The organism is Polaribacter gangjinensis (assembly GCF_038024125.1).
Taxonomy (GTDB): domain Bacteria; phylum Bacteroidota; class Bacteroidia; order Flavobacteriales; family Flavobacteriaceae; genus Polaribacter; species Polaribacter gangjinensis.
This window is the reverse complement of sequence record NZ_CP150662.1, coordinates 594215-651885: the sequence shown is the minus strand read 5'-3', so window position 1 is coordinate 651885 and position 57671 is coordinate 594215. Positions and strand designations below refer to the sequence as shown.

General features: G+C 31.4%; 46 protein-coding genes, 3 tRNA genes and 1 riboswitch (2 of these 50 running past the window's edge). Of the genes, 33 read left to right on the top strand and 16 right to left on the bottom strand.

Going from position 1 to position 57671, the window contains the following annotated elements:
• A protein-coding gene (locus tag WHA43_RS02875) for a cold-shock protein (RefSeq protein WP_105045646.1) crosses the window boundary here: on the top strand, positions 1-116 show its end. 337 nt of this gene lie to the left of the window's left edge; the window shows 116 of its 453 coding nt (coding positions 338-453); its start codon lies off the left edge, out of view; it ends in the stop codon at positions 114-116.
• A 122-nt stretch (positions 117-238) separates the two neighbouring features.
• A tRNA-Ala gene (locus WHA43_RS02870) sits at positions 239-312 on the top strand.
• 95 nt (positions 313-407) lie between these two features.
• Here the strand turns inward: WHA43_RS02870 and WHA43_RS02865 are convergent.
• On the bottom strand, positions 408-1712 hold the full coding sequence (locus WHA43_RS02865) for a voltage-gated chloride channel family protein (protein ID WP_105045645.1): 1305 nt from the start codon (positions 1710-1712) through the stop codon (positions 408-410).
• Between the two features lie 27 nt (positions 1713-1739).
• A riboswitch (Fluoride riboswitch) is annotated at positions 1740-1809 on the bottom strand.
• 108 nt (positions 1810-1917) lie between these two features.
• On the opposite strand from WHA43_RS02865, the gene WHA43_RS02860 reads away from it, so the two are divergent.
• From WHA43_RS02860 to WHA43_RS02845, 4 genes are all read left to right on the top strand, one after another.
• On the top strand, positions 1918-2541 hold the full coding sequence (locus WHA43_RS02860) for a class I SAM-dependent methyltransferase (RefSeq protein WP_226742932.1): 624 nt from the start codon (positions 1918-1920) through the stop codon (positions 2539-2541).
• On the top strand, positions 2538-3404 hold the full coding sequence (locus tag WHA43_RS02855) for a cation diffusion facilitator family transporter (protein WP_105045644.1): 867 nt from the start codon (positions 2538-2540) through the stop codon (positions 3402-3404). The genes WHA43_RS02860 and WHA43_RS02855 overlap by 4 nt, the downstream gene beginning before the upstream one ends.
• 330 nt (positions 3405-3734) lie before the next feature.
• Positions 3735-5918, top strand: a complete 2184-nt coding sequence (katG, locus tag WHA43_RS02850) for a catalase/peroxidase HPI (protein ID WP_105045643.1) — start codon at positions 3735-3737, stop codon at positions 5916-5918.
• Between the two features lie 10 nt (positions 5919-5928).
• Entirely contained in the window at positions 5929-6699 is a 771-nt protein-coding gene (locus tag WHA43_RS02845; RefSeq protein WP_105045642.1) for a patatin-like phospholipase family protein, read from the top strand.
• Between the two features lie 13 nt (positions 6700-6712).
• Here WHA43_RS02845 and WHA43_RS02840 read toward each other — a convergent pair whose 3' ends face one another.
• Positions 6713-7453 carry a LytR/AlgR family response regulator transcription factor gene (locus WHA43_RS02840; protein ID WP_105045641.1) on the bottom strand — a complete coding sequence of 247 codons (741 nt, stop codon included), beginning with the start codon at positions 7451-7453 and terminating at the stop codon, positions 6713-6715.
• Positions 7450-9459 (bottom strand): tetratricopeptide repeat protein, encoded by a 2010-nt coding sequence (locus WHA43_RS02835; RefSeq protein ID WP_105045640.1) that lies wholly within the window; start codon positions 9457-9459, stop codon positions 7450-7452. The genes WHA43_RS02840 and WHA43_RS02835 overlap by 4 nt, the downstream gene beginning before the upstream one ends.
• 178 nt (positions 9460-9637) lie before the next feature.
• Between WHA43_RS02835 and WHA43_RS02830 the strand changes: the two genes are divergently transcribed.
• A complete protein-coding gene (locus tag WHA43_RS02830; RefSeq protein WP_105045639.1) occupies positions 9638-11329 on the top strand; it encodes a T9SS type A sorting domain-containing protein in 1692 nt (563 codons plus the stop codon).
• 284 nt (positions 11330-11613) lie between these two features.
• Here WHA43_RS02830 and WHA43_RS02825 read toward each other — a convergent pair whose 3' ends face one another.
• A complete protein-coding gene (locus WHA43_RS02825) occupies positions 11614-13161 on the bottom strand; it encodes a bifunctional response regulator/alkaline phosphatase family protein (protein ID WP_105045638.1) in 1548 nt (515 codons plus the stop codon).
• A gap of 140 nt (positions 13162-13301) precedes the next feature.
• On the opposite strand from WHA43_RS02825, the gene WHA43_RS02820 reads away from it, so the two are divergent.
• From WHA43_RS02820 to WHA43_RS02765, 12 genes are all read left to right on the top strand, one after another.
• Positions 13302-14513, top strand: coding sequence for an HD domain-containing protein (locus WHA43_RS02820; RefSeq protein WP_105047264.1), 1212 nt, complete (start codon positions 13302-13304; stop codon positions 14511-14513).
• A 45-nt stretch (positions 14514-14558) separates the two neighbouring features.
• Complete coding sequence (lpxD, locus tag WHA43_RS02815) at positions 14559-15596, top strand: UDP-3-O-(3-hydroxymyristoyl)glucosamine N-acyltransferase (protein ID WP_105045637.1); 1038 nt, start codon at positions 14559-14561, stop codon at positions 15594-15596.
• Positions 15593-16984, top strand: coding sequence for a bifunctional UDP-3-O-[3-hydroxymyristoyl] N-acetylglucosamine deacetylase/3-hydroxyacyl-ACP dehydratase (locus WHA43_RS02810; protein WP_105045636.1), 1392 nt, complete (start codon positions 15593-15595; stop codon positions 16982-16984). The genes lpxD and WHA43_RS02810 overlap by 4 nt, the downstream gene beginning before the upstream one ends.
• 2 nt (positions 16985-16986) lie before the next feature.
• Entirely contained in the window at positions 16987-17772 is a 786-nt protein-coding gene (gene lpxA / locus WHA43_RS02805; protein ID WP_105045635.1) for an acyl-ACP--UDP-N-acetylglucosamine O-acyltransferase, read from the top strand.
• Positions 17773-17786: 14 nt separating this feature from the next.
• Complete coding sequence (gene efp, locus WHA43_RS02800; protein WP_105045634.1) at positions 17787-18353, top strand: elongation factor P; 567 nt, start codon at positions 17787-17789, stop codon at positions 18351-18353.
• 97 nt (positions 18354-18450) lie between these two features.
• Positions 18451-19344: a UDP-3-O-(3-hydroxymyristoyl)glucosamine N-acyltransferase gene (locus WHA43_RS02795; RefSeq protein ID WP_394372834.1), complete on the top strand. Its 894-nt coding sequence runs from the start codon at positions 18451-18453 to the stop codon at positions 19342-19344.
• Between the two features lie 61 nt (positions 19345-19405).
• Complete coding sequence (gene sucD, locus WHA43_RS02790; RefSeq protein ID WP_105045632.1) at positions 19406-20281, top strand: succinate--CoA ligase subunit alpha; 876 nt, start codon at positions 19406-19408, stop codon at positions 20279-20281.
• Between the two features lie 97 nt (positions 20282-20378).
• Entirely contained in the window at positions 20379-21125 is a 747-nt protein-coding gene (gene fabG / locus WHA43_RS02785; protein ID WP_105045631.1) for a 3-oxoacyl-[acyl-carrier-protein] reductase, read from the top strand.
• Positions 21126-21230: 105 nt separating this feature from the next.
• A complete protein-coding gene (locus WHA43_RS02780) occupies positions 21231-23258 on the top strand; it encodes a VWA domain-containing protein (protein ID WP_226742931.1) in 2028 nt (675 codons plus the stop codon).
• 3 nt (positions 23259-23261) lie between these two features.
• Positions 23262-24179: a cation diffusion facilitator family transporter gene (locus tag WHA43_RS02775; RefSeq protein WP_105045630.1), complete on the top strand. Its 918-nt coding sequence runs from the start codon at positions 23262-23264 to the stop codon at positions 24177-24179.
• Positions 24180-24211: 32 nt separating this feature from the next.
• Positions 24212-25042, top strand: a complete 831-nt coding sequence (locus tag WHA43_RS02770) for a prohibitin family protein (protein WP_105045629.1) — start codon at positions 24212-24214, stop codon at positions 25040-25042.
• A 183-nt stretch (positions 25043-25225) separates the two neighbouring features.
• Positions 25226-25354 carry a hypothetical protein gene (locus WHA43_RS02765; RefSeq protein WP_262903996.1) on the top strand — a complete coding sequence of 43 codons (129 nt, stop codon included), beginning with the start codon at positions 25226-25228 and terminating at the stop codon, positions 25352-25354.
• A gap of 143 nt (positions 25355-25497) precedes the next feature.
• Here the strand turns inward: WHA43_RS02765 and WHA43_RS02760 are convergent, their stop codons facing one another.
• The 4 genes from WHA43_RS02760 to WHA43_RS02745 all read right to left on the bottom strand — a co-directional run bounded on the left by WHA43_RS02760 (position 25498) and on the right by WHA43_RS02745 (position 35187).
• On the bottom strand, positions 25498-33405 hold the full coding sequence (locus tag WHA43_RS02760; RefSeq protein WP_340828431.1) for a collagen-binding domain-containing protein: 7908 nt from the start codon (positions 33403-33405) through the stop codon (positions 25498-25500).
• A 695-nt stretch (positions 33406-34100) separates the two neighbouring features.
• A complete protein-coding gene (locus WHA43_RS02755; RefSeq protein WP_105045627.1) occupies positions 34101-34907 on the bottom strand; it encodes a carboxypeptidase-like regulatory domain-containing protein in 807 nt (268 codons plus the stop codon).
• Positions 34908-34980: 73 nt separating this feature from the next.
• Positions 34981-35064, bottom strand: a tRNA-Leu gene (locus WHA43_RS02750).
• Between the two features lie 50 nt (positions 35065-35114).
• A tRNA-Lys gene (locus WHA43_RS02745) sits at positions 35115-35187 on the bottom strand.
• A 99-nt stretch (positions 35188-35286) separates the two neighbouring features.
• On the opposite strand from WHA43_RS02745, the gene WHA43_RS02740 reads away from it, so the two are divergent.
• The gene (locus WHA43_RS02740; RefSeq protein WP_105045626.1) at positions 35287-35799 is read left to right on the top strand and encodes a shikimate kinase; all 513 of its coding nucleotides are present in this window, start codon (positions 35287-35289) and stop codon (positions 35797-35799) included.
• On the opposite strand, the gene WHA43_RS02735 is transcribed toward WHA43_RS02740, so the two are convergent.
• Together WHA43_RS02735 and WHA43_RS02730 are read right to left on the bottom strand one after the other, a co-directional pair.
• Positions 35794-36297 carry a phosphoribosyltransferase family protein gene (locus WHA43_RS02735; RefSeq protein ID WP_105045625.1) on the bottom strand — a complete coding sequence of 168 codons (504 nt, stop codon included), beginning with the start codon at positions 36295-36297 and terminating at the stop codon, positions 35794-35796. The genes WHA43_RS02740 and WHA43_RS02735 overlap by 6 nt on opposite strands.
• Complete coding sequence (locus WHA43_RS02730; RefSeq protein ID WP_105045624.1) at positions 36294-36674, bottom strand: RNA-binding S4 domain-containing protein; 381 nt, start codon at positions 36672-36674, stop codon at positions 36294-36296. The genes WHA43_RS02735 and WHA43_RS02730 overlap by 4 nt, the downstream gene beginning before the upstream one ends.
• Before the next feature lie 78 nt (positions 36675-36752).
• On the opposite strand from WHA43_RS02730, the gene WHA43_RS02725 reads away from it, so the two are divergent.
• The 6 genes from WHA43_RS02725 (at position 36753) to WHA43_RS02700 (ending at position 43847) form a co-directional block, all read left to right on the top strand.
• A complete protein-coding gene (locus WHA43_RS02725; RefSeq protein ID WP_105045623.1) occupies positions 36753-37667 on the top strand; it encodes an FKBP-type peptidyl-prolyl cis-trans isomerase in 915 nt (304 codons plus the stop codon).
• Positions 37668-37785: 118 nt separating this feature from the next.
• Positions 37786-38277, top strand: a complete 492-nt coding sequence (locus tag WHA43_RS02720) for a GyrI-like domain-containing protein (RefSeq protein WP_105045622.1) — start codon at positions 37786-37788, stop codon at positions 38275-38277.
• Positions 38278-38333: 56 nt separating this feature from the next.
• Positions 38334-38957 carry a CatB-related O-acetyltransferase gene (locus tag WHA43_RS02715; protein ID WP_105045621.1) on the top strand — a complete coding sequence of 208 codons (624 nt, stop codon included), beginning with the start codon at positions 38334-38336 and terminating at the stop codon, positions 38955-38957.
• A gap of 122 nt (positions 38958-39079) precedes the next feature.
• Positions 39080-40009, top strand: a complete 930-nt coding sequence (locus tag WHA43_RS02710; protein ID WP_105045620.1) for a TerC/Alx family metal homeostasis membrane protein — start codon at positions 39080-39082, stop codon at positions 40007-40009.
• Positions 40010-40250: 241 nt separating this feature from the next.
• Positions 40251-42674, top strand: coding sequence for a TonB-dependent receptor (locus tag WHA43_RS02705; protein WP_105045619.1), 2424 nt, complete (start codon positions 40251-40253; stop codon positions 42672-42674).
• Positions 42675-42731: 57 nt separating this feature from the next.
• Positions 42732-43847, top strand: a complete 1116-nt coding sequence (locus tag WHA43_RS02700; RefSeq protein WP_105045618.1) for a PepSY-associated TM helix domain-containing protein — start codon at positions 42732-42734, stop codon at positions 43845-43847.
• A 9-nt stretch (positions 43848-43856) separates the two neighbouring features.
• On the opposite strand, the gene WHA43_RS02695 is transcribed toward WHA43_RS02700, so the two are convergent.
• The 4 genes from WHA43_RS02695 to smpB all read right to left on the bottom strand — a co-directional run bounded on the left by WHA43_RS02695 (position 43857) and on the right by smpB (position 46561).
• The gene (locus WHA43_RS02695; protein WP_244904424.1) at positions 43857-44285 is read right to left on the bottom strand and encodes an outer membrane beta-barrel protein; all 429 of its coding nucleotides are present in this window, start codon (positions 44283-44285) and stop codon (positions 43857-43859) included.
• Positions 44286-44510: 225 nt separating this feature from the next.
• A complete protein-coding gene (locus WHA43_RS02690; protein ID WP_105045617.1) occupies positions 44511-45464 on the bottom strand; it encodes a transketolase family protein in 954 nt (317 codons plus the stop codon).
• 58 nt (positions 45465-45522) lie between these two features.
• Positions 45523-46101: a Maf-like protein gene (locus tag WHA43_RS02685; protein ID WP_105045616.1), complete on the bottom strand. Its 579-nt coding sequence runs from the start codon at positions 46099-46101 to the stop codon at positions 45523-45525.
• Positions 46094-46561 (bottom strand): SsrA-binding protein SmpB, encoded by a 468-nt coding sequence (gene smpB, locus WHA43_RS02680; protein WP_105045615.1) that lies wholly within the window; start codon positions 46559-46561, stop codon positions 46094-46096. The genes WHA43_RS02685 and smpB overlap by 8 nt, the downstream gene beginning before the upstream one ends.
• A 105-nt stretch (positions 46562-46666) precedes the next feature.
• Between smpB and WHA43_RS02675 the strand changes: the two genes are divergently transcribed.
• From WHA43_RS02675 to WHA43_RS02660, 4 genes are all read left to right on the top strand, one after another.
• A complete protein-coding gene (locus WHA43_RS02675; RefSeq protein WP_105045614.1) occupies positions 46667-47392 on the top strand; it encodes a DUF6503 family protein in 726 nt (241 codons plus the stop codon).
• A 543-nt stretch (positions 47393-47935) separates the two neighbouring features.
• On the top strand, positions 47936-48955 hold the full coding sequence (locus tag WHA43_RS02670; protein WP_105045613.1) for a hypothetical protein: 1020 nt from the start codon (positions 47936-47938) through the stop codon (positions 48953-48955).
• 137 nt (positions 48956-49092) lie between these two features.
• On the top strand, positions 49093-49812 hold the full coding sequence (locus WHA43_RS02665; RefSeq protein WP_105045612.1) for an HNH endonuclease signature motif containing protein: 720 nt from the start codon (positions 49093-49095) through the stop codon (positions 49810-49812).
• Between the two features lie 352 nt (positions 49813-50164).
• Complete coding sequence (locus tag WHA43_RS02660; protein ID WP_211290300.1) at positions 50165-51172, top strand: HNH endonuclease; 1008 nt, start codon at positions 50165-50167, stop codon at positions 51170-51172.
• 125 nt (positions 51173-51297) lie between these two features.
• Here WHA43_RS02660 and WHA43_RS02655 read toward each other — a convergent pair whose 3' ends face one another.
• Both WHA43_RS02655 and clpB read right to left on the bottom strand, forming a co-directional pair.
• Positions 51298-51786 (bottom strand): SixA phosphatase family protein, encoded by a 489-nt coding sequence (locus WHA43_RS02655; protein WP_105045611.1) that lies wholly within the window; start codon positions 51784-51786, stop codon positions 51298-51300.
• A 78-nt stretch (positions 51787-51864) separates the two neighbouring features.
• Positions 51865-54471, bottom strand: coding sequence for an ATP-dependent chaperone ClpB (gene clpB / locus WHA43_RS02650; RefSeq protein WP_105045610.1), 2607 nt, complete (start codon positions 54469-54471; stop codon positions 51865-51867).
• A 145-nt stretch (positions 54472-54616) separates the two neighbouring features.
• Between clpB and ytxJ the strand changes: the two genes are divergently transcribed.
• The 3 genes from ytxJ to WHA43_RS02635 all read left to right on the top strand — a co-directional run.
• Entirely contained in the window at positions 54617-55009 is a 393-nt protein-coding gene (ytxJ, locus tag WHA43_RS02645; RefSeq protein ID WP_340828420.1) for a bacillithiol system redox-active protein YtxJ, read from the top strand.
• Positions 55010-55068: 59 nt separating this feature from the next.
• Positions 55069-56616: a DEAD/DEAH box helicase gene (locus tag WHA43_RS02640; protein WP_105045608.1), complete on the top strand. Its 1548-nt coding sequence runs from the start codon at positions 55069-55071 to the stop codon at positions 56614-56616.
• Between the two features lie 362 nt (positions 56617-56978).
• A protein-coding gene (locus WHA43_RS02635) for an arginine decarboxylase (protein ID WP_105045607.1) crosses the window boundary here: on the top strand, positions 56979-57671 show its start. The gene runs 699 nt beyond the window's last position; the window shows 693 of its 1392 coding nt (coding positions 1-693); the start codon lies at positions 56979-56981; the stop codon falls past the right edge of the window.

The following is a 57671-nucleotide window of genomic DNA, read 5'->3' as shown; positions in this document are numbered from 1 at the left end:
AATATTTTACTCACGTTAGTGGTTTGATTGATCAAATTGTTGAAAATGATAAAGTTTCTTTTGAATTAGAAAAAGGAATGCGTGGTATGAATGCGGTTAAAGTAACTAAACTATAATTATCGACTTTTGATATTTTTTTAAATTTTAGTTCTTTGTTTTTTTAATTTTTAAAAACAAATTATTATTATTTTTGGGTCATATTTTACCGTTAATTTTTACAAAAACTAAGGTAAATTTTGGGGATGTAGCTCAGTTGGCTAGAGCGCTACGCTGGCAGCGTAGAGGTCGTCGGTTCGAGCCCGATCTTCTCCACAAAATTTTCATCTATTTTAAGCTTAAGTAGATAGAGCTTTAAGATACCTCCGAAATTTCGGGGCGATTTTCTCCTCAAAATTTAAGGAAATTGACTACAATTCATGCAGTCTTTTTCCTTTTTCTTTTGAAAAAAACACATGTTTTGGTTCGCCTATTTTTTGGCTGTTGTAAATGCTGTGATGACCAGAAAGTAAATACGAAACGACACAGGCAATCGCAATATATACACCACTTTCAATGCCAAATAATTCAATTCCCATTAGAGTACAAGCAATAGGCGTATTTGTTGCTCCCGAAAAAACAGCCACAAAACCCATTCCTGCTAACAATGCTGTTGGCAAAGGAATAAATAGGCTTAGTGCACTGCCTAAAGTTGCTCCAATAAAAAACAACGGAGTTACTTCACCCCCTTTAAAACCTGCAGAAAGAGTTATGATTGTAAATGCCATTTTGATAGCAAAATCATATATTGGCAATTGATTTTCAAAAGAATCAACAATCGTAGGAATTCCCAAACCAATGTATTTTGTAGTGCCAATCATCCAAATGGCTGCAGCAACTATAATTCCGCCAATCAAAGGACGAAATGGAGGATATGAAATTTTGGTTTTAAAAAGAATACCCGTTTGATGACTTAATTTACTGAAAATTGCAGCACAAATTCCGAATAAAATTCCGCCTAAGATGGCATACAAAACCATTGAAAAAGTAATTGTTGGCACACTATCAATTTCATAAATAGTATGTGGAGTATCCCAAAGTTTGGTGACAATATCTGCAAAAATCGATGTCAAAAATGCTGGAAAAATCGCTTTATAATTAATTTTTCCAATCAAGAAAAATTCCAATGCAAAAATTGCACCCGCTAAAGGCGTTCCAAAAACTGATCCAAATCCTCCAGCTACAGCTGCAATCAATAAGATTTTTCTATCTGATTTTGAAAGTTTAAGAGGTTTGCTAAATTGATCAGCAATGGCTCCAGCCATTTGCAATGCTGTTCCTTCACGTCCTGCAGAACCTCCAAAAAAATGTGTAGCAATAGTTCCTAAATAAACAAAAGGAGCCATGATAAAAGGAATGGTTTTTTTAGGTTTATGAATGGTATCAATCAATAAATTGTTTCCGGCAACCACTTCTTTTCCATAATAATGATACACCAAACCAATGCCAAAACCACAAATAGGTAAAAATGCAATAATCCAAAGATGACTTTCTCGAAAATCAGTTGCCCAATTTAAAGATTGTAAAAATCCGGCTGAAGCACTTCCAATCAATAATCCTAAAAAAACACTGAGTATCGTCCATCGAAAGATTGAAAAAAAAGATGGATATTTTTGAAACCAAAAACGAATTTTGTTTTTGATTCTAAGGATGAGTGAAGGTTGATTTTGTTGCATAATATTCCCGATTAAAAGTTATTTTTAATTTAATCAGGCGTCATCAGCTTTTTTTAAAAGCGGTTGGGTAAGGAAGTACACCATTTCCTTTCAATTTTCGGAGCGAATATATAAAAAAAGATTGATTGTGCTTCATCGATTTTACAAACCATAATATTATCAATTATAGATTGATTAACTTTGTAGAAGTGAAAAGATTTATTAAATGATGATGCATTGCACACTTTGCGAAAATCCATTAGAAAATAAAGTAGATGATTTTTATTTTCATTGCGATGTTTGTGATGCTTTTGTAAAAGACAGTCAGTTTTATATCAATTCTCAAGAAGAGAAAAAACGTTATGAAGCTCATAATAATGATGTAAATGATGAGGGTTATCAAAAATTTACTTCACCCATTACCCATTTTATTTTAGAAAATTACAATCCAAATCAAATGGGTTTAGATTTTGGTTGTGGCACAGGTCCAGTGATTTCTGAACAATTACAAAAAAAAGGATATCAAATAAAGCTGTATGATCCATTTTTTTATCCTGATAAAAGTTATCTTAATTTTCAGTACGATTATATTTTTAGTTGTGAGGTTTTTGAACATTTTTACCATCCTAAAATAGAAATTGAAAACCTTTTACAAATTTTAAAACCCCAAGGAAGATTATTAATTATGACTCATTTGCATGATGGTGTTTCTAACTTTTTACATTGGTATTATCGCAAAGACCCAACACATGTATTTTTATACTCTTCTAAAACGGTTGCTTATATTGCATCAAAATATCAACTTTCTGGACAATTTCAAAATAACCGTTTTATCATCCTTCAAAAATGAGCCAAGAACAATCAGCTATAAAAACAACTTATTTTAGTATTGTTAGCAATGCCTTTTTAGCAATTGTAAAAGGATTGTCAGGTTTTTTTGGCAATTCTTATGCGTTAATTGCAGATGCTATTGAATCTACTACAGATATTTTTGCCTCGTTATTGGTTTTATTTGGATTGAAGTATGCCAAACGTCCAGCTGATGAAAATCATCCTTATGGGCATGGAAAAATTGAACCTTTAATAACGTTTTTGGTAGTTGCTTTTTTGGTAATTTCAGCATTGATTATTGCTCACGAAAGCATTCAAAATATCCAAACGCAACATAAATCTCCCAAATCATGGACGTTGATTGTGTTGGGGATAATCATCCTTTGGAAAGAAATTTCATTCAGAATTGTCATCAAAAAGAGTAAAGAAACCAATAGCTCATCTTTAAAAGCTGATGCTTGGCATCATAGAAGCGATGCAATTACTTCTGTGATGGCTTTTATCGGAATTTCGATAGCGTTGATTTTTGGTGAAGGCTATGAAACTGCGGATGATTGGGCAGCTTTATTGGCATCCGGATTTATTTTATACAATAGTTATTTGATTTTTAGACCTGCTTTGGGTGAAATCATGGACGAACATTTGTACGATGATTTATTGAAAGAAATTAGATCAGAATCTTTAAAAGTAAAAGGAGTGTTGGATACTGAAAAATGTTTTATTCGCAAAGCTGGAATGAAATATCATGTGGATTTGCATATTACAGTTTCTGCCACGATTTCTGTGAAAGAAGGTCATGATATTGCGCATTTATTAAAAGATCATTTGAGAAACAAGATTGCAACAATAGGTCATGTGTTGATTCATGTAGAACCAAATTAATAAGAATTGTTTTTTACTTTCAATCAGAATAATTCTTTCTTTTGTATTTAAAATGATTTTGTAAAACTCTTTAAAATAGGTATATTTACTTGATTTTTAATCGATAAATATCACAATTAAGAAATTCAATATCTTTTTCTTATTAATTTGTCGTCTTTGTATAAGATTTGTTTATTACGATATAAAAAAACAAAAATAAAAAGAAAAATAAACTTCAATCAAAACTACTAATTTTGAAAAATATTTAATTTCAATAGATTGAAATATCTACTAGGGATTTCAATTTTAAATATAAATTTTCATTAAAAGTTTAACCAAAATAATAAAAGTATGAATCAATCAGGAGCAGCAAAATGCCCTTTTGGACATGGAGCAAACACCACAAAAGAAACAAATTCAGTTACAGATTGGTGGCCTAAGTCTATTAACTTAGACATTTTACACCAACATGACACAAAAACAAATCCGTTAGGAGAAGAATTTAGTTATAAAGAAGCTTTTAAAAAGTTAGATTTAGAAGCCTTGAAAGCTGATTTAAAAGAGTTCATGACAACCAGTCAAGATTGGTGGCCTGCAGATTGGGGACACTATGGAGGATTGATGATTCGTATGGCATGGCATGCAGCAGGTACCTATAGAGTTGCTGATGGAAGAGGAGGTAGTAATACTGGAAATCAACGTTTTGCTCCATTAAACAGCTGGCCAGATAATGGAAACTTAGACAAAGCTAGAAGATTGTTATTCCCAATTAAAAAGAAATACGGAAACAGCATTTCTTGGGCAGATTTGTTCATTTTAGCTGGTAATATGGCATATGAATCTATGGGATTCAAAACATTCGGTTTTGCAGGAGGTAGAGAAGATATTTGGCATCCAGAAAAAGAAATCAATTGGGGTAGTGAAAAAGAATTTTTGGCAGCAACAAGAACTCGCTATGCAGATGATAAAAATCGTGAATCATTAGAAAATCCTTTAGCTGCTGTGCAAATGGGATTGATTTATGTAAACCCAGAAGGTGTTGACGGAAATCCTGATCCTTTAAGAACAGCTCACGATGTTCGTTTGACTTTCAAAAGAATGGCAATGAATGATGAAGAAACTGTAGCGTTAACTGCTGGAGGTCATACCGTTGGAAAAGCCCATGGAAATGGAGATGCTTCTGTTTTAGGAGCAAGCCCTGAAGGAGCTGAAATTCATGAACAAGGTTTTGGTTGGACAAATCCAACAAGAAAAGGAAATGCAGAAGATACTGTAACAAGTGGTTTAGAAGGAGCTTGGACATCAACTCCTGACAGATGGAATCAATCTTATTTTTATTTGTTGTTAGAGCACGAATGGGAATTGAAAAAAAGCCCTGCTGGTGCTTGGCAATGGGAACCAATCAATATCAAAGAAGAAGACAAACCTTTTGATGCTCACATTCCTGGAGTAAGAAGAAATCCGATCATGACAGATGCTGATATGGCTATGAAAATGGATCCTGCTTACAGAGCAATTTCTGAGCGTTTTTATAAAGACCACGAATATTTCAAAGAAGTTTTTGCAAGAGCATGGTTCAAACTTACACACAGAGATTTAGGGCCAAAAAGTCGTTATTTAGGTGCTGATGCTCCAACTGAAGATTTGATTTGGCAAGATCCAATTCCAACTGTTGATTATACATTAACTGATGCTGAAATTGCTGATTTAAAATCAAAATTACTAAACTCAGGATTATCATCATCAGAATTGATTGCAACTGCTTGGGATAGTGCAAGAACATTTAGAAACTCAGATTTTAGAGGTGGTGCCAATGGTGCAAGAATTCGTTTAGCTCCTCAAAAAGATTGGGTTGGTAACGAACCAGAAAGATTGCAAAAAGTGTTGAACAAATTGACTGAAATTCAATCAGGATTGTCTAAAAAAGTAAGTTTGGCTGATTTAATTGTATTGGCAGGTACAGCAGCAGTTGAAAAAGCAGCACACGAAGCAGGTGTAAAAATTACAGTTCCTTTCCATGCTGGACGTGGAGATGCAACTCAAGAAATGACAGAAGCTGAATCATTTGATGTTTTAGAGCCTTTACACGATGCTTTTAGAAATTTCTTGAAAAAAGAATATGATGTAAAAGCAGAAGAATTAATGGTTGATAAAGCTCAATTATTAGGGTTAACAGCTGCTGAAATGACTGTTTTATTAGGGGGAATGCGTGTATTAGGAACCAATTTTGGTGGAACAAAACACGGAGTTTTCACAGATAGAGTAGGTGTTTTATCTAATGATTTCTTTGTGAATTTAACTGATATGAATTACTCTTGGAAACCTGTTGCAAACAATTTATACAATATCGTAGATAGAAAAACAGGTGCAACTAAATGGACTGCAACAAGAGTTGATTTGATTTTTGGTTCAAATTCTATCTTAAGAGCGTATGCAGAATTGTATGCTCAAGATGATCAAAAAGAAAAATTTGTTCACGATTTCGTAAACGTTTGGACAAAAATAATGAACGCTGATCGTTACGATTTGAACTAATTATAAATTAATGAAGAACATAGGTTTAGCTCTTGGTGGAGGCGCAGTTTTAGGTGCAGCACATATTGGTGTGTTGAAAGCTTTAAACGAACGAGATATCAAGATAAACTACATCACAGGCACCAGTATTGGTGCCTTTGTTGCTTCATTATTTGCCTTTAAAAAAACTTGGGAGGAAATTGAAATGATTGCTTCTGAGTTAAAATGGATGGATATTACAGGAATTACGATGTCTAAATTTGCTCTATTAAGCAATGAAAATTTAGGCGAACTCATTATAAAATATATTGGAGATAAAAACATTGAAGAAGCCACTATTCCATTAGGTATTATTGCAACAGATATTTCTACAGGCGAAAAAATAGTTTTTGACAAAGGTTCAGTAGCAAAAGCTGTTATGGCTAGTACTTGTATTCCAGGGATTTATAAACCAATTGAAGTTGATGGAAAAATGTTAGTTGATGGTGGAATTGTAGAAAATGTTCCTATAAAAACAGTGCAACAAATGGGTGCTGAATTTGTAATTGCTGTCGATTTAAACGCTATGCATACCTACCAAAAACCAAATAACATTTTAGACATCATCATTAATAGTTTTCACTTTTTGATTTTACAAAAAGACACGCTCGAAACTAAAAATGCAGATTTATTAATTCAACCAGATTTATCTCAATTCAATCGTTCAGATACCAAACAAATTCAAGAATTGATTAAAAAAGGTTATGTAGATGCAAAAGATTTTTTAGATTCAAATTCTCCTAATTTTTATTATAATGTTTAAAAAATTAACTAATTTAAATTTCTAAATGTTGTTTGATGAAATTCATAAATTCATCTTTCCTTCGACTAGAAATTACAATTGTTTTTTGAGAATTCATCTCAACAGTTAAGCCGTCTTTTTTAGAAATACTTTTCATTTTTAAAGTATTTATAATGAATGAATTATGCACTCTAAAAAAACCAGTTCCTTCTAGTTTATTTTCAAAATCTTTTAGGTGTTTTGTTACTGTAATTTTGATATTATCATTAAGATAAACATCAGTATAAGCTCCAGAAGCCTCTAAATAAACAATTTCATTTAACTTAATAAGTTTGATATTTTCAATTGCTTTTAACATTAGAGAATTTTCTTGTTTTTTCGAAAACTCATGTACACTATTATCTTTTGATTCTTGTTTTATTTTGTTGATCGCTTTTTCAATCGAAGTTTTAAATTCTTGTGTTTGAATTGGTTTTAAAATATAATCTAATGCTTCAACTTTTATAGCATTTAGGGCATATTTTTCATGTCCTGTAATAAAAATAATTTTTTCTTTATTTTTTTCAATGGTATTAAATACATCAAAACTTGTATCTTTTCCTAAATGAATATCAAATAAAAATAACTGATATGTAGTGCGTTGAATTGCATTAATAGCATCTTTTGAGTTAGAAACAACATCAATTGTTTCAAAAGTTTTCCCAAAATAATTTTCTAATAATGATTTTATCAAATTACAAATTCTTTTATCATCATCTAATATTAGTACTTTCATATGCTAATTATTGGTAAATAAAATTCAACTTTCACTTCGTTTTTTAAATGTATAAAATTAAAACTTGCCAAACTTTTGTAAATTTTACTGTGAAGATTAATGCGTTGTTTGGTAATATCTAAACCTCTTGAAGGCTCATTATTTAATTTTTTAGAGAAAGGTATTGGTTCGCCAATTATATTATTATTGATTGTTATTAGTAATTGATTATTTATAATTGTGAAATGGATATTTATAATTCCATCATTTGAATCACTTTTAAAACCACCATGTTCAATAGCATTTTCTAAAGCAGCTTGTGTTATAGCGCTTGGAATTTTAATTTTATGAAATTCTTCCAATTTTAATGTGGATGTAATATGAAATTGAAATCCGTTTTGAAGACGATATTGCTGAGTTTTGAGATAGTTTTCTATCATTTGTTTTTCTTCAAACAAGGTCCATTCATCTTTAAAAGTACTTTCTAAAAGCAATCTTGAAAAGCGTGAAATATTCGAAGTAAAATCAATTAAATGTTCATTAAAATTATAATTTACTAATTCTGCTTGTAATGCTGTAAAAGCATTATTGATATAATGAGGATTGAATTGCGAGCGTGTTAATTTAGACCTTAATGAAAAATTTTTGATTTTATTTATTTTCTTTTGATACCAAAAAATAATTCCACCAAAAATCAAAATTAAAATTAAACACAACACTAAAAATTGAATTTGTTGCTGTTGCTGTTGCATTTTAAAATTGATGATTTCTTCATTTTGTTTTAAGATTGTGATTTCGTTATTTTTTTTCTCAGTTTCAAATGCTACTAATTCTCTCTGTAAATTTTGTACATTTTTAGAGAGATTTACACTATCCAACATTCCAATAATTTCAGCATTTATAATTGCTGCTGCTTCAAATTTTTCCGTTTTTATGAAAAGTTTGTTTTTTATATCAAGTGTATTTCTTAGTAATTCAGGATTTTTAAAATTCCTAAAAAATGCAATAGCTTCATCAAGATATTTTTCTGATTTTTTGTAATCACCCAAATTGTAATATGCAGTTCCTAAAAGTCTGTTAGCATTGGCTTTGTGAATTTTAAACTCTTTTTCTTTAGCAATTTTTAAAATTGATAAACCAAATTGCTCAGCTTTTAAATAATTTTGTTGTTCGATGTATAAAAAACCCAAGTTATTTTGAATGAGCAAAATGGAATTTATATCATTTATTTGCTTTGCTTTTATCAAAGCTTTTTCTAAAATTTGAATACTTTCAGTTGTTTTATTAGTAGACTTATATATATGAGCTAAATTATTACAGGCTGCTAAATAGTTGTTTAGGTAGTTTTTATTATTTTCTAGTAATGAAACAGCTTTTTTAAAATATTTTTCACCTTCAACATAGTTTAAGAATTTTGTATGAATATAACCTGAAACATTCAATACATAAACGTATTCTTTAAATTGGGTTTTTGGATCAATTTCTTTTTCAAGTTGTTTTAAATATTCTAATGCTTCTTGATCTTTTTGCAAACATAGAAGTGAGTTTATAATACCAGTTTTTGACTCTAAAGAAATATTCCACCCACTGAAAATTTGTTTATATTTTGCTAGTTTATTAATGGTCTCATCATAAATTTTATAAGATTTTTCGCAATTTTGATTTATTTCAAATTCGATTCTAGCTTCAATACTATTTTTAAATAATTCTAATTGAATAAAAGTAGGATTTTGAGCAATATAGAGAGAAACTTCATCAATATTTTGCTGTGCTTTTTTAGGATTTATTCTTCGCTCTTGAGATGCTTTATAAAGTTTTATTACATTTTTTAAATAATAATCTTTGGTTTGAAATGAATTAAGTAAACTATCAAAATATTGAATATTACTCTCAACACTAATTTTTTCATTTTTAATTTTTTGATCTATAATTTTTAAATAAGAACTATATTTTTTTATGAACTCATTTTCAGATTGACTCCAAATAGAGATACTTATGAAGAAAAAAAAATGGAAAAGCTTTTTCATATAAATAATGATACGATTGATTTTATAAAAATACAATTAATACTTTTTGTACAATCATCAAATATTAAACAAAATACTACATCTATTAAACGAAATAAGCTATCTATAAATCTAAAATTTTAAAGTTCTTATTTGTATTTATTTTCGGACGAATTATAACGATTAAAACAAGAAAATTATGAAATACAAATTACTATTTCTTTTATTTATTTGCTCTTTTTTATCCATAAATGCTCAAACTTTTGATTGGGGTAAAATAATTGGTGGTACAGGAATTGAAACAATAAATTCGGTAACAAAAAATCCAACAGGAATATTTATAGTAGGCTCATTTCAAGGAATTGTAGATTTTAATTCAAGTTCAGGAACTAATAATTTTTCTTCAAAAGGAGGAAAAGATGTCTTTGTTTTAAAAACCGATTTTGATGGAAATTATCTTTGGGCTATTACTTTTGGTGGCACTGGTGATGATGAAGCAGTTTCAGTTATTGCAGATAATTCAGGGATTTTAATTGCAGGAAACTTTACGTCAACTGTAGATTTTAACCCTGGAAGTGGAACTAATAATTCAACTTCTAATGGTGGAACAGATATTTTTTATGTAAAACTCAATAATTTAGGTACATACACTTATCACAAAACTATTGGTGGTACTGCAGATGATGTTGCAAAAAAAATCGTTTTTGATGGTGTAAATATTCCTTATTTAGCAGGTTCTTTTAGAAATACGGTAGATTTTAATCCAGATAGTCCAACAAATAATTTATCTACTTCAGGTGGTGTTGATGGTTTTGTAATGAAAATAAATCCATCAAATGGTGGATTAATTTGGGTTAAACAGTTTCAATCTGTAGGTACAAATTCATACATAACTATCAATGACATTGGTGTAGATAGCCAAAGTAATATATTTATTGGAGGAAACTTTTTTAATAGTGTTGACATAGATCCAAGTCCATCATCATTAATTATGACAACTGTAAATTTATCTAATGGAACAGCACAAAATGTTTTTCTAATAAAGCTAGATTCCGGTGGAAATTATCTTAGCTACACAACTCTTAGACCTACAACAAGTTGTGATTTGGTTTCGTTAAAAATAGACAGTAATGATAATATAATTTCAACAGGAGCTTTTTCTGGGAATATTGATTTTAATCCTGGAAGTGCTGTTAATCAAATAAATGCGAATGGAACTACAAGAACATTTGTTTGGAAATTAACAAATAGTTTTGTTTTTGGATTTGTTGGTAGTTTTAGTGGTAATGCTGCAAATTGGCCTTATCATTTATATTTAGATTCAAATGATGCAATTTATGTTAGTGGACAGTTTTCAGGATCTGCTGATTTTGATATAAATTCTCCTCAAAATGTATTGGTTAGTCCAGGAAGTTATGATGCGTATTTTGTGAAAATTAATAGTAATACAACTTTCGGTTTTGCAAAAGCTGTAAGTGGTTTTGATTACAATATTGGGAAAGCTATTTTAGTAAACGGAACTTCTGTTTATACTTTTGGTGATTTTAAATCGACTGTAGATTTAAACCCTGATTCTGCTGTTCAAAATGTTACTTCAAATGGTAATTATGATATTTTTTATCAAAGATTTACAGACAATACCTTGAGTAGTAACGATTATTTGGAGTCAAGTTTTAAAATATTTCCAAATCCAACAAAAAATTATTTGAATGTTACAACAAACTCTAATTATTTCTCATATCAAATTTATTCGATTCAAGGTAAAGTTCTTCAATCAGGACAATCAAATACATTCAATAAAATTGATGTAACAAAATTGAATTCAGGAATATATTTTTTAAAAGCTTCTATTGATAATCAACAAGTTATTAAAAAATTTATCAAATATTAAAAATGAAAATCAATTTTTAATAAAAAAAATAATGGAAAGAAAAGGTAAAATAAATTCGAAAAGATGTTAAAATTGACTTATGTATTTGATATTTAAGGTGATAAAATGAAATATATAATTATCAATAAAAAGAATTATAACTAAATATAAACTTGAATTGTTAATTTTCGTTTTATACTTTATAATAATTTGTCACTTTCTAATTTCTTTTCGACTATAGTTTTGGGGGATTTTTTTGGGGTATAAATGTGTAAAACATTTTACCCCATTTTTTTAAAATTAATTTATTTCGGACTATACACCACACAAGGAATAATCATTTCTTCCAATGAAATTCCCCCATGTTGATAAGTGTTTTTATAATAATTTACAAAATGATTAAAGTTGTTTGGATATGCAAAAAACAAGTCTTCTTTTGCAAAAATAAAAGGACTGTTCATGGCAACTGTTGGTAAAAAAATATCTTTTGGATTGCGAACAGCATACACATCTTTTTCTTCATAAGTTAAACTTCTGCCAGTTTTATAGCGTAAATTCGAACTTATATTTTTATCTCCAATTACTTTGGTCGGATTTTTACAATTAATCGTTCCATGATCTGTGGTGATGATTAATTTTTGTCCTAATTGTTGTACTTTTTGAATAATTTCAAACAATGGTGAGTTTTTAAACCAACTGAGTGTTAAACTTCTATAAGCTTTATCATCTCCAGATAATTCTTTGATCACTTCCATTTCAGTTTTTGAATGTGATAAAATATCCACAAAATTATATACGATAGTTGTCAAATCATTTTGTTTAGTGCCGTTGAAATTATCAGCCAATTCTTTTCCACTTTTAAGAGAAGATATTTTAAAATATTGGTGCTGAATATCCAAACCTAAACGTTTGATTTGTTCGGTTAAAAACTCATTTTCAAATAAATTCATGCCTCCTTCATCTCCGTCATTTTTCCAATATTTTGGATAACGTTTTTCCATTTCTGATGGCATCAAACCCGAAAAAATGGCATTTCTAGCATATTGAGTTGCAGTTGGTAAAATCGAAAAGTACGAATATTCTTGTTCCTTTTTATGATGATTATTTATCAAAGGTTCTAAAATTCGATATTGATCATAGCGTAAATTGTCAATTACCACCCAAACAACTCCTTGTTTTTTGTTTATTTCAGGAACAATAAAATCTTTAAAAAGTGTATGTGAAAAAGTAGGTTTGTCATTGGATGTCAAGAAATCTTCGTAATTCTTCTTGATGAACTTAAAAAACTGTGTATTAGCCTCTTGTTTTTGACTTTCTAAAATGCCCAACATGCCAGGATCACTGATATTTTCTAATTCTAATTCCCAGTGAATCAATTTTTTATACAATTCGATCCAATCTTCATAACTATTTACCATGGCTAAATCCATAGAAATTTTTCGAAATTCTTGTTGATAATTGGAGGTTGTTTTTTCTGAAATTAAACGTGAATGATCAAGGTTTTTTTTCAATGTCAATAAAATCTGATTTGGGTTTACAGGTTTTATCAAATAATCAGCAATTTTAGAGCCAATGGCTTCTTCCATGATATATTCTTCTTCGCTTTTGGTAATCATTACCACAGGCAAATTTCCTTGCTTTTGTTTGATTTCGGCAAGTGTATCTAAACCAGATAAACCTGGCATATTTTCATCTAAAAAAACAATATCAAAATTAATGCTATCAACCAAATCAATAGTATCAGCACCATTAGTACAAGTAGTTACTTTATAATTTTTTCGTTCTAAAAAAAGAATATGAGGTTTTAACAATTCAATTTCATCATCAACCCATAAAATGTGTATATCACTCATCTGTATTCAAAATTTAAATTTGAACGTTAAAAGTACAGTTTTGTTGCTTGAAATCCGTTTTAAAATGATAAAATATTGCCAAAAATAAAATTGTTCGTAATTTGCCGGCAATTGATAAAATCATCAATTTTGCCATAAAAATGCCAAACAAATTAAAAATATTAAATGACCCAATTTACGGATTTATCCAAATTCCGAATTCATTAGTTTTTGATATAATGGAAGATGCGTATTTTCAACGTTTACGAAGAATTGCGCAAATGGGTTTGTCCAGTTTAGTATATCCTGGAGCCATTCACACGCGTTTTCACCATGCTTTGGGATGTATTTATTTGATGCAAAAAGCAGTGAGAGTGTTGCGTTTTAAGCAAATTGAAATTTCTGAAGAAGAAGAAAACGCTTTATATATCGCTATTTTATTGCACGATATTGGTCATGGACCTTTTTCGCATGCACTAGAGCACAGTATTGTAAATGGAGTTTCGCACGAAGAAATTTCCTTGCAATTCATGCAAAAACTAAATAAAAAGTTTGATGGAAAACTTAGTTTGGCAATAGAAATTTTTGAAGGAAAATATCCGCGTAAATTTTTATGTCAATTGATTAGTAGTCAATTGGATATAGATAGATTAGATTATTTAAAACGCGATAGTTTTTATACTGGAGTTACAGAAGGAAATATTTCATCAGACAGATTGATTGTCATGATGGATGTTGCTAATGACGAATTGGTTATTGAGCAAAAAGGGATTTATTCTGTAGAAAAGTTCTTGATTGCCAGACGTTTAATGTATTGGCAAGTATATTTACACAAAACAGGTTTAGTCGCAGAAAACATGCTGGTTAATGTGCTAAAACGAGCCAAAGAATTGGCTGAAAACGGCGTAGATTTATTTGCAAGTAATGCTTTTGCCTATTTTTTATACAATAGAATTAATAAGGATAATTTCAATGAGAATACCTTAGAAATGTTCTCAAAATTAGATGATTATGACATTTTATTATCCATCAAAGAATGGGTTCATCATGAAGATAACGTATTGTCAACACTTTCTAAAATGATTGTAGAACGTAAATTGTTGAAAGTAGAAATGCAAAGTGAGCGTTTTAGTGAAGCTTATGTTAGCAAAAAGATGAAAAAATTTCAAGATAAACTTGAACTAACAGAAACCGAAATTACGTATTTTGTTTTTACTCAAGAAATTAAAAATCAAGCATATACATCAGAAAAGCCAATTCTTATCATCAATAAAAAAGGAAAATTAAGCGATATTGCAAAAGCATCAGATCAATTGAATTTGCAAGCATTGACAAAACCGGTTGTTAAACACATTATTTGTTATCCAAAATAAATTGGTTGTAGTCCAATAACGATAATTTTTATACTTTTGCAGTTAATGAAATTTACAGCACAACAAATAGCAGCAATTTTAGACGGTGAAGTCTTTGGAAATCCTGAAGAAGAGGTTTTTAAATTGTCGAAAATTGAAGAAGGAGAAAAAGGCTCATTAACCTTTTTGTCTAATCCAAAATATCAACCGTATTTATACACTACAAATGCTTCTATTGCGATTGTAAATAATACTTTTCAGCCTGAAAAAGACTTAAAAGTTACGTTGATTAAAGTAGAAAATGCCTACAAATCTTTTTCAAAACTTCTTGAATTTTACAACGAAGTAAAGAATAATAAATTGGGAAGAGAAACTCCGAATTTCATTTCTAATTCTGCCACAATTGGTGAAAATGAATACATTGGAGCCTTTACCTATATTGGAGAAAATGTAAAAATTGGCAACAATGTAAAAATTTATCCCAATTGTTATATTGGTGATAATACAGTCATTGGTGATTATTGCGTGTTTCATTCAGGCGTAAAAATTTATTCTGAAACTCAGATTGGAAACCATTGCAAAATTCATTCAAACTGTACAATTGGTTCAGATGGATTTGGATTTGCGCCAAATGCTGATGGAAATTATGTAGCAGTTCCTCAAATTGGAAACGTAATTATTGAGGATTATGTGGATATTGGAGCAGGAGCCACTATTGATAGAGCCACTCTTGGTTCAACAATCATCAGACAAGGTGTAAAATTAGACAATCAAATTCAAATTGCACACAATGTTGAAATTGGAAAAAATACCGTAATTGCCGCACAAACAGGTGTTGCAGGGTCTACAAAAATCGGTGAAAACTGTATGATTGGAGGGCAAGTAGGTATTGTTGGGCATTTGACCATTGGAAATGGTGTAAAAATTCAAGCACAATCAGGTATTTCTAAAAATCTAAAAGACAATGAAGTAGTGCAAGGATCGCCTGCTTTTGGCTATGGAGATTTTAATAAAAGTTACGTGTATTTTAGAAATTTACCTAAGATTGCAGCCACAGTAAATAATTTAGAAAAGGAATGGAAAGCTCAAAATAAAAAAGAATGAGTAAAAAGCAAAAAACAATTCAATCAGAAATATCGTTGTCAGGTGTAGGATTACACACAGGAAACAACGTAACTATGACTTTAAAACCAGCTCCAATCAATCACGGATTTGCATTTGTGAGAGTAGATTTGGAAGGAAAACCTGTAATTGAAGCCAGAGCTGAATATGTTGTAAACACACAAAGAGGCACAAACCTCGAGAAAAATGGGGTTCAAATTCAAACATCAGAGCACGTTTTAGCAGCTGCAGTTGGTTTGGATATTGATAATTTGATTATCGAAATCAATGCTTCTGAACCTCCAATTATGGATGGTTCCTCAAAATTCTTTGTTGAAGCCATTGAAAAAGCTGGAATTCAAGAGCAAAATGCTCAAATAGAAGAGTATATTGTTAAAGAAATCATTTCTTATAAAGACGAAGAAACAGGAAGTGAAATTATTTTAATGCCTTCTGATGAGTATCAAATAACCACAATGGTTGATTTTGGCACTAAAATTCTAGGTACTCAAAATGCTACCTTAGATACAATTTCTGATTTTAAAACTGAAATTTCGGCCGCAAGAACATTTAGTTTTTTGCATGAAATTGAAATGTTACTTGAAAAAGATTTGATAAAAGGAGGTGATTTAAACAATGCAATTGTATATGTTGACAAAGAATTGTCTGATAGCACCATGCAAAAGCTAAAATCAGCATTTAAAAAAGATAAAATTTCTGTAAAACCAAACGGAATTTTAGACAACCTAACATTGCATTGGGCAAATGAGGCAGCGCGTCATAAATTGTTAGATGTTATTGGAGATTTGGCTCTGGTAGGTATGCGAATTCGTGGAAAAGTAATTGCCAATAAACCAGGTCATTTTGTAAACACTCAGTTTGCTAAAAAGTTATCAAAATTGATAAAATTAGACAAACGAAATAATGTTCCTCAATACGATTTAAACGAACCACCTTTATTAGATATCCATCAAATTATGGATATTTTACCACACAGGCCACCATTTTTATTGATTGATAGAATTATTGAATTATCTGAAAGTCATGTGGTTGGAATGAAAAACGTAACTATAAATGAAGGGTTTTTTGTAGGTCACTTTCCAGGAGCACCTGTTATGCCTGGAGTTTTACAAGTAGAAGCCATGGCGCAATGTGGAGGAATTTTAGTACTTAGTACAGTGCCTGATCCTGAAAATTACTTGACCTATTTTATGAAAATGGACAACGTAAAATTCAAACAAAAAGTATTACCAGGAGATACCTTGATTTTTAAATGTGATTTAATTACTCCAATTAGGAGAGGCATTTGTCACATGCAAGCTTATGCGTATGCCAACGGAAAATTGGTTGCTGAAGCAGAATTGATGGCTCAAATTTCAAAAATAAAATAACTATGAATCAACCATTAGCGTACGTTCACCCCCAAGCAAAAATAGCCAGAAATGTGGTTATTGAACCCTTTACAACCATTCATAATAATGTGGTTATTGGATCTGGAACTTGGATTGGATCAAACGTGACCATCATGGAAGGAGCTAGAATTGGAAATAATTGCAGAATTTTTCCAGGAGCAATCATCTCAGCAATTCCTCAAGATTTAAAATTTGATGACGAAGAAACTACTGTAGAAATTGGCGACAACGTTACAATTCGCGAGTGTGTTACCATCAACAGAGGTACAAAAGACAGAATGAAAACTGTTGTAGGAAATAATTGTTTGATTATGGCTTACTGTCATATTGCCCACGATTGTTTGGTGGGTAATAACACCATTTTTTCTAATAACACCACTTTAGCAGGACATGTAACTGTGGGTGATAACGTAGTTTTAGCAGGAATGGTTGCCGTACATCAATTTGCTTCTATTGGAAAACATGCTTTTGTTACTGGAGGTTCATTGGTTCGAAAAGACGTTCCTCCTTATGTAAAAGCTGCTAGAGAACCACTTTCGTATGTGGGAATCAATTCAGTTGGTTTAAGAAGAAGAGGGTACTCAACAGAAAAAATCAGAGAAATTCAGGATATATACAGAATTTTATTCCAAAAAAATTACAATTATTCACAAGCGATTGATATTATTGAAGCTGAAATGGAGGCTACTCCTGAGCGTGATGAAATTATACAATTCATCAAAGAATCACATCGTGGAATTATGAAAGGATACTTAAAAATAAATTAATAAATACATATGTAATGGCAACTACTTCAGATATCAGAAACGGATTATGCATAAGATATAACAACGATATTTATAAAATTATTGAATTTTTACACGTAAAACCAGGAAAAGGTCCTGCTTTTGTTAGAACAAAACTAAAAAGTGTTACCAATGGAAAAGTAATAGACAATACTTTTCCTGCTGGTAGAAAAATTGAAGATGTACGTGTAGAAACGCACAAATTTCAGTATTTATACAATGAAGGTGATACCTATTTCTTTATGAATGAAGAAGATTACACACAAATTCAATTGCCAAAAAGCGCTTTAGATGTTCCTGAATTGATGAAAGAAGGAGAAGTTGTAACAATCATTATCAATACTGAAGATAACATGCCACTTTCTGTTGACATGCCTTTAAGTGTTATTTTAGAAGTAATTCATACAGAGCCAGGTGTAAAAGGAAATACAGCTACCAATGCAACAAAACCTGCTACTGTTGAAACGGGTGCAATTGTAAATGTGCCTTTATTTATCAATGAAGGAGATAAAATAAAAATTGAAACTGCAAAAGGAACATATCAAGAGCGAATGAAAGAGTAGTTTTTTACTACTTTTTCTCTTGATTTTAATTCAATTTTTTTAACCACTCAAACAAAATTTCACTTTGGATTTTAATAGAACTCATACTTTAAAAGAAGTGTCTCAAGTACTTCAATGTCAATTTATTGGAGATGAAAATTTCCCGATAAAAGGCATGAATGAAATTCATGTTGTACGTGAAGGTGATATTGTTTTTGTAGATCATCCAAAGTATTATGACAAAGCCTTAAATTCAGCTGCAACTGTTGTTTTGATCAATAAATTGGTAGATTGTCCTGAAGGAAAAGCTTTGTTAATTTCAGACGATCCTTTTCGTGATTTTAACAAATTAACTATTCATTTCAATCCTTTTATTGCTTCAAAAAATAGTATTGCAGACTCTGCAATTATTGGTGAAAATACCATCATTCAACCCAATGTTTTTATAGGAAATAATGTAAAAATTGGTAAAAATTGTGTGATTCATCCCAATGTTTCCATTTATGACAATTCAGTTATTGGAAATAATGTTACCATACATGCAAATTCAGTTTTGGGTGCAGATGCTTTTTATTATAAAAAACGTCCTTCAGGTTTTGATAAACTCATTTCAGGAGGTAGAGTAGTGATTGAGGATTTTGTTGATATTGGGGCTTCTTGCACTATTGATAAAGGAGTAACAGGTGATACTACCATCAAAGAAGGAACAAAAATTGACAATCAAGTGCATGTTGGTCATGACACTATTATTGGAAAAAAATGTTTGATTGCCTCTCAAACCGGAATCGCAGGTTGTGTAATCATTGAAGATGAAGTTACCATTTGGGGACAAGTTGGAACAAATAGTGGGATTACAATTGGAAAAGGTGCAATTATTTTAGGTCAAACAGGAGTTACTAAATCAATTGCTGGAGGTAAAACTTACTTTGGAACTCCAATTGCAGAATCAAGAGAAAAATTGAAAGAAATGGCTGCTGTTAAAATGCTTTTAAAAGATAGAAAGATTTTATAAAAAGGTTTTTTTAAAAACTTACAAAGAACTATTTTTGCACCACAAAATAAAATAACAAACCATGAGTGTTTTAGTAAATAAAAATTCAAAAATTATTGTTCAAGGTTTTACAGGTAGTGAAGGTACTTTTCACGCTGGTCAAATGATTGATTATGGAACCAATGTTGTTGGAGGTGTAACTCCAGGAAAAGGCGGTCAAGAACACTTAGGGAAGCCAGTTTTTAATACCGTGAAAGAAGCTGTAGATAAGGCTGCTGCTGATACATCTATCATTTTTGTGCCACCAGCTTTTGCTGCTGATGCTATTATGGAAGCTGCTGAAGCCGGTATCAAAGTAATTATTTGTATTACTGAAGGAATTCCTACAGCAGACATGGTAAAAGTAAAAGCATATATAGCAAACAAAGACTGCAGATTGATTGGCCCAAATTGTCCAGGTGTTATTACTCCTGATGAAGCAAAAGTAGGGATCATGCCAGGATTTATTTTCAAAAAAGGAAACATCGGAATCGTTTCAAAATCAGGAACATTAACTTATGAAGCTGCTGATCAAGTAGTAAAACAAGGCTTTGGAATTTCTACAGCTATTGGAATTGGAGGAGACCCAATTATTGGCACAACTACCAAAGAAGCTGTTGAATTGTTGATGAATGATGATGAAACGCATGCAATCGTTATGATTGGTGAAATTGGTGGAAATTTAGAAGCAGAAGCTGCGAAATGGATTAAAGCTGATGGAAATAGAAAACCTGTAGTTGGATTTATAGCAGGTCAAACTGCTCCATCAGGAAGAACTATGGGACATGCAGGAGCAATTGTTGGGGGTGCAGATGATACAGCACAAGCAAAGATGAAAATTTTGGCGGAAAACGGAATTCACGTTGTGAGTTCTCCAGCTAAAATCGGAGCCATGGTTGCAAGTGTATTGAAAAAATAAAAATTCAATTTTTTAATTCATACAAAATCCGAGAAATTTAAAACTTCTCGGATTTTGATTTTATACTATATTTGTATTGTTAAAATAATCAATAATCATGAAACTACTAGAAAACAAAACGGCCATCATTACAGGAGCTACAAGAGGAATTGGAAGAGGAATTGCGATAGAATTTGCCAAACAGGGTGCCAATGTGGTATTTACTTACAGTTCGTCTGTTGATGCTGCAACTGCATTAGAAAATGAATTGAAATCTTTTGGGGTTTCTGCTAAAGGATATCAATCTAATGCTGCAAATTTTGATGCTGCTCAAGAATTGGTAAACAATGTATTGGCTGAATTTGGAACCGTTGATATTTTAGTAAACAATGCCGGAATTACCAAAGACAATTTGTTAATGCGAATTTCAGAGCAAGATTTTGATTCTGTTATTGAAATTAATTTAAAATCGGTTTTCAATTTAACAAAAGCAGTAATTCGTCCTATGATGAAACAACGAAGTGGCTCTATCATCAATATGAGTTCTGTTGTTGGTTTGAAAGGAAATGCTGGTCAAGCAAATTATGCAGCTTCTAAAGCAGGAATTATTGGTTTTTCAAAATCAGTTGCTTTGGAATTAGGCTCAAGAAATGTACGTAGCAATGTGATTGCTCCTGGATTTATTGAAACTGAAATGACCGATAAATTAGATGAAAAAACCGTGCAAGGTTGGCGTGATTCTATTCCTTTAAAAAGAGGAGGACAGCCTGAAGATATTGCAAATGCTTGTGTTTTCTTAGCATCTGACATGAGTTCGTACATTACAGGTCAAACACTTTCTGTAGATGGTGGAATGTTAACCTAACAAATACTTTTTTAATAAAGATACTTTGTAAAAACCTGCAACAAATAGCGTTGCAGGTTTTTCTTTTCACAATGATATTTATATCTTTCCACTAAAATCAAACTTTTGCAAACAACTGTCATTTTTCTACTTTTTTTAGCATTGGTATTGAGTTTTTCAATAGCCTATTTTCAGTATTATTATAAAGAAAAAAGCAAACATCAATTCACACCTTTCCTATTGATTTTGAGAACGCTAAGTTTGTTTTTGCTCTTATCTTTATTCATTAATCCGAGTATTGAAAACGAAGTTTATCAAAATGAAAAACCGGTTTTATCAATAGTAACAGACAATTCATCTTCCATTGCTTTTTTTGATGAAACTAAAAATATTTTAGCATTTCAAGAAAATATTTCTGATAATTCTGTTATCAAAGACAAATTTGACATTCAAAAGTTTCAATTTGGAAAAACGTTGCAACTCCAAGATAGCTTGACGTTTTCTGAAAATGAAACCAATATTTTTGAGGCAATTTCAGCAACCAACAAACTGAATTCCAGCAAAATTGCGCCTGTAGTTTTATTAACAGATGGCAACCAAAATATTGGTTTAGATTATGAATTTCTGAATTCTAAACAGCCTATTTATCCAATTGTTTTTGGGGATACAACCACTTATGCCGATATTAAAATCTCTCAAATTAATGCCAATAAATACAGTTTTTTAGGAAATCAATTTCCTGTTGAAGTTTTGCTAAATTATGAAGGAAATGAGAATGTGACATCCGTTTTTACGATTTCATCCAAAGGAAAAACAATCTTTAGTAAAAATGTTTCGTTTTCTGCTCAAAAAAAATCAGAAACTATTTCAACCAACATTGAATCTACTGCAAAAGGAATTCACTTTTACAACACCTCTTTGCGAATAATTAACAATGAAAAAAATACGAAAAACAATACCAAAGATTTTACGGTAGAAGTGATTGATGAGCAAACCAATGTATTGATTGTTTCATCTGTTTTACATCCAGATTTGGGAGTTCTAAAAAAAGCCATTGAAAGTAACAAACAACGAAAAGCGACAATTTCATTAGTTACTGATTTTAAAAACCAAATAAATGATTTTCAGTTGATTATATTGTATCAGGTTACGAATGCTTTTAAAAATATTCTCACTGAAATCACTGCTGAAAAAATACCTTATTTGTTTATATCGGGTGTAAATACTGATTGGAATTTTGTAAATGCACAACAATTAGGTTTTCAAAAAAAGGCCATCAATCAAACTGAAAATTACGGTGCCACTTTCAATACTTCGTTTGCTACTCTATTGCAAGAAAATATTGGTTTTGATGATTTTCCTCCGTTAAAAGATCGTTTTGGTGAAGTATATTTTAATAAGGAATATCAAACATTGTTGTTTCAAAATATCAACGGAATTCAAACAAAAGTTCCACTGTTAGCAATTGTTGATAATGAGTCTCATAAATTTGCGACCTTGTTTGGAGAGGGAATTTGGAAGTGGAGAGCAGCTAGTTTTTTAAATAACAATTCATTTGAAGAATTTGATGCTTTTGTAGGGAATTTGGTAAGTTTTTTAGCATCCAACAAAAAAAGAAATCGGTTAGAAGTGAATGCTGAAAGTTTATATACGGCAAATTCAACCATCAATATTTCAGCATTTTACTTAGATAAAACGTATAAATTTGATCCAAGAGCTTCTCTTGAAATTACAATTACCAATGAAACAACAAAAATAGTTTCAAAATTTCCGTTTTCATTACTCAATAATGCTTATCAAGTTGCGATTGAAAATTTAGCATCTGGAGTTTATAATTATACAGTAACAGTATTGGGTCATAATTTATCAAAATCAGGACAATTTGTAATTTCTGATTATAATATTGAAGAGCAATTTACAAGAGCTAATTTAGAGAAACTAGAAAAAATAGCGACAAATTCAGGCGGAAAAGTGTATTATAAAAATCAATTTGATGATTTATTGCAAGATCTTTCTAAAAATGAGTCTTTTTATACCATCCAAAAGGCATCTATCAAAGAGCAAGAAATCATAGATTGGAAATGGGTGTTGTTTGTAATCATTGGATTTTTAACTTTAGAATGGTTTATTAGAAAATATATTGGTAAAATTTAATGTATGGGACATCATCACTCACACTCGCATTCGCATTCACATCATTCTTCATCCTCTGAAAATATAGGAGTTGCTTTTTTGCTGAATACATTTTTTACAATTATCGAATTTATTGGCGGATTTTATACCAATAGTATGGCAATCATGTCAGATGCTGTGCATGATTTAGGAGATAGCGTTAGTTTGGGAATGGCTTGGTATTTTCAAAAAATAGCGAAGAAAAAAGCTACAAAAACTTACTCTTACGGTTTTCAGCGATTTTCATTGTTAGGAGCATTGATCAATTCTACAGTTCTTTTTATTGGTTCTATTTTGGTGATTGTGAAATCCATCCCAAGAATTATTACTCCCGAAGCTTCGGATGCAAAAGGCATGATGTGGTTTGCTTTTTTAGGAATTATCATCAATGGTGCAGCTGTTTTAAAACTCAGAAAGGGAACTTCTATCAACGAAAGAGTAGTGGCATTGCATTTGTTTGAAGATGTGTTGGGTTGGGTTGCCATTTTGGTTGCAAGTATCATCATGCAGTTTTATGAAATCCCGATTTTAGATCCAATTTTATCAATTTTGATTGCGTTTTATGTGCTGTATAATGTATTTAAAAACGGCAAAGAAAGTTTTCGAATTTTATTACAAGGCGCTCCTTTAGAAATTTCAGTTGATGAAATCAAAGTAAAATTATTAGAAAATAAACATATTAAAGAAGTACTTGATTGTCATTTATGGACTATGGATGGAGAATACAATGTTTTTTCAGCCCAATTGATTGTGGAGAATTCTGTTACATTATGGGAAGATGTTGCAGTTTTAAAAGCAGATATTCGTACACTTTTGCATGATGAGTTTCAAATAGAACACGTAACATTAGAAGTAGACATCTCAGAATTTTATGAAAACATAGATTGTAATTCCACTTTATAAATTGTAAATTTGAAAAAATAAAAAAATAAATGATGGCAAATAAACCAATAGAATTTAATTTTCCTAAGGGCGGTATTTTTACAATTGTCCTTTTAGTTGTGTTATTGATTGTATTTTCAAAATCTACCGTAACCATTGGTCCTGGTGAAGGTGGAGTCGTATTTGAACGTTTTGGAGATGGTATTAATACTGAGAAAACCTATGGCGAAGGATTTCAAATTGTAGCTCCATGGAACAGAATGATTATAAGAAAAGTGCGTCAGCAATCAGTTTCTGATGAAATGAATGTACTCTCTATTAACGGATTAGAAGTACGAGTGAATGGTACAATTTGGTATGAACCTGAATACAATAATTTAGGATTACTAATTAAAACAAAAGGAGAGGATTATGAACGCGAATTGCTTGATCCTGCTATAAATGCAGCTGCAAGAAGTGTTGTTGGGCGTTATACACCTGAGCAATTGTATTCAAGTAAAAGAGATGTTATTGAACAAGAAATTTTAGATGAAGTTCAAATCATTTTAAAAGATCAGTATTTAAGGGTGAAAAGAGTTTTGGTGAAAGATGTAAAATTACCAACAACCATTAAAAATGCAATCGAAACAAAGTTAAAACAAGAGCAAGAATCTTTAGAATATGAATTTAGAATTGCTAAAGCCAAAAAAGAAGCAGAAAGACAACAAATTGATGCAGAAGGTAAAGCAAAAGCAAATCAAATTTTAAGTGCTTCTTTAACTGATAAAATTTTACAAGAAAAAGGAATTGAAGCTACTTTAAAATTAGCAGGTTCTGAGAATAGCAAGGTAATTGTTATTGGTTCAGGAAAAGATGGTTTGCCCATTATTCTAGGAAATCAATAAGAAATAAATACTTATTTATACCAAGAAAGTTCAGCATTTGCTGAACTTTTTTTTTGATGTAAATTGATTTTTTTTAAATCTTAATCGGAACTTTCTAACTCTTAAAAGTTTGTTAAACAGTATTTCGTTTCGTAACGAATTTGAAATGTAAGCGTCCTATAAGAGTAAATAAAATAAAAAGTCATGAATACAACAGACATAAAAATTAAAGAAGAAAAGAAGAATAATTCAAGCGAAATTTTCAATTACAAAAGAAGTTTTTGGAATGCAAGAAGAAAATATAACTACAAATACATTACAACGGTATTTTAGTTATTGGTTAGTTAGTTTTTAATAGTTGGAAAGAGTCAAAAGCAATCCTTTTGACTCTTTTCTTTTTCTTTAGGTTTCAATAATATCAAAAAAAAAGACTGCCCAATTTGGGCAGTCTTTTTTTGTTTTAAAATTAAGATTAATTATCTAAAAATAATTTTGGTAGTACCATACGTAGCTTCACTACTAGACACTTTAAGTAAATAAATACCTGCTTTTACATTAAAGTTGAATTCCAATTCATTTTTACCAATAGTTAAATCGGTAGTTGATTTGTGAATTGTTTTTCCAGTAACATCCGTCAAAGTAATGGTAGCATTGGTATCCGTTTTACTGAATAACATAAGGTTTACATTCCCTTTTGATGGATTTGGATACGCCATCAATTCGTTTTCAAAAACCTCTTGTTTTTCAACAGTGATACCATCAGAGCCAGCCATTTTCACAAATTTCACATTCGAAATTGTCAAATCCAAATCTTTGGTTTGAGCTTCTACAGGCAAGAATGTGAAGGTTAATGTTGTTAAATCATCAGCCACAATCTTATCTTGAGTACCAGTTGATGTGTAAATATCAAAAGGCACATAATACGTTTGCTCTTCTTTTGATAAATCAACCATCACTCTGTATTGCTGTTTCCAATCTTCGATAGAAGCTTTGATCAAACCTAATTCAATCAAACCACTACCTTTAGCAGTAAATGCTAAGTATTTGTATTGAGTATAATCATCAGATAATGTTCCAGGCAATAAAGATTTGTAGATGGTTAAGTAATCGTAATCACTAGTCGCTTTGATTTCCACATTTCTGTTGATTGCTAATTCATCTTCGTTGTAAATTCTGTCAAAATTATTGGTGATTTGATGACGCTCAATTTTGGTGTATTTTGAATCGAAATCCAATCCCCAGTTACCATCAGCATGATAGAAGGCATCTTCAATTTGACCATTTACTTTGATCAAACCATCATATTCATAAGCATCTTTGATGTCAATCAACACAGTTTGTTCAGTTTTAGCATTGATAGGATTGTAACGTTGTTTTATGTTTCCAGCAGTTTCAGAATATTTTTCTTCCATTTCAATTTCACCACCAATTGTACCTTTGTCACTTCTCAATTTTAATACTAAATGATTGGCCACTCTCGATACTTTTGCAGCATAGGTTCTAGGCATTCTGTGTTTTTCGTTTTGAGTCACAGGAATGAATGATTGTAAGTTTGCTAAAATATCTTTCACTAATTTTTGAGTATCCTCAGGATTTGTAGCCCACACTTGGAAGTTGTACATGTCATTGAACTTGGTGTAGTGATTCACATACCAATTTGTTTGAATGCTATAATTGTCATCATTATTGTTTTTAGCAACAGCGAATGAAATAGCATGCTCTACAACACCACTTCGTTGTTTGATGGCTTGCATCAAGAAGTTGTAGCCTTCTAATTGAACAGATTGAACTGTCAAGATTTCAGCACCACGCAAACGATCACAAGAAGCTTTGGTGTGGTTATAGACTTTATCAGAAGTTTTGATACCCAATACAACTCCTTTGGTTTTTCCATCAACAGAGAAATCCACAGAGAGTACTTCATCAGCAATAGTGTAATCTAAAATATCGGTAGGAGAGGTAACGTTTGCAATGTTTCCAGCAACTAATTGAGTTGGGAACATGTCTAACATGGTTTGACCTTTACCTTGATAAGGTTGAGCTTGTTTTAGTTTTGCTTTGTTGTAAAGATTCTCTTCAGATTTTACAAACTCAGTAGGAATGCTATTTTTCTTACGATTTACATAAATTTTAGAAATGGCATCACCTAAACTTTCAGATTCTACACCACCCGCATTACCAGTGGTAACTTCGGCAGAAGCTACAGAAACCGAAATATCAAGAGCTCTAGAACAACCATCTTTAGTTCCGAAAACAGAAACAGTGTAAGTTCCAGCAGTATCAAAAGTGAACACGGCCGGATTTTGGTTTTGCTGAACCATAGTTACACCACCATCCAAAGACCATTCAAAGCTGTCAAAATAAGTAGCATTGGTGATGGTGAATTCTCTTGTGATTGAACCATTGCCTGTGTTTGTTACACTTTGCGTTACAGTAGGGTGATTGATAGGTTGCAAAACAACAACTTGAGTACTTGTTGAATTGGAACCAAAAGTATTTGTTGCTGTAAGAGTAACTGTAAATGTTCCATAACCCGCATAGGTTTTGGTAGGATTCATTAATGTGCTTGTTGTTCCATCACCAAAATTCCATAAGTATGTTATTGGATCATTAGGTTGAAGTACGCCATTTGTATTAGAAGTATTTGTAAAATTAAATTCATTTCCTTCTAAACAATTTGTGGTGTTGTCTACTGTAAATTCAGCAATAGGAGCAGTTCCTGTTCCAGATTTTAAGGATGAAACAGAAGTCTCGAATTTAGAACAATCAACAGTTCCAGAGTTTTGGGTTAATGATTTTCCTACGATTTGCCCTAGTATTGTACCTTGGTTTGCTGAGTTTGATTTGCTAGAAACTCCAGATTTTGGTTGATTAATAGCAGGTCTAATGATATCAGCATTAGGAGCTAAGATTGTTCCAAAAATTGAATTTGTACCTAAAATTGTTAAAGTAGTTGTGTTGTAAAAATTATAAATAATATTGGTAGCATCTTGAGGAGCAAATCCATTTTGAGACCAAATATTCCAATCAAAATCTCCAGGTGCATCTACATTTATAACTAATAATCTATCAGTTGAAGTACTGTTTTGAGCAGTAAAATTTTGAACAGCATTTAAATCTGCACCAGAAATGTTTAGGTAATTTACACCATCATTAAATGAAATTTGAACACTTGCAGGTAATCCAACATTACTGATTAAATTGTTATTGTTATCTTTTAATGTTGAATTGTGAGGATTTTGAGATAAACTTAAAGAATTTGTTCTTAGTTGTTGAAACATACTACCAAAGTCAACCAAATTCTCTTCAAAGATTGGATTGTTATTTGCATCCACGCCCAAACTTGGTGAAGTTCCTGTTAATTGAATGTATGAATTTACATCATAAGTTCTGCTTGGTGTAATTCTGATTGGAGCAGGAGCATTTTGAGGGTCTTTAAACCAAGAGATTGATTCGTTATTATCATCACCAATTTTTACATATTGATTGGCATTTTCAATGCGAACAACTCCCGAGTTTCTAGTTCCGTCTAAAGGATATTTTACTCTACCATTTACAATAAGTCCGATTTTTAAATTTTCAACCTCAAAACAACCACATTCAATTGTTGATATACTATAATCACCATTAATAGTTAAATCACCACCAACTGCTACAGCACCTACAACACTTGCATCAGAAACAATTAAGTCTTTTTCAACACAAATGTTAAAACACAATGCAGGCTCTAAAGGGAAAAATGTTTCATTTGGTTGAGAGATGATTGGTGTTACTGTAAAAGTAACATCCGCAGTTGTTTCTCCACAACTTCCATCAGCAGCAATGGTATATCTGATGGTTACATCTGTATTGGTATTGATATTTGCTGGGGTATAGATATTTCCATCAATAGTTCCTCCACCAGAAATGATAGACCAAGTTCCACCAGCAGGAGAAGCAGTTAATGTTTTTGTTTCATATTCATTTATAGAAACTGTTGAAGTTGAATTTGTTGCAGTTGCACAAACAGGAGTTACTGAAAAAGTAACATCACTTGTAGTTGCTGGGCAATTTCCAACAGTAGCAATTGTATATCTGATTGTTACATCAGTATTACTATTGATGTCAGCAGGAGTATAGATATTTCCATTGATAGTTCCGCCACCAGAGACAATTGACCATGTTCCACCAGCAGGAGTTGCTGTTAAGGATTTAGTCTGGTTTTCGTCAATAGAACTGGTTGTTGTATTGTTTGTAGCAAATACACAGTTTGTAGGTAAACAATTATTGCTTGGAACAGAAACATTTGTGCCAGGAATAGACCAATCATCAATAATTGCTCTTCTATTGCGGTTACCATTTTGGTTATAAACGTTTAAATAAATACGATATGGATTACCATCATTTGCAATATTAGATGGTACTGAATAACTTACTGTTTCAACGTTTGAATGAGGAGTTTGCAGTGTATGCGTATAACTTGAGATTAAAGTTCCTTCTCCATTAATATGAGTTGGGTCAAAAGAATATATTGAAATTTCTACATAATATTCTTGATCATCATTATTATTTAGTTTGATATCAAAAGTAATATCTCCATTTGTAAATTCTACCCAAGGTGATTTTAAAAAGAATGAACCTTTTGTTGAATTGATTGCACCAGAACGTGCAGAAAAATTCCCATTAATTTTATCAGTACTTGTTATTGAAAAACCTCCAAATACCCAACAATTTGCACTTTCAATATTGCGATCTCCTGACTCAAAGTCTTGCGAAACCTCAGGAATATTAACTATTGGAGTCACTGTAAAAGTAACATCACTTGTAGTTGCAGGGCAACTTCCATCAGCAGCAATGGTATATCTGATTGTTACATCAGTATTGGTATTAACATCAGTAGGAGTATAGGTATTACCACTGATTGTTCCACCTCCAGAAACAATAGTCCAAGTTCCTCCAGCAGGACTTCCAATTAATGTTTTGGTTTCGTTTTCTACAATTGCATCTGCAGATGTTGTATTACTTGCAGTTGTACAAACAGGAGTTACTGTAAAAGTAACATCACTTGTAGTTGCTGGGCAACTTCCATCAGCAGCAATGGTATATCTAATTGTTACATCAGTATTGCTATTAATATCAGCTGGAGTATAAATATTTCCATTAATAGTTCCTCCACCTGTAACGATTGACCAAGTTCCTCCAGCAGGAGTTGCTGTTAGTGTTTTAGTTTGGTTTTCGTCAATAGAATCAGTAGTAGTTGTATTGTTAGCAATAATACAATTTGGTGAAACAATAATATCAAATGAATCAACATCAGTGGCAGCAGAATTACAATTTGCATAAGATGTAATTGTAAATGTGTCTGTACCTGAAAAATTTGGATTAGGTGTATAAGATAAAGTACTTAAATACCCATTAATTTCGTTTGCAGAGCCAGTAATAGTTATATCCCCAGGACCATTTTGAGTTGGTAAATTTCTTCCTCCACTAATTCTAACAATAACACTCAAGGTTCCATTTGTTACTGTAACTCTTACTGTTAATGGATTTCCAAGAGGATCTGAAACTCGAACTCCATTAAGACTAAATCTGTCAATATTTTCGGTAGTGGTCTGATTTCCAGGAACTGTATTTGTAGGAACATTACAAACAGGAGTCACTGTAAAAGTAACATCACTTGTAGTTGCAGGGCAACTTCCATCTGCAGCGATTGTGTATCTAATTTTTACATTTCTGTTTGATGTAATATTTGCAGGTGTGTAAATATTTCCATTGATAGTTCCGCCACCAGAAACAATTGACCATGTTCCTCCAGCAGGACTTCCAATTAATGTTTTGGTTTCGTTTTCTACAATTGCATCTGCGGATGTTGTATTACTTGCAGTTGTACAAATAGGAGTTACAGTAAAAGTCACATCACTTGTTGTTGCTGGGCAACTTCCATCAGCAGCAATGGTATATCTGATTGTTACATCAGTATTGGTATTAACATCAGCAGGAGTATAGGTATTACCATTGATAGTTCCACCTCCAGTAACAATTGACCATGTACCGCTTTGACAACTAGTTGATCCTTCATGAGTTGTGCCATTATTTGCAAAAGAACCAGTAATACCTGAAGAGCTTGTTTTCCAATAATGGCCTCCATTATCTATTGCCAAAGATCCGTAAATAGTTACTGATCCACATACTACTAAATGTGCACCACTTCTAACAGTAATCGTACCATTATAATACCCATCTCCAGTAATACGCAATACTTCACCAGATTGCAATACTCTTGCAGGTTGTGGATTTTGTCCCAATGTAAAACCATCAACATTTACCTCTATAGTTGATGATGGTGCTGATTCAGTATTTGAAGTTAGTTCTTTTGTTTCTCCTTCAGTTATAGAAGCTGTTGAAGTCGTATTTTCTGCAATATTCTCACAAACAGGAGTCACTGTAAAAGTAACATCACTTGTAGTTGCAGGGCAACTTCCATCAGCAGCTATGGTATATCTGATTGTCACATCAGTATTATTATTGATGTCAGCAGGAGTATAGGTATTACCACTAATAGTTCCACCTCCAGAAACAATAGACCATGTTCCACCAGCAGGACTTCCAATTAATGTTTTGGTTTCGTTTTCTATAATTGCATCTGCAGTTGTTGTATTACTTGCAGTTGTACAAATAGGAGTTACTGTAAAAGTAACATCGCTTGTAGTTGCTGGGCAACTTCCATCAGCAGCTATGGTATATCTGATTGTTACATCAGTATTGTTATTAACATCAGCAGGAGTATAAATATTACCATTGATAGTTCCACCTCCAGAAACAATTGACCAAGTTCCACCAGCTGGATTTCCAATTAATGTTTTGGTTTCGTTTTCTGAAATTGAAATATTGGATGTTGTATTGTTTGCGGTATCACATGATGGTCCTTGACAATTCATAATTGTTTGGAAATCAGCAATACTAAATGAAGCTATTTGGGTGTAGTTATTTCCAGCTTTTGCCAAAAAGTCTTGTTGTTGTAATGAAGTTAAAGTATATGTCATTTTAAATGAACCTGCTTGTCCATCACCAATTCCACTTACATTGTCTAATTTAAATCCGTCAAAAGGATCGTTATTACCCAATGACAAAGCAATATTACCAGAAATATTTCCGCCCGTAACTTTAGCCCAAGATACATTTGAATAAGAACCTGGTGCTGCTTTCACAGAAAAATGACTCAATTCTTTACAACTTGGTCCTCCACAGCCATCATGAGAAACTAAAATTTCGATAGTGTAACTTCCACCATTATTAACTACAGAGGTTACTTTTGTAGAAAATCCTCCACCATTTGTTTTTTCAATACCACAATCAGGAGTAAAAGGAGGAATAGTTGTATCAAATTTAGCACAATGCATTTCACCACCAGAATGAACAATCGACTTTCCAATTATTTGTCCTTCAATGTTTGATTGGTTTACCGTTTTGTTGATATCAGCAAAAGGCGCAAAAACAGTTCCTTCTATGGTTGAGTTTCCATTGATATTTAATTGAGTTGTATTGTAAAAGTTATACAATATATATGGTGCATTCTGAATTCCTACACCTGCTTGATTCCAAACATTCCAATTAAAAGTACCGGATGCATCAACATTTATCACTAAAATTTTTGTAGCACTAGGTTGATTGTTATATGTAAAAACACTAACGTTATTTAAATCAGCTCCAGTTACATTCAAATAATTGATACCATTTTGTAAATTTATTTTTACTTGATTTGGAAGATTTGTATTTGGAATAGTTTGACCATTTGGATTTGTTAATTGTGCATTATTTACATTTTGTGCAATATTTGATGATGAAGATCTCATTGCTTGAAAAGCAGCTGAAAAATCAATCAAATTACTTTCAATTACAGGATTATTAGAAGCACTAACATTTCCTAAAGTTGTAGCGTTTGCTTGTAGCATAACTCGTGTTGACGAGTTATAATTATTAGTTTGTGTGATACGAATTGGCGAAGTAGCATTGTTTTGGTCAGTATACCATACTTTCGATCCTGTTCCATCACCTATTTTAGCGTAATAGTTGCTATTTACATATAGTTGACCGTTTGAACTTGCTCCAAAATCAATTTTTCCATCCACTAAAAGGCCTATTTTTAATCCTCCAACTGTATATTCTCCGCAATCATGGATAGAAACTCTATAATTTCCTCTTAAAATTAAATCTCCACCAATAGCAATTGATCCTTCAGATTCATTGGTATTTAAAGTTGCATTATTTTCTACAAAAACATTAAATCCTAATGCAGGACTTGTAGGGCTTTGTGAAAAAATTCCAGCATAAATAAAAAAGCTTGCAATTAGTGCAGTTATTTTTATTCGTTTTTTGTCCATAATATTTTTTTCTATATTTTTCATAATAGGGGTGATGTGGGTTGTATTTTTAATTTAATTATTTATTCTAAATTGAATAAATGATTAAATTTTTAAAGGCATAGTAAAAAGCATTAGCTAATTGGAATGGAAATAATACACTTAGTTTTTTTTAAAAATTAAAATGTATACGATAAGTTCTTGGATTTGAAATCTTTAAAGTAAGATTTTAGAGGTAATAGTGGGTTCATTTTTTAAGGGTGTTTTTAGAGGTTTATAATTTAGGGACATTATTATGCAAATTTACAAAATAAAAATTATTCATGCTAAATAAAGAGTGATAAATTTGATTCATATTCTTAATAGTTAATGCATTAGCTTTAAATTGATTCATTTTTTGAACTATATTGTTAAAAAACAGTTGCTTTTTGTTAATTTTTATTTCATTCACTTCGTTTTTAGTAAATCAATTCAAGGTATATCAATTTTACTAGACGTAAAATTCGTTTGAAATCTCATTATTTTTCTCAAATTTTCGATGAAAAGCAATATTAGCGTTATGAATGGAAAAAATAATCAGTTGAATGGAGTATAAAACGCAATTGACCAAGTGATATCATGCTTTTAATATTTAATCAACAAAAGAAGGGTAACTCCTTGTTACAAAAAAGTTCGAGTAAATAATGATTTGTGTTTTTTGAATGATGTATAGAATTCCTTAGTGGAGTAAATCTCTAAAATCAATTTTTTTTCACGGGAATTTTATCACGACCAATACTGCCTTTTTTCAAAGCTTTGTAGTTTTCATAACAATCTAAAACGGCCTCAATTAACTGTAAATCAGAGGCTTTTTTGATAAAGTATTCAGAGTAATTACAATCAATCAATAACTCAGATAATTCTTGGCTGTCCATTCCTAAGTACTCCATCATTACTTCACGGTCAAATTTGCCTGCCAACATTTTTCGCAAATCGTCTTCGTGCTTTAATTTTTGCAGTTTTTTAAGTTGCTTGGGCTTGTTGCCAAAGAGATTGTATAAAAAATCAACCGGTTGAAAAAGAGCTGCAATAGGAGAGGAGAAATTTTTACGTTTTGGAGAGCCTACTTCATAAGTTTGTGGCAATCCGTTGATGTGAATTCGGGTAAAATTATCTTTAGGTACTTGTTTGATGTCAATTTCTAAAACCCCAATCAAGTTGGTCGATTTTATAATCACCTCACGCATCTCTTCTGAACGCTCATAGAGTGCAATTTCCAATTCGTTACCTTTAAGTAAGTCATTAGAAATCTTTAATTTGATGGATGAAAATCCTAAATAAGAAACTAAAATAGTATCATTTACTCTGGTAGGTAATTCAAAAAAACCATCTTCATCAGTAATAGTTCCTTCAACGGTATTTAAGTTTAAAATGTGTGCGGCACTCAATGCTTTTTTGGTTTCAGCATGAATAATTTGACCTTTTAGTAATTTTTTTCGGATGCTGTCATTTTGAGAAAAAGCAGTCAATGAAACCAATAAAAATACGAATAGCAGCGTTCTCTTCATAAAACAAAAATACGTATAAAACTTTCTGAAATGGTTAATAATTTGTGAAGAAATTCAATAAATTCTAAAAAAGTGCGCGTAACTGGATTCGAACCAGCACATTCTAATGAACACAAGCCCCTCAAGCCTGCGCGTCTACCAATTTCGCCATACGCGCTTTGAATAGAATTTTTTTAAAAAGTTAGTTTTTAAACGAACTTTGTATTGTGACCGGGCTGGGATTCGAACCCAGGACCCTTTCATTAAAAGTGAAATGCTCTACCAACTGAGCTACCAGGTCTTGAAAAAAATTTCAGGTTGCAAATATACTACCTATCTTATGAATTAGTCCTACATTTTTGAATAAATTTTCTCGATATTTGCCAAAAAGAAATCAATCATGCATATTGTTTTGTTGGGATATATGGCGTCTGGAAAATCAACTATTGGTAAATTACTTTCCGAGCATACCAAACAACCCTTTTTAGACTTAGACGAATACATTGCCCAAAAAGAAAAACTTTCCATTCCTGAAATTTTTTCACAAAAAGGGGAAATCTATTTCCGAAAAATTGAACATGAATGTTTAAAGGAAGTCCTTGAAAATTCTCAAGATGTTATTCTTTCTTTGGGTGGAGGCACTCCTTGTTATGCCAATAATATGGATTTGATTCATCAACAAAAAGCAGTGTCTATTTATTTAAGAGCTTCTATTGCTACTTTAACAGATAGAATTCTTAAGCAAAAAACTTCAAGGCCTTTGGTTGCCTTTTTATCAGATGAACAAGTGCCAGAATTTATTGCCAAACATCTTTTTGAACGACGCTTTTTTTATGAGCAAGCCCAACATACCATTGGCATTGATCACAAAAACGAAGCCACAATAGTTGCAGAAATTAATGCATTGTTATAGTAAATACGCGACTGCTTCTCCCTTAGAAAAATCAATATGAACATGCTCTTTGATAGATGTTGATAAAGACACTCCTTTAAAATCAGCTTTTACAGGATATTTTTTATGGTTTCTATCTACCAAAACAGCTGTTTTAAAACGTTGCAAAGGCACATCTAAAAAATGTTTTACTCCATATATTAAGGTAGTACCAGAATTTAATACATCATCTACCAAAACTAGAGATTTGTTCGTGTATTCGTCAACACTCAATGATGTTGTAATTGGATTTAATGGATTTTTCTTATTAATAGTTACCAAACAAATACGCACTTTGATGTCTGAAATTTCAGAGAGAACAGCTACTAGTTTTTCTGCAAAAATATATCCATTGCCAATGATGCCTGCAATTACAACTTCTTTCTCCTCTGAATTGCTTTCATATATTTGATAGGCTATTCGTTTGATGCGTTGATGTATTTGAACCGAATTTAAAATGATGTTGTGTTCTTTCGTCATATGATTTCGTTTGTTGCTTCTTGATATCCTTCTATATCTCTTCGATCTTTTTTGGTGGGTCTTCCTTCGCCTTTTTTGCGGTAATAGTCTTTGGCAAATTGTAGCAATTCATTTTTTTCAAATTCTTCTTTCGGAGTCAAATCTTTTCGATACAAATCTACTAATTTGGCGCCAACTCTGCTTTCAGGGATGTCTAATACTTTTAGTTGGTAATTGATTTGTTCTTTTCGAACTAAAAGCAATTCATTGCCAAAAATTTCACGAGAAGGTTTTACGTTGCTTCCACCAATTTTTACATGTCCTTTTTTACAAGCCTCTGTTGCCAAACTTCGCGTTTTATATATTCGAATGCACCACAAATATTTATCTATTCTCATAAAAAAGTTAAAAAATTCTTTTTGTCTTTCTACAAAGGTATAAAAATGGTAAATTGCGCCCTAAAATTTTACAGTTAAATGACAAAAATAAAAAACAGTATTCTTGTACTACTTTTCTCGTTGATAATTTATGCTTGTGGTGATGACAATGCTTTTCGTAATCCATTTGCCGATGTTGATCATGAAGCACTAGCAATTTCTGACAATGACTCTATTGTAAAGTTTTTAAAAGCTCACTATTATGATGCAACAGAAGATGTGTTAAAGCCTTTAGAAACTGGCAAAACAGCATTATTTGACGATTCAAAATTAAAAATAAAGGAGGTAACTGAGAATAACATCAACTATAAATTGTATGTATATGTGATCAATGAAGGCAGTGCAGCTCCTGATCCTGATAAAGGATTTCCAACAGTGGTAGATTCTGTTTTTGTAAAATATGCAGGTAGAACTTTTTCAGGGACTACATTCAATGCAAACGAATTTGACTCTAATACTTCCGGAATTTGGTTCAATTTGAATGCTGTAATTGCGGGTTGGACTTACGGAATGACAAGTTTTAAAGGAGGTTCTTTAAAAAAAGAAGCTAATGGAGACCCATTTAACGGACCTATTACATTTTTAAACAGCGGAAAAGGAATTATTTTCATTCCCTCTGGTTTGGCATATCCTTCTTCTAGAGCACAAAATCAATCAAGCAATTTGGTTGATACTAATTTGTTTTTCTTCGTGGATTTACTAGATTTTGTGAAAGATACAGATCAAGATAATGACAACGTACCAAGTATTTTAGAAGATTTGGATGGTGATGGTGATGTAAATAATGATGATACTGATAAAGACGGACTTCCAAATTATTTTGATGCAGATGATGATGGTGATGGTATTTTGACCAAAAATGAAGATGCCAATGGCGATGGTGATCCAACCAACGATTTTAGCGATCCTAACAATCCAACATTACCAGACTATTTGAATAAGAATATTAAATAATATATACCCAACCAACTACTTTAAAAGCTCTTTACATTATTTTGTAAAGAGCTTTTTTATAGAAAAAGTTAACCATTTTTAAGAGTGGTTTTTTAGTCGAAACAAAAATCAAAAGCCTTTGCAACCATCAATCATTTTTTTAGAAGAAAAAAAATTAGTCGGAAAAAAACTCCAAATGTCTTTAGTAAGTAATAAGACAGCAGTTTTATGGGAAAGTTTTATGCCTCATCTTTCAGCAATTCAAAACAAAGTTTCAAACGATTTATTTTCGTTACAAGTTTATGATAAAAACTATTTTGAGGAATTTAATCCCCAAAAAGAATTTTTAAAATGGGCGTTGATTGAAGTTACTGATTTTGATAATGTTCCACCATCTTTAGAAACCTTTGTAATTCCGTCAGGACAATATGCTGTTTTTATTCATAAAGGTGATACAAAAGAATTTTACAAAACTTCGCAATATATTTATGGGACTTGGTTACCAAACTCAAATTTTGTATTGGATGACAGACCTCATTTTGAAATTTTAGGCGAAAAAACAAAAAATGACGATCCAAATTCAGAAGAAGAAGTATGGATTCCTATAAAAGCAACAAAAGGAATTTTTTAAAAAAAACTAATTTTGTAATTCTTTACACGAATCATCAATTATAATCCTAATACCTTATGAAAGCTCCCAACAAAGACCTTCCATTTCCTTTAGAAAATTATGACAAACTTTGTTTTTTAAAGAATGTCATCACAAATCCCAATATAATTGTGGGTGATTACACCTATTATGCTGATTTTGAAAATGTAGCTAATTTCGAGAAAAATGTATTGTATCATTTTGATTTTGTGGGAGATAAACTTTTTATAGGAAAGTTTTGCATGATTGCTTCTGATGTTAAATTTATCATGAATGGTGCAAATCATTTGACAGATGCAATTTCTACGTATCCATTTGCCATTTTCGGAAATGCTTGGCAGCATGCAATGGAAGGAAAATCCTATCCTCAAAAAGGAAACATAACGATTGGTAATGATGTTTGGATTGGTTATAATGCAACAATTATGGCAGGTGTTACCATTGGTGATGGTGCTATTATTGCTGCAAATGCAACTGTTGTTAAAGATGTAGCTCCTTACACAATTGTGGGAGGAAATCCTGCAAAAGAAATTAAAAAACGTTTTTCTGATGAAACAATTGCAGCCTTACTAAAACTAAAATGGTGGGATTGGGATATTGAAAAAATTACCCAACATGTGCAACATCTAACAGGAAATGAAATCGAAAAATTACTTCCATAAATTGTAAGGTTTTGTTATGAATTTCGACGAAATCAATTGTACATTTGTTCTATGATATGCTTTTCTTTAGTGGTAATTTAGAGGAGTATATAACACGCTAAAACTTAGAATTTTATATTAATATGACTCCTTGGATTATTCTTATTTCGTACCTAATTATTCTTTTACTGATTGATTTTTTTATACTTCATAAAAAGGATACAGTAACTACAGTAAAAAGAGCCATTTTCGAAACGATATTTTTTATTACGAATGCTTTACTGTTTACGGGTCTTATTTATTATTTCTACAGTAATGGAATGGTTGAAAATGTTACCAATTTGACACCTACAAATGCGGTTATCAAATACTTAACAGGGTACATTATCGAATTGTCTTTGAGTGTTGATAACCTCTTTGTCATTGCTATCATTTTTACTTCATTTAAAATTCCTGCAAAATTTCAACACAAATTATTGTTTTTAGGAATTTTAGGTGCCATTGTTTTTCGTGCCATTTTGATTAGTGTAGGAATTGTGTTGATCAATAAAATTCATGGAATGAGCATCATTTTTGGATTATTCCTCTTGTTTACGGCGCTAAAAATGTTGAAAAAAGAGGCAGAACATAAAGAAATTGAAGAGCCAAAAGGATTGAAAAGATTATTTCATTTCAGCAAAGAATTTGACGGTGAAAAATACATTACAAGAATCAATGGAAAACGTGCTTTTACTGCGCTTTTTGGGGCATTAATCACCATTGAATTTACAGATTTATTATTTGCATTAGACAGTATTCCTGCTATTTTCGCAGTAACAACGGATCCTTTTATTGTGTATAGTTCTAATATTTTTGCAATTATGGGATTGAGATCCTTGTATTTTTTCTTGTCAAATATGTTAGAGAGGTTTGTGTATTTAAAATACAGCGTGTTTTCAATTTTAGTATTTGTATCTTTAAAATTGATTACTGCTTCTTGGTTTGATATTCCTGAGTGGTTTTCACTTTTATTTATCTTTGTTTCACTTGCAATCGGAATTTATATTTCTACGTTGAAAACTAAGAAAGAATAAAAATCTTTATTCATTTATTTTTCTTTCAAATTTATTTATTTTAAATTAGAGTTATACTTGATATATTCCTACTAATTAGTTACTTTAATTTTCTTAAATACATAGCAATTTTATTGTTATTTATATGCAATATTATTGCTTTTTAAATTTTATTTAGATTTATTATAAATAATTTTGTTGTTTGACTTCCTGTAAATATATTTGTCAAAAATATTATTTATATTAAGTCTAAACAAAAACAATGAAACATCTAATTCAAATTCTTACAGTTTTTTTGCTGTCAAGTGCAGCATTTTCACAAAGTGGAACAATAACAGGAAAAGTAGTAGACAATACACAAATGCCGTTATTTGGTGTCAATATTTCTCTCAAAAACACATCCAAAGGAACACAATCTAATGAAAATGGTTTCTTTGAAATTAACAATTTACAATCAGGAGATTATGAATTAATACTATCATATATTGGTTTTAAAACAAAAGAAATTGCAGTTACAATCTCCAATAACCAACCCTTAAAACTCGATTCAATTATTCTTTTTGAAGGAAATGAAATTCTAGAAGAGGTAATTATTGAAGGTGAACGTAGAAATAAGTTTTCAAGAAAACAAACAGCTTATGTATCTAAACTTTCATTAAAAGATATTGAAAATTCTCAAGTTTATAGCACCATCACTAACGAACTTTTGAAATCACAAATAGTTACTAATTTTGATGATGCTTTAAAAAATGCAACTGGTGTTGAGAGTTTATGGGCTTCAACAGGAAGAGGAGGAGATGGAGCTGGATATTATGCTTTGCGTGGTTTTTCTGTACAACCTCAACTTGTTAATGGATTGCCAGGATTGACAAATGGAACCATAAATCCAGCAAATATTGAGCGTATTGAAGTATTGAAAGGGCCTTCAGCAACTTTCTTTGGAAATGCTGTGAGTTCATACGGTGGTCTTATCAATGTAGTAACCAAAAAACCTTATGCAGGAACTGGAGGAGAATTGTCATTTACATCAGGAAGTTATGGTTTGAATCAAATTGTGGGTGATTTTAATACTGCTTTAAACAAAAATGAAAATCTCTATTTCAGATTCAACACAGCTTACACAACTGAACAAAGTTTTCAGGATGCAGGTTTTAGAGAATCGTTTTTTGTAGCTCCTTCTTTATCATACAAAGTAAATAATAAATTATCTTTTTCTTTTTATGGAGAAATTACACAAGCTACACAAACAAATCCCATGTTTTTATTCTTGAATAGAAGTGCACCAACAGAAGCTTCAAACCTTGAAGAATTGGGTTACAATAACAAATTATCTTTTACAAGTAACGATTTAACATTGCAAAATCCAACTCAGAATTACAGAATAGAAATGGATTATAAATTGTCAGATTCTTGGCAGTCACAAACATTGCTTTCCAAAAGTTCAACATCAACAAATGGATATTATTCTTATTTATTTGATTTCGGAATTTTAGGCGGAAATACCTTTACAAGATACATCAATAAGCAAAATGCCAACACACAAACTACAGATATTCAGCAAAATTTTATAGGTGATTTTAAAATAGCTTCTATGAGAAATAGAATTGTTGTAGGCTTGGATTATTTCAACGAAACTCAAGTAAATAATAGTACTGGATATGCTTTTTATGGAAATATAACACCAAATGGAGGATCAAATGGCGACAATCCTTTTACATCCAATATAGAAAATGATACATTTCCGCTATCAACTTCGGCTGTAGATGCAGTTTTAGCATCACAAGGTGTTGCAAACGTAAAATCAACCTATCATATTTACAGTTTGTATTTTTCGGATGTATTGAATATCACTGATAAATTTTCTGCAATGCTTGGTTTGCGTTTAGATCATTTTAATAATGATGGAAATATTACCAATATCACTGATGATTTTGACCAAACAACATTCTCACCAAAGTTTGGGTTGGTATATCAACCTATAAAAGATAAACTTTCGCTGTTTGGAAATTATCAAAATGGATTTACAAATGTTGCACCTCAATTGGTTGGAAATCCTGCTGATGGACCTCAAACATTACAAAATTTTGATCCTGAACAAGCTAATCAATTAGAATTTGGTTTCAAAACCAATTTATTCAACAATCGATTAAATGCAACTGTAAGTTATTATGACATCAAAGTGAAAGATCGTGTAATTACAGATCCTGCATCTCCATTCAATAAAATTCAAGGCGGTGAAATTGTAAGCAAAGGTTTTGAAATTGAAATCAATGCCAATCCATTTCAAGGATTAAATATAAGAGCAGGTTTCAGTAATAATGATAGTGAAACTACAAAATCTGATAATATCCAAATTTTAAATAGACGACCTTTAGAAGCAGGTCCTGAAATCTTATATAATTTTTGGGCAAACTATGAATTTCAAAAAGGCGCATTAGATGGATTTGGTTTTGGAGCAGGATTTAATGGCGCTAGCGAGCGTTTTGCCATAAACTACCTATCAACAGGCGAGTTTATATTACCTAGTTATACAGTTGTAAATACTTCCGTTTTTTATCAAGGAAATAAATACAGCATTGGATTGAAATTGAATAATGTCTTTAATAAAGAATATTACAAAGGCTGGACAACCATAAATCCACAACAACCACGCGCTTTATTAGCCAATATTTCATATCAATTTTAATTAATGTTCTAAAAAGGGCAGCTTTCAAAAGTTGCCCTTTTAAAAAATAGAAAGAATATGTCCGTAAGAAAAATACTATTTCAATTACATAAAATTTTAGGCATTACAACAGGTTTGGTTGTTTTTATTGTGGCAATTACAGGCTGTTGTTGGACTTTTAAAGACGAAATTGAATCATTGTATGATGATTACAAAAAAGTAACACCTCAAGACAAGGAGAGGTTAACCCCAACAAAGGCAAGAGATATCGCAAAAGAAATTTTTCCAAACAATTCAATTCACGGAACTGTATTTAAAAAAGCAGATGATGCTATTGAAGTCATTTTTTATGACGCAACTCCCGAATTTTACCAAAGTATTTTTCTAAACCCATATACTGGAGAGGTTATCAAGATAAATGACCATCTTTCAGGATTTTTTGCGTTTGTTTTAAAAGGGCATATGCGTCTTTGGTTGCCTAAAGAAATTGGAGAGCAAATTGTTGGAGTTTCAATTTTAATTTTCCTTTTAATTATTATATCTGGGGTCTTTTTATGGGTTCCAAAACAACGCAAAAACTTAAAAAAGAGAATGTTATTTGATTGGAAAAATACCACAGGTTGGAAACGTAAAAATTTTGATTTGCATAGCATTTTAGGTTTTTATGTATGCTTTTTTGCTTTTATTATTGCCTTAACGGGTTCAATAATGTCTTATAATTGGCTAAAATACGGGGTGTATAAATCTATTGGAGGTGAAAAAGAAATAGCATTTATCATACCTGAAAATAAAGGAACAAAAACTGATTTTTTAAGCACACCTCCTATGGATTTATTGATTACAAAATTATCAAAAGAAAACCCTACAGCAGTAGCTTTTGAATTGCATTATCCAAAAACTAAAGAGGAAAGTATTTATGTTGAAATCTCAAATAGTAATGGATTGTATTATGATGCAGATTTTAGATTTTTTGATCAAAATACCCTAGAAGAAATTGGAACACCAAGTTTGTACGGAAAATACGAAAACGCAAAAACAGCTGACAAAATTCTTAGAATGAATTATGACATTCACATTGGTGCTATTGGCGGAATTGTTGGAAAAATAATTGCTTTTTTATCAAGTTTGCTCATAGCAACTTTACCAATAACAGGTATTTTATTGTGGTATGGCAGGAAATATAAAAACAAATAGATTGATAAACTACAATCTATAAGACAATCCCACAATAATTTGATTTACACGAGTGTCAAATTGAACTGTAGTTGCGCCATCTAAAAAACTAGATTCTATACTATTAAATCCACGTTCCCAACGAATGTCTAATCCTAATCTTCCCAATTCAATGCCACCTCCAAATTGCAAACCAACTGTAAATCCATCTCCATCAACATTTGGGATATCATTAATGCTAAATCCTTGATCCAATACATATTGAAAAGAAGGGCCAATATAGATATTGCCTATACCTAAAATCTTTTTGCCTAACAACACAGGAATGTCAATTTTTTGAAAGCTAAAAGTGGTGTTTTTTTGCACCAAACCATTGTCATATTGGAGGGTGTTTTCAAGATTTGTGTACACCAATTCAGGGCGTAAATACAAACCAATAACCGGAATTTTAAAACGCAACCAAATACCAGCATGATATCCAGTTTTGCTTTTTGCGCCATCAAAAACATCTTCACTTTTACATCTTGAATAGCATTGGAATTGTAATTGATACCGCCTTTAATTCCGAAATGGACTTGCGAATTTGCAGCTTGATGTAATCCAAATAAAAAACATGCTACTAAAAGTACTTTTTTCATACGATTTGTTTTAATGATTTCAATTACAACGCATAAAGGCAAGTGTTTATTTCCTTGCCATTACTTTTTTAGCCGCTTTTACAACAGCAGCAGCATCCAATCCGTATTTTGCCATCAATTGTTCGGGAGTTCCTGATTCACCAAAAGTATCATTGGTTCCTACAAATTCTTGTGGAGTAGGAGCGTTCAATGCCAAAGTTCTAGCAATACTTTCGCCCAAACCACCTAAAATATTATGCTCTTCTGCAGAAACAATACAACCTGTTTTGGCAACCGATTTTAAAATGATTTCTTCATCCAAAGGTTTAATGGTGTGGATATTGATCACTTCTGCACTGATACCTTGTGCTTTCAATTGCTCAGCAGCTTGTAAGGCTTCCCAAACCAAATGACCTGTTGCTACAATAGTTACATCTGTTCCTTCTGTTAACAAAATCCCTTTTCCAATAACAAAAGGCTCGTCAGCAGGCATGTATACAGGCACTTTTGGACGCCCAAAACGCAAATACACAGGACCATCAAAATCTGCAATAGCAATGGTTGCAGCCTTTGTTTGGTTATAATCACAAGGATTGATAACAGTCATTCCTGGCAACATTTTCATCAACCCAATATCTTCTAAAATTTGATGAGTAGCGCCATCTTCACCCAAGGTAACTCCTGCATGCGAAGCACAAATTTTTACATTTTTACCAGAATACGCCACAGATTGACGAATTTGATCATACACTCTTCCTGTTGAAAAATTGGCAAAAGTTCCTGTAAACGGAATTTTTCCTCCAATGGTTAAGCCAGCTGCAATACCAATCATGTTGGCTTCTGCAATGCCCACTTGGAAAAATCGATCAGGATTTTCTTTGATAAAGTCATCCATTTTTAAGGATCCAATTAAATCAGCACATAGCGCAACTACGTTTGGATTTGTTCTTCCTAATTCTGTAAGGCCATCACCAAAACCAGAACGTGTGTCTTTCATTTCTGTGTATGTGTATTTTTTCATTTTGTGGTATTGTGTTGTAAATAGGTTGTAAAAATAGTATTTTCTTTAATGTTTCAGGCTATAATTTCATCAATTCTTCATAGAGTTTATGAACAGGCAAACCCATTACATTGAAATAACTTCCTTCAATTTTTTCGATGCCAATAAATCCAATCCATTCTTGAATTCCGTATGCACCTGCTTTGTCAAAAGGTTGGTAATTTTTAATGTAAAAACGGATTTCTTCATCCGAAAGTTCTTTAAAAAAAACACGCGTAGTATCATTAAAAAGCTTTTGAAAATTGGCGCTTTTAATGCTTACGGATGTAATCACTTCGTGCATTTTTCCTGACATTTTTCGCAACATTTCAAAAGCTTCTTGCTCATTCGCTGCTTTTTCTAAAGGCTTGTTTTCTAACCAAACAATGGTATCAGACGTAATCACCAATTCATTTTCCTTTACATTGGTAAACGCTTTTGATTTTAAATCTGCTAAATAATTGGTGATTTCAGCTCCTTGTAAATGTGCGGGATAAACTTCATCCACCGATTTTACTTGAATGGTAAAATCAATGCCAAGGTCTTTAAAAAACTGTTGTCTTCTGGGAGAACCTGACGCTAAAATAACCTTGTAGTTTTTAAGTTTTTGATTAAGCATTAAAACTTTTTTTAATCCTTGCTAAGTCTATTTTATTGTCTCTGTCTTTAATCACTTCGCGTTTGTCGTGGGTTTTTTTACCTTTTGCCAAGGCAATTTCTAATTTGGCAAAACCACGTTCATTCAAAAATAATTTTAACGGAACAATGGTATTTCCTTTGGCTTCCACATCTTTTTTAAGATTGCGCAATTCGCGTTTATTCAACAATAGCCTGCGTTCACTTTTCGGATTGTGGTTAAAATGATGTCCAAAAGCATATTCTTCAATATACATATTGATGATGAATAACTCACCATCTTCATTAAATTCGCAAAAACTTTCGGTAATACGTGCTTTACTTTCTCTGATTGATTTGATTTCAGTACCTGTCAATTGAATTCCAGCCACATAAATGTCCAAAATTTCAAATTCGAAACGGGCTTTTTTATTTTGAATATTGATTTTTTTCTGAACAGTCATCAATGAATGTTTTTTTGATTAAAAACGGTTACAAAGATACATTTTTAGTTTCGTGAAAGAAATGTAATTTTGCATCCAATTTACAGACCAACACAAAAACAATCCATGAAATACCTATTTTTAGTCGCCATAAGTTTGTTAATTTCTTGTCAAACAGCCAAAAAGGAGTTAACCGCTCAAGAAATTATAGACAAAGCCATGATGGTTGCAGGAGCTGATAAGGTAGCAAATGCCGATATTTCGTTTGATTTTAGAGATAAAAGCTACGAAGCTATTCGTAAAAATGGCGTTTTTCAATTAAAGCGCTCTTTTGATTCAATTACGGATGTGTTGAGTAACCAAGGTTTTCAACGATTTGTTCATGGAAATCAAATTCAACTTTCGGATTCTTTAGCGAATGTTTATGCAAATTCAGTAAACTCGGTGCATTATTTTTCGGTATTGCCTTATGGTTTGAATGATGCTGCTGTGCGTAAAAAACTGTTGCCTTCCACTGACATACAAGGAAAAGAATATTATAAAATTGAAGTGAGTTTTTCAGAAAATGGAGGAGGAGAGGATTTTGAAGATGTATTTATCTATTGGATTGATGCACAAAGTTTTACCATGGATTACTTAGCGTACTCATTTCATACCAATGGTGGAGGAAAACGTTTCAGAGCTATAAAAAATGCAGCACTTGTTGAAGGCATTCGTTTTGTAAATTTCGACAATTACCAACCTACAAACGAAGCAATTTCTTTATCGGATTTAGATATAGCTTTCGAAAAAAATCAGCTCAAAAAACTTTCTGAAGTGGTACTAGAAAATATCCAAGTACGCCTTTTTTAAAAATAGGTACAACACCTTTTCTGCATCAAATTGGCAAGGTTTGTTATTGGTATCTTATGCTAGTGCAATTCCATACGTGCATAACTGCTAGCGCCTCAGTGCGAATTTGCAAACGGGTACGTGAGCAACTGTCAATTAATTGTACAATTAATCTAAAATAGTTGTATAACTTATTTAAATAAATTGTAAAACTTCTCTAGAAAAATTGTGTTATATTTGGGTACTCAACTACGTGCGCAGTAGCAATTGAGTACGTACGCAGTTGTTACTGCACACTGAAGGAGTTGCAACAATGTACCTACAATAGTTTTATAACAATTACCAACCCACAGCCAATATAATAAAAGTCTTACAACGAGTGTGTTTGTGTTGAAAGAGGTGTAGGGTGTTTTTCCTGTATTTGCTATAGCTGTGGTGATTGTATTTATTTATTTGTATTTTGTGATGCGAAAAAATGCGCTATAGTCTGTGAAATGTTACATAAACTTGCGTTTATTAACCTGTTAGCAAATATTTAAAAAAAATCGACATTTAAAAAATATAATGGAATACGATAAAATAAAAATTGCTAAACTTTATAATACAGCTCGGAAAAAAGCAGAAAAAGAAATTAAGACTTGTTATCATCCAAATTGCAATCTAAATTCAATAAACTCACATATTCTTCAAAAAAATGGAATTTTATCATCAATAGCTGAAGAAAATCATCTTTGGGAGCATCAAATAAATCTATTCAGAGATGATAAGTTTTACTTTAAAAGAACAGGTATAAACGAAGTTTTTTCATTTAAGTGTTTTTGTAAAATTCACGACAATGAGCTTTTTAAAAAAATTGAAAGTAATAAAGAAATAGATTTTACAAATTACGAATCTCGGTTATTATTTACATTGAGAACTATTTATAACGAAAAATTCAGAAAAGAAGTTATAATAGGAATGTTTGAGCTTTTTATAGAGAATGGAGACTTAAATGATTATCAAAAGGATATTTCTCGTGAACATATTAATCAACAAAAACTTGGAATAAGTGATATTGAAAAAATTGAATTAGATATTTGGTTTGACTTAAAGAACAAAACCGAATCTTTCGTATTTGAAGTTAGAGAAATAGAACAAATTGAAATGTGTATTTCAGCCTTTTACAATTACGAAACAACACTTGAAATGAATGAATATAGAATTAAATATGGTTATGAAATGGAAAGAATTTCTGATATTTTTTTAAATCTATTTCCTTACAAAGACAAGTCGATTTTAATAATGGGTTATAATAAAAAAGACGAAAAAAAAGTTAAGTCATATTTTTATACTTTCTTTAAAGAATCTGAAAAAAGGTTACAAATAAAATTAACTAATCTATTTTTATTTGCGTTTGAAACTTGGGTTGTTTCAGATAAATTTTACAAACAAAAAATAAAAGGAATTGAAGAAATATTTGGTTTTGCAACAAAACTTATGGCTGAGACAATGAATGAACGTTTGTATTATTCATTAAATTTCTGTTCTGATAATTTCAAGTCTGATATGAGAAAGTGGAGAAAAACATTTGCTAACAACGCATAACAAAAATGGCGATATTTGTGGCTGAAACGAGAGTTTTGTGTATTTTTAACAAAATAAAATTTAACTGAAAACCTTGCGCATTTTAAGTCGCAACTTATGTTATGCAAGAACCGATGTGCAATATTTGAGAAAAACTTATGGGATTTAATATAAAAGTAGTAGAAGATTCACTAATTTCTTGCGGAAGACATTGCTCTTTGTGTCATAAGTTTTGTGGAACTAAAATTGAACTACATCATATTAAGCAAAGAAAAGATGGTGGAGAAGATTCTTTCGATAATTGTTTACCTTTATGTTTTGATTGTCACGCAGATGTAATGCAATATAATCCGCAACACCCAAAAGGAAAAAAATACACAGAGTCGGAATTAAAACGTCATCGTAATAATTGGTACGAGAAAGTTAAAAACAGTGAGGGTTCTGTAATAACTGACTTAAATTATTTGAATCTTGACAGAGCTACATTTGAAAGATTAAATGAACTTTTAGACAGTAAAAGTTTGATGTTTTTTATAAAACAAAACGAATTTGTTGGCGGACCTTTTCCAGACAAAATTTACCAAGATATTTATAAATTTCTTATTGAATGTAAATTACCTGAATTTGAATTTATAGATGCCGATTTAGAGGGCTTAAAATCAGAACTAAAACAGAATTTTGAAAAATTGGATGAATTGATTTCTAAATATACGTTTGGTGCTGGTCCTGACAGACAAGGTATTCCAAGAGAATGGGAAATGCAACAACCTGAAAGACTTGACAAAGCAATCGAAGAATTTACAAAATTCACACAAATTGTATCTTACAATTATGAAACTTTAATTAAACTAGGACGAAGAAAATTATATGGAAATTAAAAAGCGTTGCATAACAATGGCAATAAGTAATTGCTTGTTCTAGCTTAATTTAGAAATTCCTACTGAATTACCAACTTGGTTTGTATTTCTAAAGTTGAGTTGTTAAAATAAGTAACTAATCATAGCCGAGATTAAGTTGTAAGTTTAATTACTTAGTTATTACTTTTAAAAATGGAAAAGTCACTAACGTATAAACAATTATTAACCAATTTTAATTACTTGTTTCTTAGTTTTAAATCAATCTATGCTACTTATATTATTTGTATTTTAGTAATTAAATGCTTCCAAGATATTTTTTGTAAAGTGTTTTCTAATTTTTATTAAATTTACTTTTTGCTATTGAAAAAATTCCATGAAATTACTTGACAACATTATTTTACAACAAACCTCTCCAACTTTTTTTATTGTAAGTATTATTGCTGTATTATTATTTATTGTGATAATTGGAGTAGTTGGTGGTTCTAAAGAAAAGAATGATAATAAACAAAAAGAAGATTGGGTTCTAAATAATTCTGATAAATTTAAAATACAAGATGATTTTATTTTAAATTTTATAAACCCACTTTCCATACAAACTCCGAAATGTAATAAATGTAATAGTAATGTTTATAATATTTGGGACATAAACTCTCGTGAATTAAATTTAAAATGTGCTGAATGTAAAAAAAATTATAAATTAGAATTAATTGAGGAATCTACAGTTGCTATAAATTCTATTTCAAAATACATTGAATTCGTCCAAGAGGCTTTGATAAATGGTAATGAAAAAATCAGAGAGTATTTAAAAAATAAGTTAATTTATAATTTTTCTTCTTTAAGAAATAATCAACCTTTAATAAGAGCAATTAGTTTTGTAACTAAATCAGAAAAAATAGCTACTTCAACTAAATTTAATTTTAAACTAATTGGTTACACAAATTATTATAATTTCAATAAGGATGAATATTTTGAAAAGGAAAATATTGAACTAAAAGATCTCAACAGTTTGTTTTTTCATAATGAAGTGAAGGATAACATAATAAAAACTTTTGATGAAAATCTTTCAAAAAATCAAATTACTCTTCAAATGCCAGCAATAATATTTGGTGTGCAAAAAGAAATTACAATTTACAGAAATGGATTACTTGAAAACAAAATTGACGATATTAAGAATCAAATAAAAGAAAGTAGAAGAATTTCTCAGTCAACTAAAGATAAAGTATGGCGAAGAGATGAAGGTAAATGCGTTGAGTGTGGATCTAAAGAAAAATTAGAGTTTGATCACATAATACCATTTTCAAAAGGCGGTTCAAATACCTACAGAAATATACAATTATTATGTGAACCCTGTAATAGGAGTAAATCAGATAAAATTGGATAATTTATTGATATCGTTTTTTTGTTGAATTCAAAACTCTAAACAACTGCTATAAAAATGAAATTGAAATAATTGATTAATAAACTGGTTGCAAATCCAAACTAATAACTATTACTAAAGGTTAAACCTTATTCCACCTTAATAATTTTAGCAACTTTTGAGTTTCCAATAATGGTTACTACATACAAACTACCATTGTCATCATCGCTCATATCTTCGTACTTTTTTTCTCCTAAAATAGCATTGACAAAAGCAGGAGTAGTGTTGCTATGTCCTACAATCAACACTGTTTTTCCGTATGTGGCTTTTTGAAAATCAGGCGCATACAATTCTCTAGGATTGTACGATTGTATAGAGAGTTTTTTATCATCAGCAGTAGGTTGTGCTGTTTGTTGCGTTCTTTTGTAATTGGTGCTATAGACAGCGTCTAAAGGGATGTTTTTAAAATAAGATGCCCATTTTTTAGCGCGCGCAATTCCGAAATTATTCAAATCAGGATTTGAGTTTGTGGCATCTGTTCTGTCTTTTTCTGCATGACGAATTAAATAATAAGTAGTGGTAGTTTCTTGTTGACAAAAAGAACAAAAAATCAGTGCTAAAATCAGTAGTTTTTTCATGTAAGGTATTTTGAATAACGAAAATAACAAAAAAAAGCTGTCTTGTGAGACAGCTTTTTCAATACATAATGTTAAAAATTACTTTTCTACCAAATCAGATTGATTTCTAAATACCAATTTCTCATCAAAAGCATCCAATAAAATGATGCTATCCGTAGTTATTTTTCCAGATAAAATTTCTTTAGAAAGTTGGTTCAAGACCTCTTTTTGAATGACTCTTTTTACAGGACGCGCCCCAAACTCAGGTTGATATCCTTTTTTAGCCAAATAAGCAATTGCTTCATCTGTAGCATCTAAGGTAATTTCTTGTTTTGCAATCATCTTTTTGATGAGATCCAATTGCAAACGAACAATCTCAAAAATATCTTTTTTGTTGAGAGGTGTAAACATGATCACATCATCAATTCTGTTTAAAAATTCAGGCCTTACAGATTGTTTTAGCAACCCTAAAACTTCAATTTTCGCTAGTTCAGTTACAGACTCTAAATCCGCTTTTGGATCACTGAATTTTTCTTGAATGATATGGCTTCCCATGTTGGAAGTCATGATGATAATCGTGTTTTTAAAATCAGCCACACGTCCTTTATTATCTGTCAATCTGCCTTCATCCAACACTTGCAATAAGATGTTGAAAGTATCAGGATGCGCTTTTTCAATTTCATCCAACAACACTACAGAGTATGGTCTTCTACGAACAGCCTCTGTTAATTGACCACCTTCATCATAGCCTACATATCCTGGAGGTGCACCTACCAATCTGCTTACTGCATGGCGTTCTTGGTATTCGCTCATGTCAATTCGGGTCATGGCATTTTCATCGTCAAATAGATATTCAGCCAAGGCTTTTGCCAATTCGGTTTTTCCCACACCAGTAGTTCCTAAAAACAGGAAACTTCCAATAGGTTTGTTGGGATTTTGCAATCCAGCACGCGAACGTCTTACAGCATCTGCTACTGCAATTATGGCTTCTTCTTGACCAACCACTCTTTTGTGCAATTGCTGTTCTAATTTCAACAATTTTTCACGCTCTGTTTGAATCATTTTGGTAACAGGAATGCCTGTCCATTTGGCAACTACTTCTGCAATATCTTCATAGGTAACTTCTTCTTTGATGAGCGAATTTCCTTGTTGATTTTCAGATAAAGTTTTTTGAAATCCTTCTAATTGCTCTTGAGCCTCTTTAATTTTTCCGTATCTAATTTCGGCTACTTTTCCGTAATCGCCTTCACGTTCGGCTTTTTCAGCTTCTATTTTTAAATTCTCAATTGCTAATTTGGTAAGTTGGATATTGTCAACTACCTCTTTTTCAGATTTCCATTTCGCATTGATTTCATTGCGTTCTTCTTTCAAATTCGCCAAATCAGAACGCAACGATTTTAGTTTTGCTTCATCTTTCTCACGTTTGATGGCTTCAATTTCGATTTCTAGCTGCATGATTTTACGATCCAACACATCCAACTCTTCGGGTTTTGAATTGATTTCCATACGCAATTTTGAGGCAGCTTCATCCATCAAATCAATGGCTTTGTCAGGTAAAAATCGGTTGGTGATGTAGCGTTGAGACAATTCAACAGCCGCAATAATAGCTTCGTCTTTGATACGTACTTTGTGATGTGTTTCGTATTTTTCCTTGATGCCTCGCAAAATAGAAATGGCACTTTCGGTATCAGGCTCATCCACCAATACTTTTTGAAAACGGCGTTCTAGCGCTTTGTCTTTTTCGAAGTATTTTTGATATTCATCCAAGGTTGTTGCACCAATTGCACGCAATTCGCCTCTTGCCAACGCAGGTTTTAAAATATTGGCTGCATCCATAGCACCTTGACCACCTCCAGCACCAACCAAAGTGTGAATTTCATCGATAAATAAAACAATATCACCTTCAGAAGTAGTTACTTCTTTGATGACAGCTTTTAAACGTTCTTCAAATTCACCTTTGTATTTAGCTCCCGCAATTAAGGCACCCATATCTAAAGAAAAAATAAGCTTGTCTTTTAAGTTTTCGGGCACGTCACCATCTACAATTCTGTGCGCCAAACCTTCAGCAATCGCTGTTTTTCCAGTACCAGGTTCACCCACTAAAATAGGGTTGTTTTTGGTTCTTCGTGATAAAATTTGTAGTAAACGTCTAATTTCTTCATCACGTCCAATAACAGGGTCTAGTTTGCCATCTTGCGCTAATTGATTGAGATTTTTGGCGTATTTGTTTAAAGAATTATACGTTTCTTCTTGACTTTGTGAGGTTACTCTTTCACCTTTTCTGAGTTCTTCAATAGCACTAGTTAAGGCTTTTTCTGTAACACCTTGGTCTTTTAACACTTGGGCAATTTGGCTTTTCGATTTGAAAATTGCCAATATCAAATGTTCGATAGAAACAAACTCATCTTTCAAATTCTTAGCGATGATTGCAGCTTCGTTCAAAGCTTTTGAAGCTTCTCTAGAAAGCATGATTTCAGCTCCAGAAACTTTTGAAAAGCTTTGCAATTGTTTGTCTAATATTTGATTGACAACACTACTATTAATGTCTAATTTTTTCAATAAAAAAGGCAACACATTTTCATCAACTTCCGTTAAAGCCTTGTAAATATGCTCTATTTCTATTTGGTTATGACCATAACTTTGCGCTAATTGTTGCGCCATTTGTATGGTTTCTTGTGATTTTGTTGTAAAATTTTGAAAGTTCATTTTCGTTACTTTTTGTAAGAAATCATCAATTGTAATACCACTTGAAAAAGAAACTTAGAATCAGTCATTTTGTCTTAAAAAATAGCTTTTATACTGACTTTTTGACTTGATAAAGTTTTGTATCTTTGCCAAAAAAAGCAATCAAATGAGTTTATACGATCAACTTTTTGGCAATGCAGCGCCTCATAAAGATACAAAAAATTCTCCAAATTGGATTCCTTTAACAACTGAAAATCAGTTAGAAGAAATTAAAAATAGTTCCAAAAATAAGAGCGTTGTAATTTTTAAACATTCTACTTCTTGTGGAATTAGCAATATGGTAATCAAACGATTTGAAAAACTCTTTACAGAAGAACATCAGTCAATGGAGGTGTATTATCTAGATTTATTGAACTATAGAAGTATTTCAAACGAAATTTCAAGGATATTTGAAGTAGTGCATGAATCCCCGCAAGTATTGGTCATTAAAAATGAAGTTTCGGTATTTGATGCCTCTCATTATGACATTTTAGAAATAAATTTATCAAGATTTCTATAGCATATATTTGCATGAAACCCTTTTAAAGTCTTATTTTTGCTACCTAAAATCAAAGGCACTTGTCAAATAACATCGTTTCAGAAAATAAAATAGGTAAAGAGTTATACGGATATCAAAAAGAAGCACTTCAAGAAATCTTTAAACGATTTGAAGGTGCCCCAGATGATTATCATTTACTATATCAATTGCCTACAGGAGGTGGAAAAACGGTTATTTTTTCTGAAATTGTTAGGCGCTATTTAGAGCGTTACAACAAAAAAGTATTGGTATTAACGCATCGAATTGAGTTGAGCAAACAAACTTCTAAAATGCTCAATGAATTTCATGTAACCAATAAAATCATCAATTCTACTGCAAAATTAGACGATCAAGACAATTACAGTTGTTTTGTGGCGATGGTTGAAACTTTGAACAATCGTTTGAATGATGAAAAATTCGATATTTCAAACATTGGATTGGTGATTGTAGATGAGGCACATTACAATTCATTTACTAAAATTTTTAAGTTTTTTGATGATTGTTTTATCCTTGGTGTTACTGCAACTCCTTTGAGTTCAAACATTAAATTGCCTATGTATGAGAATTATCAAGAGTTGTTTGTAGGTGAATCTATTCAGCAATTGATTGATAATGAGTATCTTGCTAAAGCAAATATGTATTCTTACAATGTAGGTTTAACTTCTTTAGAGGTAGGTGCCAATGGTGATTATACCGTAAAATCATCCGAAGATTTATACACCAATGCAGACATGCTTTCGAAGTTGGTTTCTGCCTACGAAGAAACAGTAAAAGGTAAAAAAACACTGATTTTCAATAACGGAATCAATACCTCTATCCAGGTTTTTCATGCCTTTAAAAAAGCAGGATATCCCATTGCTCATTTAGACAACACCAATACCAAAAAAGAACGCGAACTCATTTTGCGTTGGTTTCACAAAACCCCCAATGCCATTATTACATCCGTAAGTATTTTAACAACTGGTTTTGATGAGCCAAGTATTGAAGCAATTATCCTAAACAGAGCTACGAAATCACTCACTTTATACTATCAAATGATAGGAAGGGGTTCACGTATTTTTGGAAATAAAACTACTTTTGATGTCGTAGATTTGGGAAATAATTTTTACAGATTTGGTCCTTGGGGAGCAGATTTAGATTGGCAAAAAATGTTTAAATCGCCAGATTATTATTTGAATGCCATATTATCTGACGAAGAAATTGAAAGCTCTTTTAGATACGAATTGCCTGCGGATGTTAAAAAAGATTTCGCCAACTCAAAAGACTTATTTTTTGATGTTAAAAGAGTGTATATCGAAACCATTAGAGCAGGAGAGTCCTCTAAACGAGTTTTGGAAAAATCCATAGAGCACCATGCAAAAATTTGTGTAGAAAACAGCGAAGATGTTTTTGATGCGTTGATTTTAGCCAAAAAATTAGGAGAAGAAATTGACGACAGAATTAATAGATATGCCAAATGCATCTCAAAAAGTACACATAATTTTGTAACTTGGTTGAAAGACGATTATCGAAAAAAATTGAATACCCATTTGCGTTCGAATTTTGATGAAATTTACGAACAAATTCATGGACATCCGCCTGAAGATTAAAGGTTTAAAATAAAATAAATACCTAAGTTGAAAAAAAAATCACTTTTTTTTACTTTTATGATTTTGTATGTTAAAAACAATTATTTTTGCGATACATATGTAAGTAAAATGTTTTGTTTTTCTGATTTCGAACGTTATCAATTTTTGGAGAAAAGAAGCCACTCAGCATTCTGGAAATGCTACAAAAAAAGTGAGATTTCTCCATTTTATTTTCTAAAAGAATTGCAACGATATTTTAAATTGCACGTTGTTTACCTGCAAATCATCCAGTAATTAATATCACTTTTGCATACCAAATTTTTCATACTAAAATGCCTATTATTTTAGTTTAAACTATTTATTATACCTTATTAAAACAGAAAGTGAATACAAAATATAAAGATTTAATAGACCAAACATTTGTTTTTCCTCAAGAAGAATTTAAAACTGAAAACAATAAATTATTCTGGCATGACATTAATTTAATGGATTTAATTGAGCAATATGGCTCTCCATTAAAATTTACGTATTTGCCAAAAATCTCAGAAAATATCAATAAAGCCAAAGATTGGTTCAAGCAAAGTATGAAAAAGCACAAGTACAAAGGCAAGTATTTTTACAGCTATTGTACCAAAAGTTCACACTTTAAATACGTATTAGATGAGGCTTTAAAAAATGATATTCATATTGAAACTTCATCAGCTTTTGACATTGATATCGTTAAAAACTTGAAAAAGGAAGGTAAAATTACCAACAAAAATTTTGTAATCTGTAATGGATTTAAAAGAGATCAATACATTGAAAATATTGCTGATTTGATCAATTCTGGTCACAATAATTGCATTCCAATTATCGATAATTACGAAGAATTAGAGTTGTTGCAAGGGCAAATCAAAAAGAAATTCAAGGTTGGTATTAGAATCGCATCAGAAGAGGAACCAAAATTTGAGTTTTACACCTCAAGATTAGGTATAGGATACAAGAATATTGTTTCTTTCTATGAAAGAGAAATTGCTGATGATAAAAAAGTAGAATTAAAAATGTTGCATTTTTTTATCAATACAGGGATTAGAGAC

Coding starts and splice junctions, on each gene's coding strand:
- WHA43_RS02740 (WP_105045626.1), top strand. CDS start 35,287: ATGCATATTGTTTTGTTGGGATATATGGCGTCTGGAAAATCAACTATT.
- WHA43_RS02655 (WP_105045611.1), bottom strand. CDS start 51,786: ATGAAAAAACTACTGATTTTAGCACTGATTTTTTGTTCTTTTTGTCAA.
- WHA43_RS02715 (WP_105045621.1), top strand. CDS start 38,334: ATGAAAGCTCCCAACAAAGACCTTCCATTTCCTTTAGAAAATTATGAC.
- WHA43_RS02670 (WP_105045613.1), top strand. CDS start 47,936: ATGGAATACGATAAAATAAAAATTGCTAAACTTTATAATACAGCTCGG.
- WHA43_RS02820 (WP_105047264.1), top strand. CDS start 13,302: ATGCCAAACAAATTAAAAATATTAAATGACCCAATTTACGGATTTATC.
- katG (WP_105045643.1), top strand. CDS start 3,735: ATGAATCAATCAGGAGCAGCAAAATGCCCTTTTGGACATGGAGCAAAC.
- WHA43_RS02810 (WP_105045636.1), top strand. CDS start 15,593: ATGAGTAAAAAGCAAAAAACAATTCAATCAGAAATATCGTTGTCAGGT.
- WHA43_RS02730 (WP_105045624.1), bottom strand. CDS start 36,674: ATGAGAATAGATAAATATTTGTGGTGCATTCGAATATATAAAACGCGA.
- WHA43_RS02685 (WP_105045616.1), bottom strand. CDS start 46,101: ATGCTTAATCAAAAACTTAAAAACTACAAGGTTATTTTAGCGTCAGGT.
- WHA43_RS02845 (WP_105045642.1), top strand. CDS start 5,929: ATGAAGAACATAGGTTTAGCTCTTGGTGGAGGCGCAGTTTTAGGTGCA.
- WHA43_RS02775 (WP_105045630.1), top strand. CDS start 23,262: ATGGGACATCATCACTCACACTCGCATTCGCATTCACATCATTCTTCA.
- WHA43_RS02825 (WP_105045638.1), bottom strand. CDS start 13,161: ATGAGTGATATACACATTTTATGGGTTGATGATGAAATTGAATTGTTA.
- lpxA (WP_105045635.1), top strand. CDS start 16,987: ATGAATCAACCATTAGCGTACGTTCACCCCCAAGCAAAAATAGCCAGA.
- lpxD (WP_105045637.1), top strand. CDS start 14,559: ATGAAATTTACAGCACAACAAATAGCAGCAATTTTAGACGGTGAAGTC.
- WHA43_RS02710 (WP_105045620.1), top strand. CDS start 39,080: ATGACTCCTTGGATTATTCTTATTTCGTACCTAATTATTCTTTTACTG.
- WHA43_RS02840 (WP_105045641.1), bottom strand. CDS start 7,453: ATGAAAGTACTAATATTAGATGATGATAAAAGAATTTGTAATTTGATA.
- sucD (WP_105045632.1), top strand. CDS start 19,406: ATGAGTGTTTTAGTAAATAAAAATTCAAAAATTATTGTTCAAGGTTTT.
- WHA43_RS02660 (WP_211290300.1), top strand. CDS start 50,165: ATGAAATTACTTGACAACATTATTTTACAACAAACCTCTCCAACTTTT.
- WHA43_RS02760 (WP_340828431.1), bottom strand. CDS start 33,405: ATGAAAAATATAGAAAAAAATATTATGGACAAAAAACGAATAAAAATA.
- WHA43_RS02765 (WP_262903996.1), top strand. CDS start 25,226: ATGAATACAACAGACATAAAAATTAAAGAAGAAAAGAAGAATAATTCA.
- WHA43_RS02855 (WP_105045644.1), top strand. CDS start 2,538: ATGAGCCAAGAACAATCAGCTATAAAAACAACTTATTTTAGTATTGTT.
- WHA43_RS02690 (WP_105045617.1), bottom strand. CDS start 45,464: ATGAAAAAATACACATACACAGAAATGAAAGACACACGTTCTGGTTTT.
- efp (WP_105045634.1), top strand. CDS start 17,787: ATGGCAACTACTTCAGATATCAGAAACGGATTATGCATAAGATATAAC.
- WHA43_RS02835 (WP_105045640.1), bottom strand. CDS start 9,459: ATGAAAAAGCTTTTCCATTTTTTTTTCTTCATAAGTATCTCTATTTGG.
- ytxJ (WP_340828420.1), top strand. CDS start 54,617: ATGAGTTTATACGATCAACTTTTTGGCAATGCAGCGCCTCATAAAGAT.
- WHA43_RS02725 (WP_105045623.1), top strand. CDS start 36,753: ATGACAAAAATAAAAAACAGTATTCTTGTACTACTTTTCTCGTTGATA.
- WHA43_RS02830 (WP_105045639.1), top strand. CDS start 9,638: ATGAAATACAAATTACTATTTCTTTTATTTATTTGCTCTTTTTTATCC.
- clpB (WP_105045610.1), bottom strand. CDS start 54,471: ATGAACTTTCAAAATTTTACAACAAAATCACAAGAAACCATACAAATG.
- smpB (WP_105045615.1), bottom strand. CDS start 46,561: ATGACTGTTCAGAAAAAAATCAATATTCAAAATAAAAAAGCCCGTTTC.
- WHA43_RS02860 (WP_226742932.1), top strand. CDS start 1,918: ATGATGATGCATTGCACACTTTGCGAAAATCCATTAGAAAATAAAGTA.
- WHA43_RS02735 (WP_105045625.1), bottom strand. CDS start 36,297: ATGACGAAAGAACACAACATCATTTTAAATTCGGTTCAAATACATCAA.
- WHA43_RS02865 (WP_105045645.1), bottom strand. CDS start 1,712: ATGCAACAAAATCAACCTTCACTCATCCTTAGAATCAAAAACAAAATT.
- WHA43_RS02675 (WP_105045614.1), top strand. CDS start 46,667: ATGAAATACCTATTTTTAGTCGCCATAAGTTTGTTAATTTCTTGTCAA.
- WHA43_RS02755 (WP_105045627.1), bottom strand. CDS start 34,907: ATGAAGAGAACGCTGCTATTCGTATTTTTATTGGTTTCATTGACTGCT.
- WHA43_RS02700 (WP_105045618.1), top strand. CDS start 42,732: ATGTCCGTAAGAAAAATACTATTTCAATTACATAAAATTTTAGGCATT.
- WHA43_RS02770 (WP_105045629.1), top strand. CDS start 24,212: ATGGCAAATAAACCAATAGAATTTAATTTTCCTAAGGGCGGTATTTTT.
- fabG (WP_105045631.1), top strand. CDS start 20,379: ATGAAACTACTAGAAAACAAAACGGCCATCATTACAGGAGCTACAAGA.
- WHA43_RS02665 (WP_105045612.1), top strand. CDS start 49,093: ATGGGATTTAATATAAAAGTAGTAGAAGATTCACTAATTTCTTGCGGA.
- WHA43_RS02705 (WP_105045619.1), top strand. CDS start 40,251: ATGAAACATCTAATTCAAATTCTTACAGTTTTTTTGCTGTCAAGTGCA.